This window comes from Cryobacterium suzukii, from assembly GCF_004403185.1.
In the GTDB taxonomy this organism is placed as follows: domain Bacteria; phylum Actinomycetota; class Actinomycetes; order Actinomycetales; family Microbacteriaceae; genus Cryobacterium; species Cryobacterium suzukii.
This window is the reverse complement of the sequence record NZ_SOHJ01000009.1, coordinates 170976-226961: the sequence shown is the minus strand read 5'-3', so window position 1 is coordinate 226961 and position 55986 is coordinate 170976. Positions and strand designations below refer to the sequence as shown.

The window sequence follows — 55986 nt, the reverse complement described above, 5'->3', positions numbered from 1 at the left end:
CATCTGCGTGACGCCTACCGAAACTAGGGCTCGATTTGCACGATCGTCTCGGTTTCAGGATTGCCGTTTTCCGGGAGCGACGAAGAGGCTCGCCGCCCCCGGGGGCAGCTATACGAGGGAGTCTCGCCAGGCGGCGTGCATGGTCGCGAAGCGGCCGGTTCCCGAGATGAGGTCGTTCGGGGTTCCGTCCTCCACGATGCGACCGTGTTCCATCACGAGCACCCGATCGGCGATCGCGACCGTCGACAGGCGGTGGGCGATGATCACGGCCGTGCGATCAGCGAGCAAAGTTTGCAGCGCCTCCTGCACGAGCCGTTCGCTCGGAATATCAAGCGACGACGTAGCCTCATCGAGGATGAGCACCGCCGGGTTGGCGAGAAAAGCGCGCGCAAACGAGATCAGCTGACGTTGTCCGGCTGATACGCGCCCGCCGCGCTTGTTTACGTCGGTGTCATATCCGTTCGGTAGATTCTCGATGAAGTCGTGAGCACCGACGGCAGCCGCGGCGGCGCGAATTTGCTGCGCCGAAGCATCCGGTTTTCCTATTGCGATGTTCTCGGCGACCGAACCGCTGAACAGGTAGGCCTCCTGGGTGACCATGACGATCGCGCGGCGCAGGTCCTTGGGATGCAGGTCGCGCAGGTCTACGTCGTCGAGCCGAACGCGGCCATCCGTCGGGTCGTAAAACCGGCTCATCAGCTTGGCGAGCGTGGATTTACCGGCTCCGGTCGACCCGACCAGCGCGATGGTCTGCCCGGCCGGAATGTCGAGGTCGAAGTGCGGCAGAATCTCCCGATCAGCCTGGTATGCGAACTGCACGTTGTCGAACCGCACCCGCCCGCGAGCGTCCCAGAGGTCCACTGGGGCAACCGGATCGGGTACGCCGGGCCGTTCCTCGAGCACGCCCGAGATCTTCTCGAGCGCCGCTGCGGCCGACTGGTAGGAGTTGTAGAACATGGCCATCTCCTCCATCGGGTCGAAGAACCGGCGAGTGTAGAGCAACATCCCGAGCAGCGTGCCGATGGCGAGCTGGCCGTCGGCCACCCGAAAACCACCGACCAGCAGCACTGCGGCGACCGTGACGTTGCCAATGAGAACCAGCCCGGGGTCGAAAACCCCGAACAGCTGAATCACCCGCGCGTTGACCTCGCGGTAGCCTTCCACGAGCTTGCCGAACACCGACTCGTTGTGCTTTTCGGTGCGAAAAGCCTTCACCGCACGAATGCCGGTCATGGTCTCGACGAAACGCACGATCAGGCTCGCTGATGCGACCCGCGACTGCCGGAACAGGCTCTGCGAGCGCACCTGGAACCAGCGGGTGAGAATGACGAGCGGCAGCAGCGCGCCGAGGAGCACCAGCCCGCTCGTGCCGTCGAGTAGCACCAGGGCGATCGCGGTGAACGACATATAGAGGATGCCCTGCACGAGTTGGTTGATCCCCGAGTCCAGCAGCTCCCGAATGGCATCGAGGTCACTGGTCTGGCGCGAGATGATACGGCCGGAGGTATACGACTCGTGAAATTCGAGGCTGAGCTTCTGCGTGTGCAAAAACACCCGCTTGCGCAGGTCGATCAGCACGGCCTGGCTCACCCGGGCGCTCAACACGGTGTACCAGGCGATGAGCAGCGCGCCGAGCACCCCGGCGACCAGGTAGATCGCGCCGGTCGCGGCGAGCGGCACCCAGTTTTGATTGAGCAGAGCGGGCAGCCCGCGGTTGATGCCGAAGGCGATGAGCGCGGGACCGGCGACCTGGGCTGCGGTCGAGACGACGACCACGATCATGGCGAGCGCGACCTTGCCGCGCACCGGCAGCAGCAATGAACCGAGCAGGCGCAGCGAACGCGCACGAATCTGCTTGCTTTCGGCCTTGGTGAAGTCGTGGCGTTCTTCGCCCTTGACGCCGCTGACGGTCACAGTGCTTCCTCCGCTCGGTTCGATTCTCTGCGTTCTTCGTCTTCGAGGCTGGAAATGACGAAGGTGTAGTGCGCGCTGGTGCGCAGCAGCTCGGAGTGTGTTCCGACGGCGGTGATGCGGCCGTCTTCGAGCAGCGCCACCCGGTCGGCGAGCATGACCGTTGACGGGCGGTGCGCCACGATGAGCGCGGTGGTGTCGACGAGCACCTCACGCAGCGCGTTCTCCACGAGCGACTCGGTGTTCACATCGAGCGCCGACAGGGGATCGTCCAGTATGAGAACGGATGGCCGCGCCGCGACCGCGCGGGCAAGCGCGAGACGCTGCCGTTGCCCGCCGGACAGGCTCATTCCTTCCTCGCCGACCAGAGTGTCGACGCCGAGGGGCAGGTCGTGCACGAAATTGGCCTGCGCGATCTGCAGGGCCTGCGCGAGTGCGGCATCCGCTTCGGGGCTGCTGGCGGCAAGGTCGGGGCGACCGAGCAGAACGTTGTCACGAACGGATGCCGAGAATAAGGTGGCATCCTCAAATGCCATCGCGAGGTGGCTGCGCAGTTCCTCCCGGCGCAGCGCCCGCACGTCGACACCGTCGAGCGTAACCGCGCCGGCAGTCACGTCATACAGCCGGGTGGTGAGGGCCGTGAGTGTGGACTTGCCGCTTCCGGTGAGGCCGACGAGCGCCATGGTCTCTCCCGGTTCGAGAACGAGGTCGATGCCGTTGAGAAGGTCGGGGAAGCGCTCCGGCGAGTCCGGGTAGCGAAAGTGCACGTTATCGAACGCGAGTCGGCCGAGCGGTGCGGCCACGGTGGCCGGGTTCTTCGGGTCGGTGATCTCGTTCGGGGTATCGAGAATGTCGAAGAAGCGGTCGGTGGCAGTGCGCGCGTCGAAGGTCATCGAGAGCAGGAACCCGATCGATTCCACGGGAAAGCGCAGCACTGTCGCGGTGGCAAAGAACGCCAGTAGCTCGCCGCGGCTCAGGTCACCCTGACTGGTGAGCCAGACGCCGGCCACGAGGCAGAGAGCGAATGCAACGTCGGGTACGAGCAGCAGCCAGAGCCAGATACCGGCGATGGCGCGGGCCTTCTCGATCTCGGTGCCGCGCAGGCTTTCCGCCTGCGAGGCGAAGTTCTTGAGCGCGAACGACCCGCGGCCGAAGGCTTTCAGCACGCGAATTCCGTGTACCGACTCTTCGACGGCGGTCGCGAGATCGCCGGCCTGGTCCTGGCTGCGCCGGGCGATCACGGAGTACTTCTCCTCGAAGACGTAGCCGTAGATCCAGATCGGAATCGAGCAGACCACGAAGATCACGCCGAGCAGCCAGTGCATCCAGAGCAGAATGACGACGCCGACGACGATGGTGAGAAAATTGACCACGAGCAGCACGAGCCCGAACGACACCCAGCGGCGAATGAGGTTGAGGTCGCTCACTGCGCGCGAGAGCAACTGGCCACTCGGCCAGCGGTCGTGAAAGCTCACCGGCAGGTCCTGCAGCCGGGCATAGAGGTGGTTGCGCATGCGCGCTTCAATGTGGGTGCCGGGGGTGAGTACGAACCAGCGGCGCAGGGCGATCATGATCGCCTCGAGCACACCGAGTCCGAGAACCATCCACACGGCTGGCCAGATCTGTGCGGTGCTGTCGCCATTCCCCACCGCGCTGAGGGGGCCGTCGACGAGCCACGCCAGCACCTGCGGTATGGCCAGGGCCACGAGTCCGGCGAGAAGCGCGGAGGCCATGCCGAGGTAGATGCGGGGAAGGGCCGGCCTGGCATAGGGGTAGAGCCGTTGCAGGCTGCGAAAGGTGTTGCTGCGTACTGGGGCGTCGTTGGTGGGAGGCGGCGGTGCCTTCGGTGCGGTGGTGGTCATGGTCCAGTCCTGATTGTGGTGCGGCCGCGCTTCAGGTTGCGCGGGTGCAGCGGATGACTCTGGTCGCCGATAGCGTGCCTGCAATGTGCTGGCAATGCTGACGAGACGTGTCGCAGTGGGTGGGGCGTCACGTGCGGCTATACGGTGCGGCTGTGTTGGCTCACGGGCACAAATGCTAAGTGCCTGCCCCTATGAGCAACGACGAAACTAGCCGGCGCAGGTCACAACGACGGCGCCGCGGGTCGTTACGCGGGCAGGGGAAGAAGCGCCAAAGGGAGCCCCGTCGTTCGCAGCCGTTGCGATCGTGATCGGTGCTGTCTTTGTCATGTCTGCCTCCTGGGCGCCTCAAGAATGTCTGTCACGTGCCCCCGGATCAGGCAGCCTTTCAGGATATTGGAAAACGGGGGCAGAACACAAGTATTTTCTGGGCCGGGAGCATCCGCTCACCTGGAAGGCATGCCTGCACCGAGGCCTGGCAACCCGGCATATCCCAGCATCACGTCACGTAGTCTGGAGTCTGCGCCCCTCGTTGGCATGGCCATGCCCCCGCGCTCGCTTGTTGGAAGGATTCTTCATGCTGCCCACCCTGTTCGGAATCGATTTTCTCGACTCTGAGTGGCTGATCCACTCGTTTGGATCGTTCGTGCTTCTGGGCGTCGCCGTTGTCGTGTTCGTCGAGACCGGTTTCATCGTCTTGTCGTTCCTGCCGGGCGATTCGCTGCTGTTCACCGTTGGCCTGCTCACCGCGACCGGCGTCGTGCCGCTGCCGATCTGGGTGACCTGCCTGGTCGTGTTTGCGGCCGCATTCTCCGGGGACCAGCTCGCCTACGTCATCGGCCGAAAGGCCGGCCCCGCAGTGTTCTCGCGCGAAAAGAACCGATTTTTCAACCCGAAGAATGTCGAGCGCACCAACGCCTTTTTCGCGAAGCACGGCGGCAAGTCCATCATCCTGGCTCGTTTTCTGCCGGTCTTCCGTGCCTTCGTACCGGTTGCCGCTGGCGTCGGCAAGATGCGCTACCGCAGCTTTGTGACCTACAACGCGATTGGTGCCTTCGCCTGGGGCGTCGGTCTCACTCTGGTTGGTTTCTTCCTCGGTCAGATCGCGTTTGTCGAGGCGTACTCCGAGTACTTCATTATCGGCATCATTCTGCTTTCCGGAATTCCGATCCTCACCGAGCTGGCCAAGGCCGCCCGCACGACCCTGAAGGAGCGTCGTGCGGCCGCCCGCGTTGTGCCCACCATCCCGGTCGACCTGCGAGAATAAGCCACGCGCCTGCCGGGACCGCGCCCGATCCCGGTAGCCGCTACGGTAACCAGCGTAGCCGCCACCCAAATGGGGCGCACTCCTGAAGTGGGCGAGCTACCGGGCGGCGTTCAGGCGGGTCGCAGCGAGCATCTCAGCGGCCGCGAGGGTCGTGATCTCGCTCGCGTGGGCATCCGTAAAGATCTGCGTGAGCACGGACCCGATGGCCGCAACGCGCTCGGTGATCTTGGCGCGGTCGGCGTTCGGTTCACTCGCCAGGTCGAGGTAGACGACGCCACCGGCGTTGACGACGAAATCGGGTGCCCAGAGGATGCCTCGCGCATCCAGCTGAGCGGCACCGGCCGGGTTCTCGAGCTGGTTGTTGGCGGCGCCGCAGATGCCGAGCACGTTCAACTCCGCGATCACGGCTTTCGTCAGCACACCACCAAGCCCGCACGGCACAAACAGGTCGGCGTGCACCCGGTGTGCATCAGCGACCGACACCCAGCGGGCGCCGAGTTCCTCGGCGAGCGCGCGCTTGTCGGGGTTGATGTCGGTGACGGTGAGGGTGGCGCCGGCGGCGGCGGCGGCCGTTGCGACGCGGCCACCCACCTGGCCGAGGCCCGAGATCACCAGGTGGCGGCCGCGCACCTCGCGGCTGCCGAACAGGGCCTCGAGGGTGGATTCGATGCTCACGTACACGCCGGACGCTGTGGCATCCGCTGGCTCGCCAACGCCGCCGCTCGCGGCGGGCAGTCCACAGACGTGGCTCGTGCGTTCGGCCACGATGGCCATGAGCTCGGCGCTCGTTCCGACGTCTTCCGCCGTCATGTAGGCACCGTTCAGGCTCTCGATGGCGTCACCGAGGTCGAGCATCGCCAAACGCTTCTGGGCGTCGGTCAGTACCGTGCCGAGCGGCAGATAGATGACGGACTTACCACCGCCGCGGTTCAGGCCGGCGGCCGCGTTTTTCAGGGTCATGGCGGCGGAGAGGCGCAGTGCGTCGGCGACCGCGTCGGTCCAGCTCGCGTACTGCCACAGGCGGGCGCCGCCGAGGGCCTGGCCGAGACGGGTCGAGTGGATGGCCACTGTGATCATCAGCCCGGATCGTTCCCCCGTCGTGATCAGCACTTTTTCATGGGAAAGTGAAATCTGCGTGAGGGAATCGAGGGCGGCGGTAGGGTGCGTGAGGGTCATGGAAACTCCGTTGTTTCGGGCCTTGTGGGCCGAGGTCGGTGGCGCCGGTGTGTGGCACCGCCTCGAATAGGATAACCGCACCTGGCGCTTGGAGTACAGAAGGAGAACGTCCTCAACGCAGGTTCGATCCGATTCGGTGAACTTTGTTTCATTTCGGGATGCACCTCAAGCCTCAACATAGGCTGGACTCCATGCAGCCTCGGCGCGGCGAGCGTGATCTCGCCCCAGTCATCGGGCACCAACTACTCCAAGGAGAACTTCATGGCTGAACAGACCGATTCGATCCAACGAGTCGCACTGATTACCGGTGCGTCCGGCGGAATCGGACGGGCCATCGCCGAGCGGCTCTCCGCCGATGGAATGGCCATCGCCGTACATTTCTCCGGCAACCGCGATCGCGCCGAGGAGGTCGTTTCCACCATCGCCGCTGCGGGAGGCAAGGCCATCCTGGTCAGCGGAGATGTTGCCGACGACGCCGCCATGACCACGGCGTTCGACGCGGTAGAGCACGCGTTCGGTGGAATCGACGTCGTCGTTCATACGGCCGGCCAGATGATCTTGAAACCGCTCGTCGACTTCAACCTGGACGTACTAGACAAAATGGTGCGCACCAATGTTCGCGGCACGTTCGTCGTCGACCAGCTGGCCGCACGGCGGGTCCGCGACGGGGGCGCGATCATCAACTTCTCGTCGTCGGTCGTGAAGATCGCACTTCCCAATTACGCGGCCTATGCGGCGACCAAGGGCGCCGTCGACGCAATCACATTGATCCTCGCGAAAGAACTGCGTGGCCGAGATATCACGGTGAACGCCGTCGCCCCGGGGCCGACCGCAACCCCCCTCTTCTTGACGGGCAAAGACGACGCCACGATCGAACACCTCGGGAGGATGGCACCATTGGAAAGGCTGGGCCAGCCCGACGATATTGCCGACGTTGTCGCCTTCCTGGCCGGTCCGGGTCGATGGGTAAACGGTCAGGTCATCTACGCCAACGGCGGCGTGATCTAAGCGTCGGTCGTGCTGGCTCCCGAAGCGATGAACATGAGACGCTGACTCGCGGCGACTGCCCCGCTTCGCAACCTAGTGGAAGAAGTGGCGCTCTCCCGTGAAGTACATCGAGACACCCGCAGCGGTGGCTGCGGCGATGACCTCGGGGTCGCGCACGGATCCGCCGGGCTGCACGACCGCTGCGATGCCGGCGTCGAGCAGTACTTCCAGGCCATCGGCGAAGGGGAAGAACGCATCCGAGGCCGCGACCGAGCCCTCGGCCCGTTCTCCGGCGCGGCTCACGGCGAGGTGGCAGGAGTCGACCCGGTTGACCTGGCCCATGCCCACCCCGACGGATGCCCCGGCGTGCGCGAGCAGAATAGCGTTCGACTTCACGGAGCGGCACGACTTCCAGGCGAATTCCAGGTCGGCGCGGGTGGCGGCATCCACTTCGGGACCGGCCACGAGAGTCCAAGCATTTGAGCTGAAGTCTTCGAAGCTGTCGGTCTCCTGCACGAGCAGGCCGCCCGAAATCTGGTGCAGTTCGAGCGAGGAACGCTCATAGTCGGCGGGCAGCTCGAGCAGGCGGATGTTCTTCTTTTTGGTGAGGAGTTCTACCGCTGACGGCTCGAAGCCGGGGGCGACGAGCACCTCGGTGAAGATCTCACTGATGGTTTCGGCCATGCCGAGGGTGACGACGCGGTTCGCAGCGATCACGCCGCCGAACGCGGAGATCGGGTCGCAGGCGTGGGCGCGCAGGTGGGCGGAGGCGATGGGATCCGGTGCATTGGGCTTGGCGACGGCGATGCCACAGGGGTTGGCGTGCTTGACGATGGCAACGGCCGGCTCGTTGAAGTCGAAGGCGGCGCGCACAGCGGCATCCGCATCGACGTAGTTGTTGTACGACATTTCCTTGCCGTGCAGCTGCCTGGCCTGCGCGATACCGCGACCGCCTTCGCCGACGTAGAGCGCGGCGGCCTGGTGCGAGTTCTCGCCGTAACGCAGGATGGCGTCGCGGGTGACCTCGATGCCGAGTCCCTCGGGGAACGGCGACTCGTCGTCGCCCTCTTCTTCGGCTGCCTCGAACGTCGTGTCCTCGTCGAGGGCTTCGAAGTCGTCCTGCCACTGGTCGTAGACGTTCTCGGTGAACCAGGCCGACACGCTCAGGTCGTAGTCGGCGGTGTGCTCGAAGGCGAGCGAGGCGAACTTCTGGCGCAGCTTGAGGGTCGAGCCGCCAGCAGCGACGGCTTCGATGATCTCCCCGTAATTGGCCGGGTCGACGACGATGGCCACGTTGGCATGGTTTTTAGCGGACGCCCGCACGAGGGTCGGTCCGCCGATGTCGATCTGCTCGATCACGTCGGTCGGCTCGGCGCCGCTCTCGACGGTTTCGACGAAGGGGTACAGGTTGACGACGACAAGCTGGAAAGCCTTAATTCCGAGCTCGGTCAGCTGCGCTTCGTGCGCTTCCAGGCGAAGGTCGGCGAGGATGCCGGCGTGCACGCCGGGGTGCAGGGTCTTGACGCGACCGTCGAGGGATTCTGGAAAGCCGGTAACCGCGGAGACGTCGGTTACCTCTATGCCGGCGGCGCGGATGGTGGCCGCGGTGGAGCCGGTGGAGACGATTTCGACGCCATCCGCGGTCAGAGCGGCGGCGAGCTCGAGCAGTCCGGTCTTGTCGCTCACGGAGATGAGTGCACGCTCGATGGTGATCTGGTCCCGGTTACGGTACGAGCTGGGCGCGCTGGTGTGACCACTCATGCGTTAGTTCTCCTTGAGGTTCATGTGTCCGTTGGCGATGTCGAGTACGGCTTGGATGAGCAGGCGCCTCTCGACGATCTTGATGCGATTCTGCAGGGAAGTCTCGGTGTCTCCGGGCAGAACGTCGACGCGCTCCTGCACCAGGATGGGGCCAGCGTCGACACCGTTGTCGACCACGATGATGCTGGCTCCGGTCTGCACTGCGCCAGCGGCCAGAGCGTCACGTACGGCGTGCGCGCCGGGAAATTCGGGCAGGTAGGCCGGGTGCGTGTTGATCAGGTTCGGCGACAGGGCGGCGACCACGCGCGGCGGCAGCAGCCGCATCAGGCCGCTGAGCACGACCAGGTCGGGCTGCCACTGCTGAATCTGCGCGAGCAGTTCGTCGCCCCAGGCCGCCCGGTCGGTGAACGATGAGAACGGAACAGAAAAGGCCGGGACACCGAATTCGACGCCGAGCTCAAGCCCGTCGGCGTCTCGGTCAGCGCCAATCGCCACAATACGGGCCGGAAACTCGGCGTCTTCTGACGCCTCCAACAGGGCTCGCAGATTGGATCCTCCGCCGGAGATCAACACGACAATAGACAGCACGATATTGAGCCTACCGTTTGGCGGAGCGCCGAGCGGGGAGCCGTACCCGGCCGGCGAGCATGCCGAGGGCCGCAGCGACGCCGATTTCGGCGGCGGCGAGCGCGCCGACCAGCAGCGGATTCGGCCCGACCTCTACGAGACGGCCCGGGCCCATCGCTCCGGCCGACCACCAGGCGAGTAGGCAGAGGAGCGCGCCGGCGACGATGCCCATGCCGAGGCCGGTGAGGACGTGCGCGAGCGTGGTTCTCTCGGGGAGCCCCGCGCGGTCCAAAAACTGCCGGGTCACGACCGCGAAAACGAAACCGATCAGCACGGGTGCAAGTAATCCGAGAAAGCCGTAGGTCGGGGTGCCCTGCGGCAGCGCGCCGAACAGAGGCAGACCAGGAAGGGTTCCCACGACTGTGCCGATCGGCGAGATTGTGGTGCCAACGCCGAGCGCGATGCCGGGCCCGACAAACCACGCGGCAGCCCAAATCACGAGGTTGGGAATGAGCGCGAGCTGCGCCAGGGTGATGGTAGCGCCACCGAAGATACCGGCCTGAACCGCCTCATAGAGCCCGATAATGGTCGCGTAATTCACCGCGATGAGCACGGCGACAGCCACGGCCGACACGATCAGCACGCCCGCGGCGGCGGCTATTCCGCCGCGCAGCGCACCCTCGATGACGGTGCGGCTGGTGTGTGGTATCCGCTGGTAGGCCGAGCGGATGCCGCGGCTAACCCGGTCCAGGCGCCCCGGGGCCCCCGCGGTCTTGCGCCGTCCCAGTTCCGCCCCGACCAGAACCCCGGCGGCATAGATGAGCGTTGGCAGCACGATCCCCTGCAGTTGGTTGGGCGCAACCGTTTGCGACACCGCGGACAGGGTCACCAGCGCGGCGAGGATCGCGTACGTGCCCACGGCGACTCCGACGCCCGTCCAGCGGTGCGGGGTCTCGGCGGCCCGACGGCCGGTGTGCACGCCCATCAGTACCGAGAGCACCGCAAAGCCGAGCGGCACGACCGAGATGAGAAAGGGGGTGTCTGCCCCGGTCAGGGCAAGCGCTGCGGCGACGTCAGGGCCAAGCTGCACCGTGAGGTCGACGCCGTTGCCGAGCAGCCAGATATCGGCGGCCGCGCGCCAGAAGACGAACCATTCCACGGAGAGGCCGAAGTGGGCGGCCCAGAGCACGGTGAGCGGCACCATGGCGATGCCGATGCCAATGGCAACGACAAGTAATGCCTCGAGAGCGGCGAGCAGGGCGGTCGTTATGCGGTTCATCCGTTGCGAGCCTATATCGCCCCACCGACAATGCTCGCCAGCACGCGCCCGATACGCCGAAGGGGCCCGCCGCGAATCGGCGAGCCCCTCCTGACGTGCGTACTGATTACAGTGCGGCGAGCGCCTCGCGCAGTAGGTTCGCAGCCTCGCTCGGCGTCTTGCCGACCTTGACTCCGGCGGCCTCGAGGGCCTCCTTCTTGCCCTGGGCGGTTCCGGCTCCGTCGGAGACGATAGCGCCGGCGTGGCCCATGGTCTTGCCCTCTGGAGCTGTGAAACCGGCCACGTAGCCGATAACCGGCTTCGTGACGTGCGCCTTGATGTATTCTGCCGCCTTCTCTTCAGCGTCGCCACCGATTTCGCCGATCATGACGATCGCCTTGGTCTCCGGGTCGTTCTCAAACGCCTCGAGGGCGTCGATGTGCGTGGTGCCGATGATGGGGTCGCCACCGATACCGATCGCGGTGGAGAAGCCAAGGTCCCGAAGTTCGTACATCATCTGGTAGGTCAGGGTGCCCGACTTGGAAACGAGACCGACCGGGCCCTTCACGGTGATGTTCGCCGGCGTGATGCCGACGAGTGCCTCACCGGGCGTGATGATGCCGGGGCAGTTCGGGCCGATGATGCGGGTCTTGTTGCCTTTTTTGATGGCGTAGGCCCAGAACTCGGCCGAGTCCTGCACGGGAACACCCTCGGTGATGATGACGAGCAGCGGAATCTCCGCGTCGATCGCTTCGATAACGGCGTCCTTGGTGAAGACCGGCGGTACGAAGATGATCGACACGTCGGCGCCGGTCTTGGCGACGGCCTCGGCGACCGTGCCGAAGACGGGCAGTTCGACGCTGCCGTGCACGACGGTGGTGCCGGCCTTGCGCGCGTTGACGCCACCGACGACCTGGGTACCGGCCTTGAGCATGAGGGCGGTGTGCTTGGTGCCCTCACCTCCGGTGATGCCCTGAACGATGACCTTGGAGTCTTTGTTGAGGAAGATTGACATGCTTGGTTGTCCCTTACTTCGCTGCGTGGGCGAGTTCGGCGGCCTTGGCGGCGCCCTCGTCCATGGTGGCGGCCAGTGTTACGAGCGGGTGGTTCGCCTCGGCGAGGATGCGACGACCCTCCTCGACGTTGTTGCCGTCAAGGCGAACGACGAGCGGCTTGTTGGCGCTCGCACCGAGCTCGGCGAGTGCGCCCACGATGCCCTTGGCAACGGCGTCACACGCGGTGATGCCACCGAAGACGTTGACGAAAACGCTCTTAACCTGCGGGTCGCCGAGAATGACGTCGAGGCCGGCGGCCATAACCTCAGCGGATGCTCCGCCCCCGATGTCGAGAAAGTTGGCCGGCTTGACGCTGCCGAAGTTCTCGCCGGCGTAGGCGACGACGTCGAGGGTGCTCATGACGAGCCCCGCGCCGTTGCCGATGATGCCGACTTCACCGTCGAGCTTGACGTAGTTGAGGCCGGCAGCCTTGGCCTTGGCTTCGAGCGGGTCAGCCGCGGCGGCGTCCTCGAGGAGGGCGTGCTTGGGGTGACGGAAGTCGGCGTTCTCATCGATCGTGACCTTGCCGTCGAGCGCGATGATGTCGCCCTCTTCGGTGAGCACGAGCGGGTTGACCTCGACCAGGGTCGCGTCTTCACCCTTGAATACGTTGTAGAGCTTGACGAAGACCGGGGCGACCTTGTCGACGAGCTCGGCCGGGAACTTGGCGTCGATGGCGATCTGCTTCGCCACGGCCAGGTCGATGCCGACCGAGGGGTCAACGGCCGTGTAGGCGAGCGCTTCGGGCTTCTCGACGGCGAGAACTTCAATCTCCACGCCGCCCTCGTAGCTGGCGAGCGACAGGTAGGACCGGTTCGAGCGGTCCAGCAGCACGGAGAAGTAGAACTCCGCCTTGATGCGGGCTCCGCCGGCCACCATGACGCGGTGAACGGTGTGGCCCTTGATGTCGAGGCCCAGGATGCCCTGGCCAGCGGCCTCAGCGTCATCCGGAGTCTTGGCTACCTTGACGCCGCCGGCCTTGCCGCGGCCGCCGACCTTAACCTGCGCCTTGACGACGACAACGCCACCGAGCTTCTCGGCCGCTGCACGCACTTCGGCGGGGGTGTCCGCGATGATGCCCGGCAGAACCGGCACACCATATTCCTCAAAGAGGTCTCTCGCTTGGTATTCGTAAAGATCCACGCTGCTCTTCCAATCCGCGTCTTGGCGATCACACCGCCGGTGAAGATATATGAGGTTGTTGGTAACAGCAGTCCAGCCGTAAATTAGCTCGACATCAAGACATACCGGCCCTTGGAAACTCTATCGCGTGAATCGAGCGGCCCGGCGCACTCATCGAGCTCTCGAAACACCACTGTGCTGCCACGAAACAGCACCGCGAAGGCTAGCCACACCTTGCTGGACGAGGCCCCCGCTGGGTGCTTATCTTGTTCTATGACTGATCTTGCTCAAGCGGTGGAACCGCACGCCGCCGGCCTCGCTTCCCGGCTGAACTGGCTGCGCGCCGGTGTTCTCGGCGCGAACGACGGCATCGTCTCCGTCGCTGCCCTCGTTGTCGGTGTCGCGGCTGCGACCACCGATTCCAACGTCATTCTCATCGCCGGTGTCGCGAGCCTCCTCGCCGGCGCAATTTCGATGGCCCTCGGCGAGTACGTGTCGGTGAGCAGCCAACGCGACTCAGAACGCGCCCTCATTGCCAAAGAAACCTGGGAGCTCGAGAACGAGCCAGAGGAGGAACTCGCCGAACTGGCCGGATTCTACGCTGCCAAGGGGCTCTCCACCGAGACCGCCCAGCAGGTCGCACTCGAACTCACCAAGCATGACGCCCTCGCTGCGCACCTCGAAGTGGAGTTGCACATCACCGAGCAGGACGTGTCGAATCCGTGGCATGCTGCCTACGCATCCGCTATCGCCTTCACCGTCGGCGCTGCGCTCCCGCTGCTTGCCGTTCTGCTGCCCCCGGCCGAGTGGCGCATCGGCGCCACGTTCGTCGCCGTTCTCGTGGCCCTGGTCATTACCGGCTGGCTCAGCGCCCACCTCGGCAACAGTCCCAAACCGCGCGCCATTGCCCGCATCGTCATCGGCGGCATTCTCGCCCTTGCCGTGACCTACGTCATCGGGGCGTTGATCGGCGGCGGTGTTTAGTGGGCTGCGTCTGCCCGTGCTGCGGCTCACAGCTAACTCCGGGTTCTAGATCGACCGGGTGGATAAGCTAAAAATATGGCATCACTGCACATCGGAGCTGGCCCTATTTCGCGATCATCGATCGGTACGGCGGCCGCTCTCGACGCGGCCGCCGTACTGGCCTTCGCCGCGATCGGCCGATTGAGCCACGGCGAAAGCCTGGCGGGACTCGGCGTGACCTCCTGGCCGTTCCTCGGCGGCTTAATTATCGGCTGGCTCCTGCTGCGTGCCTGGCGACACCCTCGGCGCATCGTCTGGACCGGGCTCGGCATCTGGATCGTCACCGTGGCGGGTGGTCTCCTGCTGCGCCTCGCCAGCGGCCAGGGCGTTCAACTCAGCTTCGCGATCGTCACGACCGTCGTGCTCGGACTGTTCCTGCTCGGCTGGCGTGCCATCGCCGCGCTCGTGCGCCGCCTCGACCGCCAGCGCAGGCTAGCCGCGGCTTGATTTCAGGATCAGCAGCTGTCCAACACGCAAAATCACCTATTCGGCGCGCCGCAGTCCCGGAGTCGCGAGCAACTGGCCATCCCGCAGCACCGCGAGTACGTCGATGGTGAAGCGTTCGGTCATCTCGTTCAGCGTCGCCTCTCCGCCGGCCACGATCGCCGTCGCGAGCACGTCGGCGGTGACGATATCGCCCGCGAACACACTCACCTGTCGAAACGGCGACGGTTCGCCGTTTAGGGCAGTCCAAATGTGTTCGCCCCGTTCCGCGCTACCCGAGGTTGCCACAGCCCGCAGCGGATGCCCCAGCGGTACCTTCGCAATCACGTCGCCTCGATTGCCCGGATCGACGATCGCCACGACCCATTCGGGGTGCCCGGCATCCGCACTGACCAGGACATCACCGCCAGCGTTGATCGACCAATTGGCCTGGCCGCACGCCGTCAGAGCTGCTCCGGCTTCAGCGATGGCGAGCGCCTTAACCACGCCAGAGAGGTCGATGACGCCATCGGCACGATGTGGTGTGAACACGCCCTGGGTGCATTCCCGCCAGTTCAACGCGAGGGCGTAGCAGTCGCGCAGACTCTGACTCGCCGCAGTCAAACGGAGGTCCCCGCGCGCGACGCGACTCAGTTCCGAATCCTCTCGGTACAGACTGAACTGCTCGTCCCAGCGACGAAACACCGTCCCGACCAGTTCAGCTGCATCGGCATCGGAATCGCCCAGTCGCACACTCACGACAGTACCCATCGTTTCGAAGGTGAGTGCGGGCATCCGTGTGTAATCGCGGCGTAGGGTCGGCACCTAGAACCCAGCCGTATCGAGAGCCGACTGCAGTGATTGCAGGTAGCCGTCGCTCGTGTAGGTGGCGCCGCTCACGTTTTGTACGCTCGCGGACTGCGCGGCGAGCACCTCAGTGCGCAGGATTGGCGCCGCCCGGTTGCTGATCTGCACCGACCTGCCGTCGTGGTTGGTGAGCTGCAGGGCGGTGACGTCGGTGATGGCACCAGCGGCGATTGTCACGGAAACCTGCACATTGCCGAACCGGGTGGCCACGACCGGGCCGGTGAAGGTTCCCGATTGTGCGGCGGATGCGGCCGTCGCGCTGATCGCTTCAGCAGCCGCGGCATCTGCTGCCGGTTTCGGCGAGGCGGCTGTGTTCGTGGCTGAAGCGGAGTCGGTTCCGGTGATACTCGAGGCAAGACTCTGCGAGGCGCCGATCGCCTGCGATCCCAGTTGCCAGCCGATGCCGACAATCGAGACGGAGGCCAGTGCGGCCGCGGCCACGGCACGTGCTCTCACCAGTCAAACCTTTCGTAGTGGATCTGCTTCTTGGGAACTCCGCCAGCGCGGGCATCACGCACGACGGCATCGGTCCACGGCCGAGGGCCGCAGATGTAGATGTCGGAGTCAAGTAATTCGGGCACGATCGTGCTCAGGGAGATCCCGGCGCGGGCAGCATCCGTTGGAAGCCAGGTACTTACTCCCTGAGGACGTTTGCCGGCGATGATGCGCAGCTCGGCGCCGCGAACCCGGCACAGGTCGGTGAGTTCGTCGACCAGGTAGGTATCGCCAAGGCTGTGCGAGCGGAGCAGCACGGTAGCGTTGCCGGGTGCGAACGACACCGTTTCCAACAGCGAGCGGATGGGGGCGACGCCGATGCCTGCGGCGATCAGCACGACGCGGGGCGAGGTTCGAGCGTTCTCGGTGAAGAGCCCGTACGGGCCTTCGAAGCTGACCCGGGTGCCGCGTTTCACTCGGGGAAGCTGCTGCGAGGCATCGCCCAGGCCGCGAACCGTGATGCGCAGTCCGCGCTCACTCGGCGCTGACGACAGGGAGAACGGGTGCGCCTGCCACCAGAGTCCATGGGCCCAGAACCGCCAGACGAGGAACTGCCCGGAGGTCGCCCGGAGTTTGTCCAGCTTTCGGCCGGTCAGGGTGATGGAGACCACGCCCGGAGCGACGGCGTCCACTCGGTCCACCACGAGACGGTGGCGCAACGACCGGGTGACCGGCAGCAGGAACCGAAACACGATGATGGAGCCGGCAACGGCAATGTAGAGGGCGAGCCAGTAGTAGCGGGCGATGGCGCCCTCACTGAGTAGGTTTCCCACACTCAGCTGGTGCGGGATGGCGACAAGCACCGACAGGTAGGCGAGCAGGTGCACGGCATGCCAGGCCTCGTAGCGAAATTTACGACGCACGACCACGAGCGAGGTGATAACGACGCCGATCATGAGCGCGAGGCCGAGAAAGGCCAACGGCATGTCAGGCAGGCCAGTGAACATGTTCCAGATCTCGGCGAACACGTTCACGTTCTCGGCGAGCGCGTAGCCGGTAATGAGCAGAGCCGCATGGCCAAGGATGAGGTACAGGGCTGGCTTGCCGAGCGACTGGTGCACGGCCATGGCCTGATCGTGCCCGAAGGCGCGGTCGATCGGTGGCAGCCGCGCGGCCAACACGAGCATGACGAGCAGAACGTCGGTGCCGACCAGCCCGGCGACGATTCCGAGCGAGGTGAAGGCGTCGGCGGGAGTTCCGAACCTGGCGGCTCCCCCATCGGAGAGAAAGATGGCGATCACGATGGCGACCGAAGCGACGCAGAGAATCTGCAGGCTATCGGCCAGGCGCATCCGTCTGTTGTAGGCGGGGTGCAGCGTCGCACCGGGGTTGCGGTGCGTGGGCACCGGGCCGGTTCGGGTGATGCGCGTGTCGAGGCTCATGAGTAGAGCATCGAGCCGCTGCCCATCGAAGGGCTATCGATGGCCTGTGAACAGTCTGTGTGTCGTCAATGCCTATTTTTCAGCGGCCCCCGCGCACGAACGAGCAGCACGATGGCGAGGGCGATGACGCTGCCGAGTACCGTCTCGAGCACCCGATCGACCAGCAGTGCCGGCACCGGAACCGGGCTCGTGAGGTGCACCACGGTGAGTGCGAGCGGGGTTACGAACAGCAGGGCGGCTCCGTAGTGGCGACCAATCAGAATTTCGGCGCCGAACTGGCCGAGCGCAATGACCAGAATGAGCACCGCGACCGGCGGGCCGGGCAGCAGAACGAGCGCGGTCAGACCGACGCCCAGAGTTGTGCCGATCATACGGTGGAACGCTCGCGACACGGAGTGCTTCGCTCCCGGTGGGGGCAACACCGCAACAACGCTGACGACCGCCCAATACGGATGCCCGATGCCGGCCGCGAGGGCGAGGGAACCGGCGGCGAGCGCGCCGACCACGTTCTGGGCAACCGAGACCCACACGCGTCGGTCGCGGATGGCAGCCGGACGGGTGAGGGCGCCGTGTACCAGATTCTTGTAGAGGTCGGGCCCGCGGCGTCCGGCGACTCGGCGCAGCAACCAGCCCGACATGGTGAGCAGCCAGGCGAACGCTGCCGAGGCTACTGCCACGGTCAGCCGCGGCCAGAACTCATCGCCGGGCGTTGGCAGCTGGGCGATCACGGCGTAACCGAAGACGAAGAAGATCGGCGTGGCCGGAAAAAGCCCCGCCATAGCGGCGACGACAATTCCGGCCACGATCACCACGACCAGCCCCGCGGTGAGCACGATCAGTGGTGCCTCGACCAGGGCGAGGATGAGGGCGAAGGTGATGATCGCGAGCATCAGCGCGCCGGCAACCGTGACGGTGCGCAGCCGCACCCGGTAGGGCTCGTTGCGGCCGAACAGTGCCGTCATCGCGCCGAAGGCCGCATAGGCGGCCCAGTCGAGCTGGCCGGTGAGCACGAGCACGGTGAGCGGTAACGCGGCGGCGACCGCGGCCCGGCTGGCGACCTCGAACTGGAAGGCACGCAGGGAGAGCACCCATTGTTTCAGGGATTCGGGCTTGCCCGGCTCCCTGTCCGGGCCGGGATCAACGGCGTGCACCCTAGATCTTTTCGATTGGGGCTATCTTGATCAACAGCTTTTTGGCGCCCGCAGTGTCGAACTGCACGTGCGCGATGCGCTTTGTTCCCTCGCCGGTTACCTGGTTGACCCGGCCTTCGCCGAAGTCGTGATGACGGATGCGGTCGCCCGCCGTCAGCTCGAGGCTGCCGTTGTCGCGCACCGTTCCGGTGATCTTGTTGGCCCACTCGGTCTTCGGCTTGCCCGGCGGCAGGCCGGTCTGCTTCGCACCGTTGTTGTAACTGCTGCGCCCGCCGAATCCATCTGAACTGCCCGACCCATTCAGCGAGTTGCCGAAGCCACCGAAGCCACCGTCGCGGCGCGCGTTGAGCGCCCGCGGCTGGGTGCCGCCACGGGAGTTGGCCATGCCAGGCGACTGTTTCCAGTCGATGAGATCGGCCGGAATCTCCTGCAGGTATCGACTCGGCATGGCCACGTTAATGTCGCCGAACTGGGCCCTCGTCATAGCGAGGGAGAGGTAGAGCCGTTTGCGGGCACGGGTGATGCCGACGTAGAACAGGCGGCGTTCTTCAGCGGGGCCGCCAGGCTCGTTGGCCGACATCTGGTGCGGCAGCAGCCCCTCTTCCACGCCGGTAAGGAACACGGCCTCGTATTCGAGGCCCTTCGCGGTGTGCAGCGTCATCAGCGAGACCGTGCCGGAAGCGTCGTCGAGGTCGTCGGCCGCGGCCACGAGGGAGACCTGGGTGAGAAAGTCAACGAGCCCGCCATCGGGGTTTTCTTTGTTGAAGTCCTTGGTCTGGGCGATGAGCTCTTCGATGTTCTCGGCCCGCACCTCGTCTTGCGGGTCACGGCTGTTTCGCAGCACGGCGAGCAGCCCGCTGCCGCTCAGCAGAAACTCGAGCACTTCGCTGACGTTGGAACCGCCGACCGGCACACCATCATCGGTGACCGAGGTGGGCACGAGCATGAGCGCCGCAGCATCGAGCAGTTCGGCGAGCTTCAGGATGGCGCCGGTCACCTTCGGGCCGAGACCAAGTGCGGCGGAGTTGCGCATGGCCTGCCGAAAGGTGAGTTCGTTGTCGTCGGCGAAGCTCGACAGCCCGGTTTCGGTGGCCGGGCCGATGCCGCGCTTGGGGGTGTTCAGAATTCGGCGCAGAGCCAGTTCGTCGACCGGGTTGGCGACGGCGATGAGGTAGGCCAGGGCATCCTTGATTTCGGCTCGCTCGTAGAACTTGGTGCCGCCGACCACCCGGTACGGCGTGGCAGAGCGCACCAGAATTTCTTCGAGCGCTCGAGTCTGCGCGTTGGTGCGATAAAACACCGCCATATCGCGGTAGGCCATGCCGGCGGCGTGCAGCACCTGGATCTCGTCGGAAACGAACTGGGCTTCGTCGTGCCCGGAATACGCGGTGAAACCAACGATTTTCTCGCCGTCGCCGCCCGCGCTCCACAGCTTCTTGTCGGTGCGGTCGAAGTTGTGGCCGATCACCGCGTTCGCGGCCGAGAGAATGTTCTGGGTCGATCGGTAGTTCTGCTCGAGCAGAATCACCTTCGCGCCCGGGTAGTCCCGCTCGAACCCGCTGATGTTGCGGGTGTCTGCGCCGCGGAAGGCGTAGATCGACTGGTCGGAGTCGCCGACCACGGTGAGCGACGCCCCCGGGATGGCGCCGGTGGCGTCACGAAGGTTACGCACGTGCACGCCGTCGTCTTCCATCTCCTGGGCGAGCTCGGCCGTGACCGGCCGGGTGAGCTCGTGCACGAGGGCATACTGGGCGTGATTGGTGTCCTGGTATTCGTCGACCAAGAGGTGCCGAAACCTCCGCCGATACAGGGCGGCCACCTTGGGGAACGCACGGAACAGGTAAACCGTTTCGCCGATGAGGTCGTCGAAGTCGAGCGCACTCGCGGCGCGCAGCCGAGCGGAGTACTGCCGAAAAATCTCGACGAACATAACCTCCTGCGGGTCACTCATGTTCGCGTTACGGGCGTAGGAATCGGCATCGGCGAGCTCATTTTTGAGCTTGGAGATCTTGGCGCCCGCCGAGCCAGGCGTGAACCCGTAGGTATCAGCGTCGAGCCCCTTGATGATGCGCTTGAGCGTGACCTTGCTGTCGGCCGAGTCGTAGATGCTGAACGTGCTCGAAAGGCCGATCTTCTCGGCTTCGCGGCGCAGAATGCGCACGCAGGACGAGTGAAAGGTGCTGATCCACATTCCGTCGGAGCCCTGGCCAAGGATGGCGTGCACCCGCTCGCGCATTTCGGCGGCGGCCTTGTTGGTGAAGGTAATGGCGAGAATCTGGCTCGGCCAGGCATCGCGGGTCTCAAGCAGGCTCGCCACCCGACGAGTGAGCACGCTGGTCTTGCCCGAGCCGGCGCCGGCGATGATAAGCAGCGCCTGGCCGCGATATTCGACGGCCTCTTTCTGCTGCGGGTTGAGTCCGTCGAGCAGCGGGCTCTGCTCGCGATTCCCATTGCTCGCGTACCCGTTCGAATCGAGAATTATCGGCGTGGCCGAACGACTGGAGGTTGCGGGCGCGGATTCCGCGTTTAGAGGTGTGGTCATGTCAGTTCCCAGTGTAGGCGAGGCCCCTGACAGGAGGACGGGTCGGCAGGCCTAGAGGGCGTGCCGCACGTGTACGGCCAGATCGGGATGGTCAGCGAACACACCATCGATGCCGGAGTCGAGAATGACGCGAAACTCCGACTGCCAGTGCCCGAAGTGCGCCTTGCGAGTGCCGTTACGAAACGTTTTCGCGAGAAACTTGTTCTCCGGGCGCAGGGTCCAGCAGTAAATTTCGAGCCCGGCTGCGTGCGCGTCATCGACCAAAGCGGATGCCCCGATCACCTCACCCGCGTCATCCGTTTGAAGAATCAGCGATTTGGGCACGCTGATGCCGTCGATGCGTTCAGACCCGGCCGCGAGGCTTGCGATCCCGTCGGCCGTGAGGTGGTCGGCGTAGCTCAGCGCGCCGGCGCCGTACTTTGCCAGCTGGTCGGCCGGGTGGCCCTGGTCTTCGAGCAGAAAGATGCGTTTGCCGCGCACGCCCTGGGCCTGCACCGCGGCGAGCACGCTCGGTTCGAAGCTCTCCACTGTGAGTCGGTCGGTGTTCCAGCCGGCCGCCGATACTTCGGCGGCGAACAACTCGGGCAGCGGCAGGTCGAGTGCGGCAAAATAGTCGCCGTGCTTGATCTCGGCGACGATGCCGAGCACCCGATCGGTCTGCTCGGCCGCGGCGTCGACAACATCGAACAAGTCCCGCAGTCGCAGAATCGGCTGTTGACCGTCGAAGGTCGTGTTGCTCTGCCGCAGCGACGGCAACCGTTCCCTGGTACGCAGGGTGCTCAATTCTGCCCAGGTGAAGTCCTCCGTGAACCAGCCGGTGACCAGCTTGCCGTCGACGTGCTTTTCGGTGCGGCGAGGGCCGAATTCGGCGCGCGTGGCGACATCCGTTGTGCCGGAGATCTCGTTTTCGTGGCGGATCACGAGTACACCGTCGCGAGTTGCCACGAGGTCGGGTTCGACGGCGTCGGCGCCGAGCGCGAAGGCAAGATTGAAGGCGGCACGCGTGTGCTCTGGCCGGTGGCCGCTCGCCCCGCGGTGGCCAATGACGATCGGTTGCATGGTTTCAGGCTAACCGCGCCGACAGAACGGATGCTGAGGGGCAGAATCCGCTGATAGCGAAACGTCTTCATCTGCCGCCCGGAATGCTGCAAATCGGCTGATCCACAGCACATTCGAATGCGCTCTCGGGTACCTTTAACGAAGTGCCGCACCAGGCGCTGCGTGTTGGTTCGCCCGCGCGCACCCCTTACTCCCCAGCTGATTGCGAGTACAGCAACCCATGGCATCCTCCAACCCCGCTTTCTCCCGCAATGAGGCGTTCGGCCCTCGCGGCGCAGTGGCGTCGTCGCAGGCCCTCTCTGACAACGATCTGCAGTCGATGTACAACCGGCCCTCCGCCGGTTCGCAAGACACCGAGCGCATGACCTATGAAGACACCATCACCAAGACCGGCCTCGGCTTCGCGCTGCTGCTCGTGGCGGCGATGATCTCTTGGGTCGCCACCCCGGTGCTGCCGTTCCTGTTCATCCTCGGCGCCATCGTCGGCTTCGTGCTCGGCCTGGTCAACTCGTTCAAGAAAGAGCCGTCGGCTCCGCTCATCCTCGCTTTCGCAGCGGCGCAGGGCTTGTTCGTCGGTGGCATCTCGCGCGTCTTTGACGAACAGTACGGAGGCGTCGTCATGCAGGCGGTTCTCGCCACCCTCGTCGTCGTCGCCGTCACCCTGGCACTGTTCAAGAGCGGCAAGATCCGCGCTTCGAAGAAGGCCACCAAGATCTTTTTGATCGCCATGGTCGGCTATGCCGCGTTCTCGCTCATCAATGTCGGCATGATGATCTTCGGCGGCACCGACCAGGCCTTCGGCATGCGCAGTGCGAGCATCGAGATTCTTGGCTTGGACATCAAGCTCGGCATCCTCATCGGCCTTCTCGCGGTGCTCCTGGCCGCGTACTCGCTCGTGCTGGACTTCGACTTCATCCAGAAGGGCGTCAACAACCGCCTGCCGCGCAAGTACGGCTGGACGGGCGCGTTCGGCATCATCATGACCGTCGTCTGGCTCTACGTCGAAATGCTGCGCATCTTCGTGCTCACTCGCGAGTAGCAGCATCCGCTTTCGATCAGGCGCCCTCGTTCTTGGAACGTGGGCGCTTTTTCGTACCCCGCGAACGCCACACTGTGGTTGGCTTAAGCAATGAGTTTCACTGACCTGCATGCGCTCCCCCTCGAAATCAGCGGCTCGAATGCCATCTTCGGGTACCTGGGAAGCGCCATCGTGCTCCTCGGCCTGGCCTGGGTCGTCGTGCTCGCCATTCGCCGCTACCTCAAGGCCCCCAAGGACTGACCCCTCTAGCCCCTCCGCTTGTCAACCAAGGCTGTAGCGGTGTTCGGGGCGACCGGTAACCCCGTATTTCGCACCGGTGGCGCCGTAATGGCCGGGTTCGCCGGGAGCGCAGGGCGCCGGAGCCTGCCCTAGACTCGGGGTCATGTCGCTCGGTCGCCCCTTTCGAGCGCTGTGGACTGCGAGTGCCGCCTCGAATCTCGCTGACGGAGTCGCGTTCATCTCGATGCCACTTGTGGCGGCATCGCTCACCGACGATCCGCGACTCGTTGCAGGACTGGCGACAACCTACGCACTGGTGCGTTTGTTGGTGGCGCTGCCCATCGGCGTGTGGGTCGACCGGATCGATCGACGCACGCTGCTGATCGCCGCCAACCTCATCCGGGGTCTCGTCGTGATCGCCCTCGCGGTCTCCATCCAGTTGGAGCTTGGAACGTTGCCGGTGCTCTACGCAGTGTTTGCGGTGGTCGGAACGCTGGAGAGCGCGGCGGATAACGCGTCCGTTTCTCTGCTGCCCGGGGTCGTGCCGGCGAAGCAGCTGGATCGCGCGAATGGCCGTATCTCGGCAGCACAGCTTGTTGCTGATGAGTTCGCGGGACCGCCGCTCGGCGGACTGTTGTTTGCCGTCGCGGCCGCGGCTCCCATGTATCTCGTGGGTGGACTCTGGGTTGCAGCCGGGCTTCTCGCACTGGCGCTGCCGGTGCGCGGGCTCGGTGGGCCGAGTCCTGAGCTCACGCTTCGCCAGCCCGTTTTCCGCGAGGCGCTGGACGGAGCCCGATGGCTCGCCGGCAACCGCACCGTTGGCGGGCTTGCGCTGATCGGCGCCCTCGCGAGCGTCGGTTACATGCTTCCCTTTTCGATTCTCGTGCTGTTCGCCGCGGATCGGCTTAATCTCGATGCCGTCGGCTATGGAGTGATCCTCGCCGGTTCAGCGCTCGGTGGGCTGGTCGGTTCGTTCACGACAGCACGGTTTACCGGCTGGATCGGCTACCGCCGCACGATCATTGCGAGCCTCGTCACGGGGGCGGCAGCGCTGGTCGCGCTGTCGCTCACCACGAACGCAGCTGTTGCCGCGGTGCTTCTGGCGGTCTACATCCTGCACGCCGTGGTGTGGGGAATCTGCGCCACCTCCCTCCGCCAGCGACTCGTCCCCGACGCCCTCCGCGGCCGAGTCAACGCTGCGTCCCGCGTGCTCAGCCTTCTCGGGCTGGCGCTCGGTTCAGCACTCGGTGGCCTATTGGCCGTAGTGAGTCTGCCGCTGCCGATCGCCGTCGGTGGCGGAGTCTTCGTGGGTTGCGCGGTGCTGGCCGTCATCGTCCTGCCCCACGATCCTGCCCATGGCCGCGCCCGAAACGGGTAGCCGCTACACCGGTTACCGTTAGCGCCTACCCGTTTCGGGCGCAGTCGCGGGCACCGCGTGCAAATTTCTAGCCGTCTGCCATCCAGCCGAGTCGTTCTCCCAGCCAGGAGAGACCGGCCAGGCCTTCGGAAAGCTGAAAGGCGCGCAGCGTCGGCATATTCGACGGGGCGGGCTTCTGCGCTGCATCCAGAAAGTAGGCGGTCAGCCCCGAGAGCACGGCGTTGATGGCGTGGTCATCCGCTTCAGCGAAGAGCGGATGCGTGGCGATGATCTCCTCAACGTCAGCATCACTTCCGCGCAGGCGCGCGTCGAGCAGGAACGTGAGGGCGTCGAGCCACCGCACGCCGACGCCGGCCCACGGCCAGTCCACCAGCCACGCCCGGCCCGTGTCATCGAGCAGGATATTGTCACTCCGCAAATCAAGGTGCAGCAGATAGTTTCCGTCGACTGCCCGCACGGCGCTGGCGGCAAGCTGTTCGAGTTCGTCGAGGTGCTGGTAGGCGCAGGCAGGCAGGGACACCGCACGCCCCTCAGAGCGGATGCTGCGCCAACCAGCAAATGCAGAAACCAACTCCGCCGTCGCATCCGGCACACCGGCCCAGCCCGCGCATCCGCGAATCGTCGGCAGTGACTCGAGCGCCGACAAAACAGCGAGGATCTCTGGCAGGGTCGGAGCCTCGCTCGGGTGCACGCCATCGATGCTCTCGATGACCAGCGCGACCCACTCGCCGTCGTCGAAGGAGCCCAAGAGCCGGGGTACGGACAGGGATTCGGGCAACATCCGCAGCACGGCCAGCTCGCGCCGGTGGAGGTCGACGGTGTCGGAGTTTCGCTCGCGACTCACGGCCTTCACGAAGGCACTGCGGCCGTTGTTCGCGCGCACCCGGTCGGCGCTCCCGGGCGAGAATCCGTTGGCCTGACTGTGTGCTTCGACGACGCATCCGCCCAGGAGGTTCTCGACGGCCGAGTGAATCGAGGCGGGTAATTCCGGCCAGGTCAGTCGCGGCTGGTGATGGTCCGTCATCTCGCGAGCCTAGCGGGCGGGCCGTTCTCCCTCAAAGTCGCATGAGGTACTGGCGGCAGACATACACGCGAGAGTAGCGCTCACGCAGCTCATCCTCGAGTTCGATGCGCGCGTGCATGAAGGCGTGCACGGGTGTTGACAGTCCAGCAGGAGACTCGAATCCGTCGTCCCCGCTCACCGAATCCTTGTAGACGTGCAGGTAGCGATAGTTCTCACTGAATCCGGCTGATGCGTACCAGTCGTTCGCGCTCTCGGTCGCTCGCGTCCACGCATCCAACGACGTCACGTTCGCCGGCAGGCGCCGAAGGGCCTCGTGCAACAGCTCCGAGGCGATCCCCTGGCGCTGGGCGTGCGGGTGCACGGCTATTGAGTCGATCGTCGCGGTGTCGCCGTCGATCTCGACATCAATAAGTCCGACTACGTCGTCTCCACTGCAGGCAACCAATTCCACGCGATCACTCGCAAATGTTGTCTTGCAAATTTTGACATCGTCATAGTAATCGGTGTCGAAAAAACTCAGCAACCGGCAGATAAGCCAGCTGCGTTCGTCGGCAGCGCGGTAGTTGCGTATTTGAAGCATCGTGTCCTTGATCGTTGCAAGCTCGGTACTCAATCGTGCGGAATGCACGAGAGCGCGGAACAATCAGGATCGGAACATGTTTTGACTGTACTGCGCAGCCCCCTGCCACGGCAACCGGATCGCGGCGGGCATCAGGCATCCGCTCGAGTCGCTCGCGCCTCAATGACCAGAACGACGGCGACACCGCTGCCGCAGAGCACGAACCCGGCCAGGGTCAGAAGTGTCAGCGGCTCGCCGAGCAGCATGGCACCGGTCAGGGCCGTCGCGGGCGCGACCAGAAACAGAAGGGCATTGAGGGCTGTGATGCCCACCCGGCGCAGCAACCACCAGTACAGGCCGTAGGCCGCCAGGGTCGGCACCACCGCCGAGAGCACCGTCGCGATCCAGAACGTCAGCGTGGCGGGGGGAACGAGCGTGCCGAGTGCCGCCGCGATCACGACGAGCGCAAGAGAAGTAACAACGACATGCACCGTCAGTGTCACGAGCACCGGCATCTTTATCTGGGACCGTCGCTCGACGAAGGTTCCGACGATGAGGCAGACCATCGCGAGTGCGGGCAGGGCATAGGCAAGCGGATGCGCGGCCGCGCCGCCGATCTGTGACCGCACGACCAGGACCACGCCCAGCGCACCGACTGCCAGGCCGCCCCACTGGGCAGCGCGCACCCGCAACCCGAGCAGGGGACCGACCAGGGTCGCGACCACCAGCGGCTGCACGGCATCGATCAGGGCGGTCGTGCCCGTCGCCACTCCTGCCCCGATCGCAGCGTAGACGAACACGATGTAACCGAATTGAGCGAAGAGCCCGATAACGGCCTGCTGCCCCAGCTCGGCGCGGGTAACCCCGCGTGCTGCGCCGGACACCCAGGTGATGGCGAGTAACACCACGGCCAGAGGGGCGAATCGCCAGACCAGGAGGGTCGTCGCCGGTACGTCTACGGTCGCCACCGCAGCGATGACGAAACCCGAACTCCACGACGCGATGAAGGCGATCGCCGCCAGCACCGTCACGATCGAACCCGGTATACCGATCTGTTTACTCATTCGATCCACTATACAGGTCGGTATAATCAAATCATGCCTGCACCTGTTCCGCTCCTCGCCCCGCTGACTCCCGCCGCCCGCCGTGTGCTCGACGCCGCATCCGCCCTGTTCTACGAACGGGGCATCCACGCCGTCGGCGTTGACACGATCGCCCTGGCGGCCGGCGTGACCAAGAAGACCTTGTATGACCGATTTGGGTCGAAGGAAGCGCTTGTCGTTTCGTACCTGCAGCACCGTGACGCGCGGTGGCGCGAGCACCTCACCGGCCACCTCGCCCGGGTGCCTGAACCTGGAATTGAAAGAGTTTTGGCGGTCTTCGACGCGGCCACCTCCTGGTCGGGCGAGAACGGTCCGAAGGGCTGCAGCGCCATCAATGCCCGCGCAGAGATCGGCGACGGGCACGATGGGCATCCGGTGTTCCCCGAGATCACCCGGCAGAAGGTGTGGCTGCTCGACCTATTCACCGAACTCTGCGGGGAGGCCGGCAACGCCGACCCCGCCACCATGGCGCAGCGGATGATGCTGCTCTACGAAGGCGCGATCGTCACCGTCGGCATGGAGACCTTCTCGCATCCGTTTGAAGTCGCTCGCGGCGTGGCCCGCGGGCTGCTCGTGCGGCCCGTGCGATGAGCCAGCGCACGACCGCGCCCGCTACGGGTGGCCGCTCCAACTATTACTGGCGCGCTCACCCGTAGCGGGCGCGCTCACGAACGGATGCCGCGGGCACGCCTACGAAAGAGGGGCCGGCTCTGCGAGCCGGCCCCTCTTGCTTCAACGGTGCTGGGGATCACTCCCACTCAATGGTTCCCGGCGGCTTCGACGTGACGTCGAGCACGACACGGTTGACGCCGTCGACCTCGTTCGTGATGCGGTTCGAAATCTTGGCCAGCAGATCGTACGGAAGGCGAGTCCAGTCCGCGGTCATGGCGTCTTCCGACGACACGGGGCGCAGCACGATGGGGTGCCCGTAGGTACGTCCGTCGCCCTGCACGCCCACCGACCGCACATCGGCGAGCAGCACGACCGGGCACTGCCAGATCTCGCGGTCGAGGCCTGCGGCGGTCAGCTCGAAGCGCACGATCGCATCCGCTTTGCGCAGCAGATCGAGGCGTTCCTGGTTGATCGAGCCCACGATGCGAATGCCGAGGCCGGGGCCGGGGAACGGCTGGCGCTGCACAATTTCGGCCGGTAGGCCTAGCTCGGCGCCGATCGCGCGCACCTCGTCTTTGAACAGGGTGCGCAGCGGTTCGACCAGTTCGAATTTGAGGTCGTCTGGCAGGCCGCCCACGTTGTGGTGACTCTTGATGTTCGCGGTGCCGCTGCCGCCGCCCGACTCAACGACGTCGGGGTAGAGCGTGCCCTGCACCAGGAAAGCGATGGGGTCGCCGTCGGTTTCCTTGGCTTCGAGTATGAGCTCTGCCTGGGCCTGCTCGAAGGTGCGGATGAACTCGCGACCGATAATCTTGCGCTTGGTCTCCGGGTCGCTGACGCCCTCGAGCGCCTTGAGGAACTGCTCGCGCACATCGACAGTGACCAGGCGGATGCCGGTGGCCTTGACGTAGTCCTCCTCGACCTGGCGGCGCTCGTCTTCGCGCAACAGGCCGTGGTCGACGAAGACGCAGACCAGCTGGTCACCGATGGCCTTGTGCACGAGGGCCGCAGCGACGGCGGAGTCGACTCCGCCGGAGAGGCCGCAGATGACCTTGCCGGTGCCGACCTGGGCGCGAATCTTTGCAACCTGTTCGGCGATGACGTTGCCGCTGTTCCAGTCGGGGTCGATGCCGGCGGCGCGGTGCAAAAAGTTCTCGAGCACGTGCTGGCCGTTTTCGGAGTGCTTGACCTCGGGGTGCCATTGCACGCCGTAGAGCCGCTTCGCGTCATTGGCGAACGCGGCGACCGGGGTCGACGTCGACGAGGCGAGCACGGTGAAGCCTTCGGGCGCGGTGGCGACCGAGTCGCCGTGACTCATCCAGACCGTCTGGCTGTCGGGCTGGTCGGCCAGCAGAACGTTGTCGGTATTGCTCACGACGACCGGGGTCGAGCCGTATTCGCGGGCTCCGGTGTGCGCGACGGTACCGCCGAGGGCGGTCGCCATCACCTGGAAGCCGTAGCAAATGCCGAGCACGGGCACGCCGAGTTCGAAGATCTCCGCGTCGAAGGCGGGCGCACCCTCGGCGTAGACGCTCGATGGTCCACCGCTCAGTACGATTCCACGGGGATTTTTGGCGAGCACCTCGGTGGCGGTGATGGTGTGCGGCACGATCTCCGAATAGACGGATGCCTCACGTACGCGCCGCGCAATCAACTGCGCGTACTGCGCACCAAAGTCGACCACGAGAACGGGGCGATCGAGCCCGGAGTCGGCGGCGGCACCTGAATTGGCGCCTAAGGCATCCGCTGACGCGGTGTTGAGGCTGTCACTCATGAACGCACCTCGGCAACCTTTTTCGCTTCGAGCTGCTCAAGGGAACGTTTGACGCGACGAGTCATGGGGCCTTCCAGGAAGAACGAGAGCGTGGGGATGACGCCGCCGAGCGCGATCAGCACGAAGCGCGGGAACGGCCAGCGCATCAGGCTCCACAAACGAAAATCGGCGAACAGGTACAGCACGTAGAACCAGCCGTGCACGATCAAAATGATCGTGCTGAGGTTGATCGCGGCGACCGTGTCTCGGGGCACGAGGGCGAGAAAGCCTTCGGAGCCGTTCATCTCGAGTTCGTAGCCGAGCACGAATTTGGCGTAGACCTCGGCGCAGAGCAACAGCAAAAAAACACCGGTGATGATGGATGACACCTGGTAGAGCCGAAGCGCACCGGGGATTCGGGAGATATCGGCGGGCTTGGGATCAAGTGGCATGGGGTAATTCTACGTGTCCGTGCTGGGAGCCCCGGCAGCGGCGCTCTCGAGCGCTGCTTCTTCCTGCTCGCGTTCCACGGCATCGCGCACCATCCGGTACCAGAAGAACACGGCAAACCCAGCGAAGACGACCCACTCGATCGCGTAGAAGATGTTCAGCCAGTTCAGCGACTGGTCGACTTCGGGTATCGGAGAGTCAATCAGGTCGAGGCCGACCGGCGCGTCAGCGCTGACTACGTAGGCCGAATAGACAGACTCGTCCGTGAAATCGGCCCACAGATTGATCAGAGCGGATGGCGCGACCTTGGTCAGCTCCATTGAGTCACCCTCGGGGTCGGGCAGCTCAGGTGCCTCGCCCGTGAGAAAACGCCCGGTCAGCGTGACCGGGGTGTTTTCAGGTTCGGACTGGAGAGCATCGATGACGGCCTCAGCCGTGGCTCGGTCTGGAGCCCACCCGCGCGCGACGGCGATGCTGGCGGCGGCATCCGTTCGAAAATGACTGACGACCCAGAACCCTTGAACACCGCCGTTGAAACGGGTCGTGATCAGCGTCTCGTCACCGGCCACCCAGGTGCCGGCGGCGGCTACCATCTGGCCGGTCGCGATCTGTGTCACCCCACCGTCAGGCTGCGCCACTTCGGCGAGCGGCTTCACCTGCTCGGTGTCTCGCTCCACAACGACGCCGGACTCGATGGCGCGCTCCAGTTGCCAGTGCCCGAGCACGGCAAAGGCCGCGGCAATACCGAGGGCAAGCAGCAGTGCGGCCACCCAGCGGGGACGCACCATCATTCTGATCACGAATAGTCACCTGTGTGGGTTTCTCGCCCGGGTTTGCGTGCCGGTGTGTCGGCCGTCTCATCGGGTTCTGGGGAGTGCTGACCGAGCGCGAAATCAGCCATCGAATCTAAGTCTGAATCGCCCGAATGCGAGCGTCGTACTCCGTTCACAGTATCGGCCGACGGTTGGGAATTGGCCGAGTCGCGCTTGGACCCCCGGCGGGTGTACTCGTCGGCATCCGCAGCCTGCGCGGCCGTCGCCGCCTCGACGAGGGCGATCTCTTCGTCGAGCATCGGGTTTCGTGGCGCGCGAGGACCGCCGACTGCTGGCACCCGGCGGCGCAGGGCCGACCCGATCTTCTCGGAATTCGCCGCGAACAGCGGACCAAGAATTGCCATGACCAAAACGTAGAGGCCCGCGAACGGTTGCAACCGCGGGTCAAGCCCGGCGGAGACGGAGAGCGTTGCCAAAATCAGCGTGAACTCGCCGCGGTTGACGAAGATCGCGGCGGTGTTGAGGGCCTCGCGTGGCCCCATTTTGTGCAGCCAGGCCAGCAGCGCTCCCGACAGCAGGCTCAAGATGAACGTCATCACGATGGCGACCAGCACGACGAAGATCACCGATCCAAACTGGGCCACATCGAGGGCGAGGCCGAAGTTGAGAAAGAAGAATGCCGCGAAAATATCCCGCAACGGTACCGCGACGCGTTCGATTCTGGCGCGATAGCTGCTCGCGCCGAGTACGACGCCGATCAGGAATGCGCCAATCGCATCCGTCACGCCGATGATCTCGCCGATGCCGGCAAACAGGACCACGAGGCCGAAGAACAAAATAGTGAACAGTTCGTCGTCTTTGGTGCGCATGAGGCGGGATACAACTCGGCCGCCCCATCTGGCCAGCGAGAACATGGCCACGAGAAAGAGGAATGCGATGGAAAGCTGGAGCACGATCGGCCAGATCTCGGTCTTGCCGCTGAGTACGACGGAGACAATCGACAGGTAGATGGCAATGAAGATGTCGCCGACCACGGTCACGCCGAGGATCATCGGTGTCTCTTTGTTTGCGAGGCGGCGAAGTTCGATGAGCAGTTTGGTGATGATTGCGCTCGAGGAAGTGCCGGTCATGCCGGCGATGACGAGGGCTTCGCGCGGTCCCCAGCCTACGAGCAGGCCGAAGATGAAGCCGGCTCCCATGTTGATGAGAATCCAGGATCCACCGGAGATGATCAGGGTTTTGGCGTTGCCGAAGAATTCCTCCTGATCGAACTCGAGGCCGAGGCTGAACAACAACAGGATCAGGCCGAACACCGCGATGAGTTCGATGTCGGCGGCCTGAAAGTCCAGGGGGAAGAAGTCGGTGTTCGGGCTCGCGAGAACGCCAACGATCATGTAGATCGGGATGGTGGGGAGCCCGATCAGCTTGCCCAGGCGGCCAAGAACGTAGGCGACGACGAGCAGGATGCCAAGAACGAGGAGATCTTCGCCCAGGTGCATCGCTTACCCCCCGGGTGGAGCGTCGACGGTCTTCGCCTTCACTTCACCGGTGCGGAAGAACGCGAAGGCCTTGACGACTTTTTCAGGCGAGCCCGCGACGACCAGAGTGTCACCGGGAAATACCTTGAAGTCAGCAGCGGGGGCCGGGTTGGCCGATTCGCCGCGCACGACGGCGACGACGGTGAGTCCGGCGATGCCGCGGTCGGCCGGATTGCCGAGGGCCTGGCCGGCGATGTGGTCTTCGTAGTCGACGGTGAACCAGTCGATGCTGAGGCCCGGAATCTGGTCGAGGGCGCTGAGCGACTCGGTGATCTGGGTGCCACCGAGCAACTCGGCGAGGGTGTGTGCCTCGTCCTCATTGAGCCGCAGCGAGACCTTGCTCGCGTCCGGCCCTCCCTCGTCGTCGGCGAAGGTAATGAGATCGCTGTGACCGGAACGATGGGCAATGACGCCAACCTTGCCACCGTCATCCGTGATGAAGGTGTGCAGCACACCCACGCCGGGAAGTTTGACCCGCCGAACATCAACCATTGTCATGACTCCTGAGGTCTAAGGGCAGTGCGCCCATTCTACCGGAGCCGCTTTTGCCGCTGCGCGCCGCCCCCACAGCATCCGCTGGTGTCTTGCGCACGTCAAGCGGATGCGCGCCCCCGTTCTCGGTGAGTGCACCAGGTACCGGTGACCGCGCCAGTCGTAGGTGGTGCCGTCACCCGTACGTGGCGCAGCGAGCAGCTACGGGGCGTAGTTTTGCACAGATTCTCCCACGCTCTGCCCCCGCCTCGCATTTGCTGTCATTCTCGGGGAATGTCAAACACTGCGCGGTCTGAACCTGCATCTAAACACTTGCTGGCCGCTCTCGCTCGTCCGGATGGGCTCATCCTGGCCGCCGACGCTGCGGCGGTCGGACTGCACGAGGCGCTCCGAACCGAATTCACCCACCGTCGAGTGACGCGACTCCGGCGCGGTGTCTACTTACCGACCCCGCACTGGGAATGTCTCAGCACTGACGACCGGTATCTGTTTCGCATCCGCGCCTTCGCGGCCGTGAGCGTCAACCCACCCGTATTCTCACACCACTCTGCGGCGGCAATCTGGGGATTCCCCCGCCCATCCAGCTGGCCGCTGGATGTCCACATCATCTCCCCGAGCGCATCCGGCGGTCGATCCAAACCGGGCGTTGTTCGTCACAGTGCATCTGCCCCGCGCTTCTCGCCCACCGACGCCATGACGCGCGGCGGATTGCTCGTCACACCACCCGCCGACACAGCAGTGGCGATGGCCCGCATTCTGCCATTCCCGGAGGCCGTCGCGATGATGGACAAGGCCATCCACCTGCCGCGCATGATGGTGGTAGGTGGAACCCCGGAATCGGCTCTGGCGACACGAGGGGAGTTGCGGGCAGCCCTCGACATTCTCGCCCGTGCTGGCCGACGCGCTGGCAAGGACGCAGCTCTCCGCGCCGGGGACTTCGCTTCGACACGGTCGGATTCCGGCGGCGAATCGATCAGCCGAGCGCACATGTTTTTACTCGGCTTCGCGGCTCCCGAATTGCAAGTGCGTTTTGACGATGCCGAAGGGTTCATTGCCTTCGTCGACTTCTTCTGGCGGGGCATCAACAAGGTTGGCGAATTCGACGGGCTGGGAAAGTATTTGAAGGGGCACTACACGCGCGGTCGGACCACGGCTGAGGTCGTCATGGACGAGAAGCGTCGCGAAGATCGAATTCGCGCGTGCGGGCCATCCGTTTCCCGGTGGGACTGGCCGATTGCGCGTGACCTCGTGGCGTTTGGTGCTTTCCTCACAAACATCGGCGTTCCCCGTACTCGCTAGCGTTTGCAACCTGCCACCGCGCCCATTACAGGTAACCGCTCCAGTTATAGCTGGAGCGGTTACCGATAAGGGGCGCGGCCACCGGTTGCTGGCGCAGTGAAGCGGCCGCAGCTAGTTGGTGACGACGATGTCGGGGGCTTCGAGGCGCACCCGGTCGGCGGATTCGTCGTTGGGCTCCTGCTGCGAAGCACGCTCGGCGGCCACCCGGGTGAGGTAGAAGCCGACCTCACGGTCGATGCGCTCCTGGTCCCAGCCGAGCACGCCGGCCATCAGCCCTGCGGCGACCGGCGCGGCCGAAACCCCGCGGTCCCATGCCTCGATCGAGATGCGGGTGCGGCGCGCGAGCACGTCTTCGAGGTGCAGCGCGCCCTCGTGCGAGGCCGCGTAGACGACCTCGGCACCGATGTAGTCGTCGGCGCCGGGCAGCGGTTCGGCGAGCGCCGGGTTGGCGCGAATGAGGTCGAGCAGTTCGTCGGTGAGGGTTCCGTAGCGGTTGAGCAAGTGCTCCACCCGCACCGTGTGCACGCCGAACGCCCTGGCTATCTTGCCGCGCTTATTCCACGCGGCCTGATAGCCCTCAGCACCGAGCAAGGGGATGTCCTGGGTAGCCGAAGCGGGAATGCGGCCGTCAAGGGCCGAGACCGCGGCATCCACTGCGTCCTTGGCCATGATGCGGTAGGTGGTCCACTTGCCGCCGGCGATCACGACGAGGCCGGGCACCGAATGCCCGACGAGGTGCTCCCGGGATAGCTTCGACGTCTGGTCGCTCTCGCCGGCCAGCAGCGGACGGAGACCTGCGTAGACCCCCTCGACGTCTTCCCTGGTGAGGGGTACCGTCAGCACCCCGTTGATGTGTTCGAGGATGTAGTCGATGTCGGCCGCCGTCGCGGCGGGATGCGCCTTGTCGAGGTACCAGTCGGTATCGGTCGTGCCGATGAGCCAGTGCCGGCCCCAGGGAATGACGAACAAGACGCTCTTCTCGGTGCGCAAGAGCAGTCCCATGGCGCTCTGAAACCGGTCGCGCGGCACCACGAGGTGCACGCCCTTCGATGCCCGCACCTTGAAAGTGCCGCGTTCGCCGACCATGCGCTGGGTGTCGTCGGTCCAGACGCCGGTCGCGTTCACGACCTGCTTGGCCCGCACGTCGAAGTGTTCGTCGGTCTGGAGGTCGTGGGCGCGCACGCCGACGACGCGCTCCCCCACCTTGATGAATCCCTCGACGCGCACCCGGCTGGCCGCGTGGGCGCCGTAGAACGACGCGGTGCGCACGAGCGAGGACACATAGCGGGCATCGTCGACCTGGGCGTCGTAGTAGGTGATGCCGCCGACCAGGGCGTCGTTGGCCAGACTCGGGATGAGCTTCTGCACCTGGCTTTTTGACAGGTGGCGGTGGTGCGGCACGCCGGGCGGGCGGCCGCCCGTATAGGAGAAAATATCGTAGAGCAGCATGCCGGCGCCGATATAGAACCGCTCGGTGAAACGTTTCTTGAGCGGGTAGAGAAACCGTACCGGCTTCACCAAGTGCGGCGCGATGCGCTGCAACAGCAAGCCCCGCTCGGTGAGGGCCTCGCGCACCAGCCGAAAGTCCAGCTGTTCCAGATAGCGGATGCCGCCGTGCACGAGCTTCGACGACCGGCTCGACGTGCCCGATGCCCAGTCTCGCGCTTCCAGAATGCCCACGCTCAAGCCGCGTGTGACGGCGTCGAGTGCGGCGCCGGCACCGACGATGCCGCCGCCGACGACGAGGATGTCGAGTTCCTTCTCTTTGAGCTTGGCGAGAGCGGCGACCCGCTCCTCAGGACCCAATTTTGTGGACCGGGTGACCGAATTGCGGGAGGCCATTGCTACTCCTGTTCAGACTCAGTATTCAAGACGGGAAGTCAGGGGTGGTGCGACACCAGTGTGGCGGTAGTTCTCACAAAGCGTCTGATGTTGACGCTAGTTCACTCGGTACGGCGCGACAACCACTTCAACCCGTTGAAATTCCTTGAGGTCGGAGTAGCCGGTGGTTGCCATGGAGCGGCGGAGCGCTCCGATGAGGTTGGCGGTGCCGTCGGCGACCGGGGCCGGGCCATAGAGGATCTCCTCGAGCGGCGCGACGGTGCCCACCTCGACGCGATTGCCGCGCGGCAGCTGCGGGTGGTGGGCCTCGGCGCCCCAGTGGTACCCGCCACCGGGGGCATCCGTTGCCCGCGCCAGCGCGGTTCCGAGCATGACTGCGTCGGCGCCGCAGGCGACGGCCTTGACGATGTCGCCAGAGGTGCCGAGGCCGCCGTCGGCGATGACGTGCACGTAGCGCCCACCGGATTCGTCCATGTAGTCGCGGCGTGCGCCGGCGACATCCGCTACGGCAGTGGCCATTGGCGCGTGGATGCCGAGGGTCGCGCGGGTGGTCGACGCCGCTCCCCCGCCGAAACCGACCAGAACGCCCGCGGCGCCCGTGCGCATGAGGTGGAGCGCCGCCGTGTAGGTGGCCGCGCCGCCGACGATAACGGGAACGTCGAGTTCGTAAATGAACTTCTTGAGGTTGAGCGGTTCCTGGTTCTGCGAGACATGCTCGGCCGACACGGTAGTGCCGCGAATGACGAATAGGTCGACGCCGGCGGCGACGACGGTTTCGTAAAGTTCTTGAGTGCGCTGGGGCGAGAGCGCTCCGGCCACGGTGACGCCTCCAGCGCGAATCTCGGCGAGCCGGGCGGTGACCAGGGCCGGCTGGATCGGGGCGGAGTACATCTCCTGCATGCGCGCTGTGGCCTTATCGGCGGGCAGGCTGCGAATCTCGGCGAGCAGCGGCTCGGGGTTCTCGTGCCTGGTCCACAGTCCCTCAAGGTCGAGCACGCCGACGCCACCCAGCTGGCCCATCATGATGGCCGTGGTGGGCGAAACGACGGAGTCCATTGGCGCGGCGAGTACCGGAATGGCGAACTGGTACGCGTCGATGGTCCAGCCGACCGACACGTCCTCCGGGTCGCGGGTGCGCCGACTCGGCACCACCGCGATGTCGTCGAAGGCGTATACGCGGCGTGCGCGCTTGGAACGGCCGATCTCGATTTCCATGGTCCTAGTTTAGACGGAGCCACCGACATCCCTTTTCGGGCGGATGCTGCCACCCACTCCCCCGCAGGCCGCCAGAGCCGATCGATGGCGGTCTCGACAAGCTCGACCGATGAAAAGGGGACGGACTAGCGGGCAACTCAAAACTCCGCCGCGGTAAAGAAGCGGGGGCGGCGGGTTTTCCGCGGAGTTGCGAGTTTTGAGGTGTTCTGGGGCGTTGCGCATGCTTTTCGCGCAATGCCCCAGAACACCTCAATGTCTGAGCGGGGAGCGGATGACCCGCCGACAACGCGGGCCGCCCAGGAAACCGAGCGGGCCGCCTCAAAAACGCGAGCGGGTCACCTCAAAACGCAGGCCGCCCCAAGAACGCGAGCGACCCGCCCACCTACTACCGCCGGTAGTTCGGGGCCTCGACCACGATCTGCACGTCGTGCGGGTGCGATTCCTTGAGTCCGGCGGGCGTGATGCGCACGAACTTGCCCTTCTGCTTGAGCTCAGCGATAGTGCGGGCTCCCACATAGAACATGGACTGGCGCAGGCCACCGATGAGCTGATATGCCACTGCGGCGAGGGGGCCACGGAACGGGACCTGGCCCTCGATGCCCTCGGGAATGAGTTTTTCGTCGCTGGGAACGTCGCTCTGAAAGTAACGGTCTTTGGAATAGGACGTCTTTGTGCCGCGGGTCTGCAGCGCGCCGAGCGATCCCATGCCGCGATAGGTCTTGAACTGCTTACCGTTGACGAACACGAGCTCGCCGGGGCTTTCGGTGCAGCCGGCGAGCAGGGAACCGAGCATGACGGTGTCGGCGCCGGCAACGAGGGCCTTGGCGATGTCACCGGAATACTGGAGCCCGCCGTCGGCGATGACCGGAATTCCGGTTTCCCGCGCGGCGAGCGAGGCCTGATAGACGGCGGTGATCTGGGGTACGCCCACCCCGGCCACGATGCGGGTGGTGCAGATTGAGCCGGGGCCCACTCCCACCTTGATGGCGTCGGCGCCCGCGTCGATGAGCGCCTGGGCGCCTGAGCGGGTGGCCACGTTTCCGCCGATCACGTCGACGTCGGCGAACGCCTTGTCCGATTTCAGACGACGGATGATGTCCAGCACGCCGGCACTGTCACCGTTGGCGGTGTCGACCACGAGCACGTCCACCCCGGATTCGAGCAGGGCGGTCGCGCGCTGCCAGGCGTCGCCGAAGAAGCCGATGGCCGCGCCGACGCGGAGACGTCCGGCATCGTCCTTGGTGGCGAGGGGATACTCCTCGCTCTTATCGAAGTCCTTCACGGTGATCAGGCCGGTGAGCTTGCCATTGGCGTCGATCAGGGGGAGCTTTTCAATCTTGTGCTTCGCGAAGATCGCCAAGGCGTCTTCGGGAGCCATTCCGACCTTGCCGGTGATCAGCGGGGACCTCGTCATGACCTCGCTCACCCGGGTGAGCGCCTTTCTGGCGTGCGGCACGAAGCGCATGTCACGGTTGGTGATGATGCCCACCAGAATTCCCTCGCCGTCGACGACGGGCAGCCCGCTCACGCGGAACTGGCCGCACAGGGCGTCGACCTCGGCAACGGTCGCGTCCGGCGATGTCGTGACCGGGTTGGTGATCATTCCGGATTCGCTGCGCTTGACCAGATCGACCTGTTCGGCCTGATCACCGATTGAGAGGTTGCGGTGCAGGATTCCCAGGCCGCCCTCGCGGGCCATGGCGATGGCCATGCGCGTTTCGGTGACCGTGTCCATGGCGCTGGAGAGCAGCGGCAGCGACACGTCGATTCGCCGGGTCAAGCGGGATTTGGTGACCGCTTCGCTGGGAATGACGTCTGTGTGCCCCGGCAGGAGCAGCACGTCGTCGTAGGTGAGCCCGGTGAATCCGAACGGATCTGGCTGATCCATGAAACCCCTTACCTGTTGCTAAAAACAAAAAAATTATGCGGCAAAACGCGTGATCACCCCATGGGACGTGATCTGAAATAACCGTTCCTTCAATGTTAAGCGTGTTTGGGTTCATCACATTCCGCTCACTTTTGCCGTGTGGTGCAAAGTTTCGAAACTTTTAGGACATAATCGGCAAATACTCTCAACAACGACGTTGGCAGTAGTTACCCGGCGCCCGCCCGGTTACCCATCGGTCGGCACCAACATGGAGGTCCCGTGCAGCCCACACATACGGCTCAGAGATACATACCCAGGATGCTCGCCATCCTGTTCGTGACACTTCTCGCAGCCTTCACTATGGCCACCTTCTCGGTGAGTAGCGCGCACGCCGATGAGGTCGGCACTGAGTACGACTTCACTCTCTCGGGCAACGTGAAGTTCAATGGCGAAGCCCTCGACGGCGTGGCCATTGCCGTCGACGGCAATGGCTACACGGCCGACACCGTGACGGATGCCGAGGGCAAGTGGGCGATCGGTGTTCCCGAGAAGGGCACCTACGAAGTAACCCTCGACGAGGAAACCCTGCCGAAGGGCGTCGTCGTCGCCAAGGGAGGTAACGTCATCGATACGGAATTCGGCCTGACCGATCGCAAGTCGGTCAACTTCTTCCTCGGTGAAGGCACCCGCAACACGGTCAGCTTCTTCGACCAGTTCGTCAACCGCTTCGTGAACGGTTTGAACTTTGGGCTGCTGCTCGCCCTCGCGGCGATCGGGGTCTCACTGATTTTCGGCACCACGGGTCTGAGCAACTTCGCGCACGCCGAGATGATCACCTTCGGCGCCCTGATGACCCTGGTCTTCTCGGTCAACCTCGGGCTACCGATCTGGCTCGCCATTCTGATCGCCATCGCGCTCAGCGGCATGCTGGGGTACGGCCTCGATGCGGTGCTCTGGAAACCGTTGCGGCGCAAGGGCGTCGCAGTGATCCCCCTCATGATCGTGAGCATCGGCCTGTCTCTCGCCCTGCGCTACCTGTACCAGTATTTCTTCGGCGGCAGCACAAGCCAGCTGCCCGGAGCGGGAATGACCGACATCAAGTTCGGTCCGATCTCGTTGTCACCGATCGACATGGCCAGCATGGGCATCAGCGTCGTGGTGCTGCTCGGCGTCGCCTACTTCCTGCTGCGCACCCGCATCGGAAAGGCCACCCGCGCTGTATCAGACAATCCCAGCCTCGCCTCGGCGAGTGGCATTGACGTCGACGGAGTGATCCGCATCGTCTGGGTGGTCGGAGCCGCCCTCGCTGGACTCAGCGGGGTGCTCTGGGCATACTTCCGCCCGGGCGTCAGCTGGGACATGGGATTCCAGATGCTGCTCCTGGTCTTTGCCGCTGTCACGCTGGGTGGCCTCGGCACCGCATTCGGTGCCCTCATCGGATCGATCGTGGTCGGCCTGTTCGTCGAGTTGTCGACCCTGTGGATTCCGTCCGACATGAAGTATGTCGGCGCACTTGTCGTTTTGATCCTGGTACTGCTGTTCCGGCCGCAAGGCATCCTGGGTCGCAAAGAGAGAATTGGTTAGGGGTTCACATGGACTGGGGAGCAATCTTTAGCAACGCTGCCGTCGAGCTGATCAGCCCGACCACTGCCGCCTACGCACTCGCCGCCCTCGGGCTCGCCGTGCACTTCGGTTACACCGGCCTGTTGAACTTCGGCCAGGCCGGGTTCATGGCTCTCGGAGCCTACGGCTACGCGATCTCGATTCTGACCTTCGGGTTTCCTGTCTGGGGCGCCTTCCTGGTCGGCGTGGGGGCATCCGTTGTCTTCGCGTTGATTCTGGGTATTCCCACCCTGCGACTGCGGGCGGACTACCTGGCCATCGTCACGATCGCGGCCGCCGAAATCGTGCGACTGTTGTTCACGACGAACACCTTCGCCTCGGTTACCGGTTCGGCCAACGGACTCAGCGGCTACAAGAACGAATTCGCAGCCCTCAACCCGCTTGCCGAGGGTAGCTACGGTTTCGGCCCGTTTGAGAACAACGCCTACGACACTTGGCTGCGCATTGTGGCGTGGTCGATTGTGATTCTCGCCGCCTTGCTGGTTTGGCAGGTCATGCGCAGCCCATGGGGCCGCGTCATCAAGGGCATCCGGGAAGACGAAGACGCCGTGCGAGCGCTCGGCAAGAACGTCTACGCCTACAAAATGCAGTCGCTCATTTTCGGCGGCGTGCTCGGCACCATCGCCGGCATGATCTTCGCCCTCCCGAGAGCGGTCGTTCCCTCGAACTACCAAACCACTCTGACCTTCTTCATCTACGCGATCCTGCTGCTTGGCGGGGCAGCGACGGTGCTCGGCCCGATCATCGGTTCGATGATCTTCTGGGTGCTCTTGTCGTTCTTCTCCGGTTTTGTCGCCCGAGCCGTGGAGGCGGGCTGGTTGCCGTTCATGACGGCCATCCAGGGTGGCCAGCTGCGCTTCATCCTGGTAGGAGTGGCGATTATGTTGATCGTCATCTTTAGACCGCAAGGCATTTTCGGCAATAAGAAGGAGTTGGCTTTTGTCCGCTAACGCTGGTCCTCAGGGTTCACCGGCTCCGCTCGAGCCGCCGGTACCCACCCAAAAACCGATCAAAACGACCGGCCTGCACATCGGCGAAGCCGAACCGGGCTGCGCCAAGGTCGACCCGATTCTCGTCGTCGACAATGTGCGGCGCACGTTCGGCGGCCTGACCGCCGTCGATGTCGCCCATGTCGAGGTTCCGCGCGGCGCGATCACCGCGCTGATCGGGCCCAATGGCGCCGGCAAGACGACCCTGTTCAATCTGCTAACCGGTTTCGACAAGCCCGACGACGGCAAGTGGACCTTCGACGGCCGCTCCCTCGCCGGTGTTCCGGCGTACCGGGTGGCTCGCATGGGCCAGATCCGCACCTTCCAGTTGACCAAGGCGCTCGGTCTGCTCACGGTCATGGACAATATGCTGCTCGGTGCCAAGGGCCAGACCGGCGAGAACATGTTCCGCGCGCTGATGCCGTTCCTCTGGCGCAATCAAGAGGAAGAGAACCGCGCCAAGGCGCTCGATCTGCTCACCCGGTTCAAGCTCGATACGAAGAAGGACGACTACGCGGCGAGCCTTTCCGGCGGCCAGCGCAAACTCCTCGAAATGGCGCGGGCACTCATGAGCGACCCAACCCTGGTGATGCTCGACGAGCCGATGGCCGGTGTCAACCCGGCCCTCACCCAGTCGCTGCTCGACCACATTCTCAACCTCAAGTCGCAGGGCATGACCGTTCTGTTCGTCGAGCACGACATGCACATGGTTCGGCACATCGCCGACTGGGTGATCGTGATGGCTGAGGGCAAGGTGGTCGCCGAAGGCGACCCGCACGAGGTCATGAAGAACCCGGCCGTGATCGACGCATACCTCGGCCAGCACCACGACGAAGACATCGGGGAAGACCTCGGCGCCGAGACCGAAAACGTGTCAGCCATTAAGGAGTTGCTCGATGACGAACGCTGAACCGCTGGCCGCCCCGGCCCCGACCGAGACTCGGGAAAAAGTAGTCGAGGTCAACAATGTCACCGCCGGCTACGTCACCGGCGTGAACATCCTCAACGCCTGCTCGCTCACCGCCTACGACGGTGAACTGATCGGCATCATCGGCCCGAACGGTGCCGGCAAGTCGACGTTGCTCAAGTCGATCTTCGGCCAGGTCAGGGTGCGCGACGGTGAGATCCTGCTGCGCGGCAAGAACATCACCAATCTCAAAGCCAACAAGCTCGTCGCACAGGGCGTCGGTTTCGTCCCGCAGAACAACAACGTGTTCCCCACGCTGACCATTCGCGAGAATCTCGAGATGGGCATCTTTCTCAAGCCCAAGGGGCTCGTCGAACGCCTTGCATTCGTCACCGAAATCTTTCCAGAGCTGGGCAAGCGCATGTCGCAACGCGCCGGATCGCTCTCCGGCGGTGAACGCCAGATGGTCGCGATGAGCCGCGCGCTCATGATGGGCCCGCACGTGCTGCTGCTCGACGAGCCGAGCGCCGGCCTCTCCCCCGTACGCCAGGACGAAGCCTTTCTGCGCGTGAAGGAGATCAACAAGGCCGGTGTTACCACGATCATGGTCGAGCAGAACGCGCGTCGCTGCCTGCAAATCTGCGACCGCGGCTACGTGCTCGACCAGGGCCGCGACGCCTACACCGGAACCGGCCGCGAGCTGCTGAACGACCCCAAGGTGATCGGCCTGTATCTGGGCACCCTCGGACAGGATTAGCGCCCCAGCCCTGCACCAACCAGAAGCGGCGTCCGAGATATTCTCGGGCGCCGCTTCTGTGTGCTCTCCCAGGCTCTGGCGAGCCGGATGCCGGGGGCATAGCCGGTGCATCCGCTCGGCCGGCCTTAGCCGGCCTCAGGAGCATGCAAAAGGGCCCCGACCAAAGCCGGGGCCCTTTCCTTCACGCGATAGAACCAGGTCGTGCGGTGGAGCTAGTTGGTGCGAACGTACGTGTTGTCGGCCTGGTACTCGTAGAGTCCGATGGTCGCTTCGGTCGGATCGCCGTTTTCATCGAACGTGATGGGACCGGAGAAGCCGTCGAAGTTGACCTGCTCTCCCGCTGCCAAGGCTTCGGCCGCCGCGGCGAAGTCGGTGACGGTAGTGCCGTCTCCGGTTCCGCCGGAGACCTGACGCAGGTAGCTGGCAATCGACTCACCGGAGACGTCGTTACCCGCGTAAGCGGCGAGGGCGATCAGCATCACGGCATCGTACGACTCCGCCGCGTAGCTGTAGTCGGTCAGCGCCGGATCGACCTCGAGCAGGCGCTCGGTGAAGTCACCGAGCGTGGCAGTGTCAAGGCCGGGCAGGGTGCCCTTGGAACCGGTGATGAGGTCGGCTGCGAAGTCGGCACTGTAGTCCTTCAGGTTGCCGTCGACGAAGTACAGCTTGTCACCAGCGAAACCACCGGCGACCAGGTCAGGAACGATGACCTTGGACTGGTCGAAGGTGATCAGAGCGATGGCGTCCGGCGCCTCAGCGGTGACCTCAGCGATCTGTGACGCGAAGTTGGACTCGCCCTCATTGAAGAGCGACTCGGCGACGATTTCTCCGCCGGCGGCTTCAAACGACGCGCGAGTGGCCTTGGCCAAGCCGGTTCCGTACGCATCGTTGAGCACGATGAGTCCGAGGGTGGCGTTGCCGTCGTCGGCGATCTGGTTGCCCAGCACCTCGCCCTGAAGCAGGTCAGACGGCGCGGTGCGCCAGTACAGGCCGTTGTCAGCGTAGGACGTGAAGTCCGGCGACGTGTTGGCCGGGGAGAACTGCACGACGCCGGCACCGGTGATCTGGTCGATCACGGTCTTGGACACACCCGAGGAGGCTGCACCGACAATCGCGGTGACGTCCTGCGACAGCAGGTCGGTCACGGAGACGGTGGCGGTGTCGGTCGTGGTATCGCCCGAGTCGCGGAAGATTGCTTCCACGGTGATGCCGAGCCCCGCCGCGTTGATGTCGTTGACAGCGAGCTGAACGCCGGCTTCTTCGGGCGGGCCGAGGAAGGCCAGTCCACCACTCTGCGGGAGGATGGTACCGATCTTCAGGGAAAGATCACGATCACCAGCCTCGACGGGCTTGAAGTCTGCGGCAACATCCGCAGTGGGGGCTGCTGATTCTACCGGCGCCGTAGCAGCGCCATTGCTGCAGCCGGTGAGCAAAAGGGCGCTCACGCCGATGAGGGCGACACCGGTAACGAGGGTACGAACGGAGCGGGAGGCCGAGGCCTTCGCGAAAACGCTCATGTTGCTCCTTGATTAATAAAGAGGGGTAAGACTGGTCAGCCGGTTGACTGCCGTGGTGTCAGAGTAGGCAATCAAGGGCCCAGAAACATACCCCCTGATGGGAGAACTTTGTAATGCGACCAAATCGTTACGAACGACGGCCGGTAATCCCTTGATAATCAACGATCTGCTTCTCCGTCAGGGCAAATACACACTCTCCCCAAGATGCGCACACGGCGGATCCAGAAACCACCTGGGGCCAGCCCGCTTCGAGCGAGGCACCACCATCGTCCCCGCTAATAACGGCGGCCAAGGCTGCCGTGACTACCCCGTCGTATGCTTCCGCACCGCCAGCCGTGGCGGTAAGCGCCGGGTCGGCGGTCTTCAGCCGCGCAGTGAACTCCTCGTCGGCGGCGAGCGGGGTTCCCCCGTTGGCAAAGTCAATGAGGGCCACGATGGCGGCGTTGCCAACGGCGCTTTCAGCATCCGCTGGCAACGCTGTCGTTGCGTCCCACAGCACCAGGTCTACGCCGCGCGCCGCGAGGTCGGCGTAGGCGGCGGCGAGGTCGCTGGCGGAGTTGCGGTGAATGAGCTGCACGGGTTGGGTGGGAATGGTCTGGTCGGCGAGGATGTCGCGCACGGCGATTTCGGTGCCGGCCACCTGGGCCGCGCCGCTCGCGGCATTAGCACCGGTCATGGGAAACAGCGTGCCGATGCTCAGCGTGCCGTCGCCGATCGGGCTGGTGCTAGCGACTGGAGTTGGGGTCGTGCTCTGCTTTGCCGCCGGCGCAGCGGCACAGCCGGCCAGGGCCAGGGCAAGGAGCAAGACGGCGGCGATCATGGGGCGACGGGGCATGTGGATCCTCTGGTACTGACGGGGGGTGGCGCAAGCTGTTGGTCCAGCGTATCGGCTGGCCGGCGCGGGCCGGATCGAGGGAGCTTGGCCGGCTTGAGGGAGCTAGGCCGGTTCGAGGGAACTGCGCCGGGGAGTGCGGCCGGACGCCACCATGTCGACCGTCAAAATGATCAGGGCGACCCAGACCAGGCCGAAGCCGACCCAGCGTTCGAACGGCATCGTCTCGCCCAGAATGAACACACCCACGAGGAACTGCAGCACCGGTGCCACGAATTGAATGAGCCCGAGCACGGTCAGCGGCAGGCGCCGCGCGGCCGCGGCGAACAACAGCAGCGGTACCGCCGTGATGACGCCGGCCGCGAGCAGGCCTGCTGTATGCCAGGGCGACACCGTGCCGAAGGTGAGCCCGGAGAGTCCCGAGACGACAACGAGTTGCACGATGGCGACCGGGGCCAGCCACGCGGTTTCAAGGGTGAGGCCGGTGACGGCATCCACGCTCGGACCGACGCGCTTTTTGATCAGACCGTACAGCCCGAAGGAAAACGCGAGAATGAGCGAGATCCATGGCAGTGATCCGTATCCGACGGCGAGAACGACGACGGCGACAAAGCTGATTACAATGGCCACCCACTGCAGCCGACGCAAGTGTTCCCGCAGCACGAAAACACCGAGCAACACGGTAACGATCGGATTGATGAAGTAGCCAAGGGCCGCTTCGACAACGTGTCCGGTGGTCGCGGCGATCACGTAGGTCTGCCAGTTGATGAAAATAAAAACCCCGGCCAGGCCCATGGTCCAAACCAGGCGCCGCTGCCGCAGGGCTCGCCCGAGCACCGTCCAGGTGCGGGTGACCGTGATGATCAGAACGCAAAAGACGAGCGAGAACAGCACCCGCCAGGCCACGATTTCAAACGCGCCGGAGGGTGCGAGCAGTAGAAAGTAGAGCGGCAGCACACCCCAGAGAGCGTAGGAGAGACCGCCAAAGATGAGGCCGGTACGGTGCGTGGACTGGGCCGTCGTGCGGGCCGATGCGGCAGCATCCGTCATGATCTTCTCCTGCGGAACAGAAAGTGCGCAAACAAAAACTCCCGAACGGCTATGCCATTCGGGAGTTTCAGTCTAGAGACTAGGAACGAAGAGAACTACCTAGCGTACGACGACGGCGAGCACGTCGCGAGCGGAGAGAACCAAAAGGTCATCGCCACCGAACTTGACCTCGGTTCCGCCGTACTTGGAGTAGATCACCTTGTCGCCGACGGCGATGTCGAGGGGGACGCGGTTGCCGTTGTCGTCAATGCGGCCGGGGCCGACTGCAACAACTTCGCCCTCCTGGGGCTTTTCCTTCGCGGTGTCAGGAATGACCAGACCTGATGCGGTGGTCTGCTCGGCATCGACCTGCTTGATGACGATGCGATCCTCGAGCGGCTTGATGGAGACCGACACGGTTGACCTCTTTCTAAGATTTGGGTTAGCAGACTCACAGCGAGAGTGCCAAGTGAAGTTTAGGGGGCTTCTGGCACTCACGCAACGTGAGTGCCAGATGGGGGTCATTTTGGTAGCGTTGCAGCATGGATAGAACCGAACTCGTCGAGCTGCTTTCCCCCGCGAGTTTGCGACTACTGGACTCCCTGCCGCCCTACGACGGCAGCGGTGATGTGCTGAAGCTCGTGAGCGATCTGCGCAAGGCGGGCCACGCCGCCGGGCTCGTGTCGGCCGTGCTTAGCCAGTCCCGGCTGCGAGCGAAAGCCACACTCAAGTTCGGTGAATTTGCCGCGCGGATGCTGTTCACCGAGGCTGGCCTGGAACAGGCGACACGATTGCGGGTCGCCGCGCTGCACGCCGGCCGGTTCGCCGGGCTGGGTACAGCTCTCGGTCACCCACCGCGGGTCGCCGACCTCGGCTGCGGCATCGGCGGCGACGCCATGGCCCTCGCCGCCCTGGACTTGCCGGTCGTCGCCATCGACGCCGATGAGGTCACGGCGACCGTCGCGAGCTTCAACCTCGCACCGTTTCCCAACGCCTCTGCCCTGCAGGCCGACGCGGAGACGTTTGACCTCGGCGGTTTCGACGCGGTCTGGCTCGACCCGGCGCGCCGCACGAGCGGACACAGCAATACGACGCGGCTGACCCGCTCCGAGGACTACTCCCCCTCACTCGACTTCGCATACCTGCTGGCCACCCGCTTGCCGCTCGGGATGAAGCTCGGGCCCGGTCATGACCGCGATCAGATTCCAGTCGACGCGGAGGCCCAATGGGTGTCGGTGGATGGCCAGCTGGTGGAGATGGGGCTCTGGTTTGGCGCACTCGCGCGCCCCGGCATCCGTCGATCGGCACTGCTCTTAACTCCCGACGGCACGCACGAACTGACGGCTCCCGAAGACAGTGCAGACGTTGAAGCGGGCACCCTCGGAAATTACGTATATGAACCCGACGGCGCGGTGATTCGAGCGCGGCTCATCGGTGATCTGGCCCGCTCGCTGGACGCTCACATGTTGAGCGAGGGCATCGCCTACCTGACCAACGACATGCTCACTCCAACACCGTTCGCGAGCGCATTCCGGGTGCTTGAGACCCTGCCCTTCGACGAGAAGAAGCTACGGCTGGCGCTGCTCGAGCGACGGATTGGCACCCTCGAAATCAAAAAGCGCGGCGTCGACGTGGATCCGGCGACGTTGCGTACTCGGCTCAAGCTCAAGGGACCCGAGTCTGCGACCCTGATTCTGACGCGGGCGGCCGGGCATCGCGTTGCGCTGCTCGTGGAGCGCGTGCGCTAGCAGGCGAGTTGCGTGCCACCGGCGAAGCTTCGAAGTTCGGTGCGCGGCCGCCCTAAAGCAGGGGCAGTACGGTCTGACTGATGTAGACGATCCAGCCGGCCGCGAGTAGAACCCCAACGAGACCGCTCACGAGACCACTGAGCCAGAGAGTGCGCGCCCGGTTCTCGGTGTTGCGCGCGATCAGCGCGAGGGTGATGGCGATGAGCGCCAGGGGCAGACCGAACACCCCAATCACTCCCAGGCCGAGCCCGGCCAGGCCACAACTCACCGCGGCGATCGAGAGCCGGCGGCGGCCGGTGATGCGCTCCACCTCCGCCGCGGTGTAGATGTACGGCACGAACTCGGTCGGAGCGGTAACCGTAGACGCCCAGTCGAGCTGGCTGCCAGGCGGCGCGGGAGCGCGCGTGTAGCCCAGCTGCGCCGAGACGTCATCGTGCTGGTGGGGTATCGTCATGGCTGTCCTCTGGCCGCGAATCGCAGGCGATCAGCTCGTTGGGATCGACCCGGAGTCGGTCGAAACGTGCCTGGCGGCCCCGGACGGGGCCAGCGCGGCGTCGCTATGGGTAGTAGCCCGCGCCCGTGGAGGCCGCGGCGATCACCAAGGCGATCATGGTTATAGCGAGAATGGTGCCGCCGACCAGTCCAACGTAACCGAGGATGGTCCCCCAGAGAGCGAGCCCGTGTCCCTTTTCGCCGGTTTTCTTGATCTGGCTCAGAGCGATGTGGCCGGTGATGATACCGACAACGGAGATGAGGAGGATCGAGGTAACGAGCGAAATGATCGACAGTACGTTGTATTTGTCCTGCGGGTTCTGCTGGCCGTACGGATTCTGGCCGTAGGCCGGCGGCTGGCCATACGCGGCCGGCTGACCGTAAACCGGAGCCTGCCCGTATGCCGGCGCTTCCGGGCCTCCCGGCGCCTGGTAGCTTGGCGCGGCCGGGTAGGACGGTGCGGCCGGAGCTTCGTGGGCTGGGGGCGCGCTGGGACCGGTCGGCCTGGAGCTCGTCGGGTCGCTGCTGGCCGGCGTGCTGCTGGTCGGATCGTTGCGCGTCGGATTGGCGGGGGGCTGGGTGGGATCAGACATCTGCGTTCTCCTTTGTGCGGGAAATTTGGGGTCGCTGAGCCAGAATATCGCGTGAGCCTGCAAGTCGGTGACTTTCGGGGCGGGTCATACCTGAATCTGGTCGACCGGCAGGGTGGAATCGGCGCCAAATTCAAGTGTTGAAGGCTCGTGCCCGGCCATGATGAGCTGCGCGCCCAGGGCGGCGATCATGGCGCCGTTGTCGGTGCACAGAGACAGGGGCGGGATACGCAGGGCGATGCCGGCGGCATCCGTTCTCTCGGTGGCTACGTGACGCAGCCGATGATTAGCGATGACACCGCCGCCGAGCAGCAGCCGAGGCACGCCGTAGTCGGCGCAGGCCGCAAGAGCCTTGGTGAGCAGAATATCGACGACTGCCTCGCGAAAACTCGCCGCGACGTCAGCCGTTGGTACCGGCTCGCCGGCATCCTGACGCTGTTCAACGAAGCGGGCGACCGACGTTTTCAGCCCCGAAAAAGAGAAATCGTAGCGGTGCGCGGCCATGTCCTTGGGCTGGCTGAGCCCGCGCGGAAAGCGAATGGCCTTCGGGTTGCCGTCGGCGGCGACCCGATCGATCTGCGGTCCGCCTGGATAGGGCAGCGACAGCAGCCTGGCCACCTTGTCGAAGGCCTCGCCAGCGGCATCATCGATGGTCTCGCCGAGAAGTTCGACGTCGCTGACCAGGTCGCGCACCAGCAGCAGCGAGGTATGTCCGCCGGAGACCAGCAGCGCGATCGTCGGGTACTCCAGAGGTTCGGTGTCGCTGGCGTCGATGTCGCTGCGCAGCAGGTCGGCCCCAACGTGGCCGACCAGGTGGTTGACCGCGTAGATGGGCTTGTCGAGCGCAACGGCGAGCGCCTTCGCGGCGCCGACGCCGACCATCAGAGCGCCGGAGAGTCCCGGCCCGCACGTGACGGCGATGGCGTCCAGGTCGGCCAAGCGGATACCGGCCTCGGCGACGGCCGCGTTGATGGCTGGCACGAGTTCATCGAGGTGGGCGCGGGCCGCGATCTCCGGTACGACGCCGCCGTAGCGGGCGTGTTCGTCCATCGAGCTCGCAATGGTATTGGACAGCAGAGTGGTTCCGCGCACGATGCCGATGCCGGTTTCGTCGCAGGAGGTCTCGATGCCGAGCACGAGGGGGTCGGTGCGGTTCATACTGGCACGGTTGCTGTTGGAGAAGTGAGCATAGATTCCAGTTCGGGAATATTCAGGCGCATGACGATGGCGTCGACGTTGTCGGGCTGGTAGTAACCGCGGCGCACCCCGACCTCGATGAAACCGAGACGTTCGTACAGGCGCTGGGCCCCAGGGTTGTCGGCCCGCACCTCGAGAAAGATCAGCCGGGCGCCTCGCTTGCGGGCCTCGCTGATGAGCGCCTGCATGAGTACACGGCCGAGTCCGCGCCCGCGGGCCGAGTCGGCAACGGCGATGGTCTGAATGTCGCCCTCGGTAGCTCCCTGCGGCGCGAGCAATCCGGCGTACGCTTCAACGTTGCTCGGGTCATCGGGCGGAAAAGCGACGAGGTAATAGCAGGCCGGGTCGCCGAGGTCGCGCGCCATCATGGGCGCAGACCAGGCATCGTTCTCGAAGATGTTGACTTCGAGGTGCATGATGGCCGAGAGGTCGTGTTCATGCGCGCGGCGCAGCTGCCAGGTCATCGGCTTACCCGCTTGGGGCCGGCAGAGAGCGTGACATCGGGCGAGCGCAGGTAGAGCGGCTCATCGGGTGCGAACGAACGGTGGTGCGAGTGGGTCAGCTCGGCGACCATACCGAGTTCCCCAGCCGAAACCGTGGCAGCGTCGAGGCGGTTCCAGCCCGCGTGCAGCCAGTTCGGGTCGTCGAGCTCGGCCGGCTTGGCCAGACCGGGTGGGCCCACACGCACGGGCAGGCCCGTGGCATCCGCTTGGGAATAGGCGCTCCAGTAGACTTCACGGCGCCGGGCGTCGGTGACGACCACGAGCGGGCCGTGATGGCCACGGAGGTAGTGGCCATAGGCGATGGCGTCGTGGCTGATCACCGGCACGAGCGGCCTGCCGGCGCCGAGAGCGAAGACGCGGGCCGAGGCGATGCCGACGCGCAGGCCGGTGAACGGGCCTGGGCCCATACCGCCGACCACTCCGGAGAGCGTTTCGGGCGAAATGTTCGCCTCCCGGAGACACTCCAGAATGAAGGGGCCGACAATTTCGGCGTGACGCATCGTGTCGGCTTCGGCGCGTTCGGCGATCACGCCACGGTGGAGGTCGACGACGGCTACGCTCGTGCCGGCGGAGGTATCGATGGCAAGTAGCACCAGTTCAGCCTAGGCGCTGCGGCGGGCGTCCGGGCGCGGAGCGTTCACGTCAGAAAGAGCACGACGGCGGCCGTCAGTGCAACGACCACGAGGATCGTGCGCAACACCGGGGCCGAGAGGCGCCGACCGATACGGGCACCGATCCAGCCGCCGAAGGCAGACCCCACGCCGATCAACAGGGCGATCACCCAGTCCACGGTTCCGCTCGAGATGAAAATGATCGCCGACACGAGGTTGGCCATTCCGGCCAGAACGTTCTTGGCTCCGTTGGCCCGGTGGATGTCGGTGGACCAGAGGATTCCCAGCAGGGCCAGGAGCACCACGCCCTGGGCGGCTCCGAAGTATCCCCCGTAAACCCCCGTGCCGAGAATGCCGAGTACTAAACCAAACGTGATCGGGCGTGTGTCGGTGATGGTTCCTTCGGGCGCTTTGCGCCGAACGTACCGTGCCACTCGAGGCTGCACCGCCGAGAGCACTGCGGCCAACAGCAAGAGGAACGGAACGACCGCCGAAAAGGCCTCCTGCGGCAGGATCAGCAGCAGCAAGCCTCCGGTCACGCCACCCACAGCGGAAAACACGGCCATCCAGGCCACCGGCCGCCACTGTGACTTAAGTTCCCGCCGGTACCCGTAGGCACCCGCGACCGACCCGGGGACCAGACCAACGGTGTTCGACACGTTCGCGGTGATCGGCGGGACGCCCAGGGCCAGCAGCGTAGGAAAAGTGATCAGGGTCCCCGCGCCGGCTACCACGTTGATGATGCCAGCGATGATTCCGGCGACCAGAATGATCGCGCCTTCAAGAAGAGTCATTTAGTGAGAGTCCCCTGTGTTCGAGTGTTCAACGGGTACGGCGCCGACAGCGGCACCGACGGACACGCTAGACCAACGCCAGACGAGCCCAACGGGGGCCGTGACCGGCCAGGGTCACGGTACGCGGCTCATCCAGGTCGTGATCCAGATCGAGAACGGATGCTGCAGCAACCGTTTCCGGCGTCACGAGCGCCCGGCCCTGCGGTCGCTCGATCTCAATGTCCAGCCAGGATTCGGTGATGCCATCGAGCAGGCCGCGACCCCACTCGACCACGACGATGGAGCGGGCGAAGTCGATGTCGAGATCGTCGAGTTCCATGGCGCTGCCGAGGCGGTAGGCGTCGACATGCACGAACGGCGGCCCGCCCACGAGACTCGGGTGCGTGCGAGCGAGCACGAAGGTGGGGCTGGTCACGGCGCCACGCACCCGCAGCCCCTCGCCGAGGCCGCGCGTCAGCGTGGTCTTGCCAGCCCCGAGCGGCCCGGTGAGCACGACGAGGTCACCGGCCCGCAGAATCCCCGCGAGGTTCACCCCGAGGCGGTGCATCGCCGCCGCATCCGCAATCGTGCGGTGCAGCTCAGCCATTGATGTGTCGCCGCGTCACCCGGGGCCCGATTCGCGTGACGATCTCATAGTTGATCGTGCCAGCGGCATCGGCCCAGTCGGTGGCGCTCGGCGCACCCGTAGCCGGGTCGCCGAACAGTACGACCTCGTCACCGACGGCCACGCCCGGGTTTTTGGAGCCGAGGTTCACGACAAACTGGTCCATCGCCACCCGGCCGACGAGGGGGTAGTTCTCGCCGTGGATATGCACAAGGGCCGCACCCGACGCCTGCCTGGGAATGCCGTCGGCATAGCCGAGCGGCACGAGCACGAGCGTGCAATCCTGCGGCGCGCGCCACAGGTAGTCGTAGGAGACACCGGCGCCGGCGCTGACCCGGCGCACGAGGGCTACCCGGCCGCGCAGGGTCATCGCCGGAATCAAGCCGAGATCGGCCGAGGTGGCGTCGTCGAAGGGAGACAGCCCGTAGATGGTGATGCCCAATCGCACCATGGTGAAGCGAGCGGCCGGCAGTCGCAGTGCCGCTGCGGACGATGCGAGGTGCACGAGCGTGGGGGTCAGCCCGGCCGCGCGGGCGGCGGCGACGCCGCGTTCGAAGCATTCGAGGGCCTGCTGGTCGTCGAACGCCGACGCGTTGGCGAGGTGGCTCATGACACCGTCGACGCGCAGCAGCCCGACCTGCTCGAGCGCGGCAGCGAGTGCGAAGACCTCCGCCCAGTCGTTTTCGTGCACGCCGTTCCGGCTGAGACCGGTTTCGAGTTTCAGATGAACGGATGCACTCCGGCCGAGTTCCTTGGCTGCATCCGCTGCCTGTTGCACCTGTTGCACTGAGGAGAGCCCGAGGGTGACATCGTCGTCGATCGCGGCGCTGAAATCGGCGTCGGGGTCGTGCAACCATGCCAGAATCGGTGCGTCAATTCCGGCGTCACGCAGGGCCAGTGCTTCGTCGATATCGGCGACGCCGAGCCAGTCGGCTCCGCCTGCGAGGGCAGCGCGCGCCACCGCCACAGCGCCATGACCGTAGGCGTTGGCTTTAACAACGGCCATGGCGTGCGGGGTGCCTGCGACAGCACGCAGATGGGCCATGTTGTGGCGGATGGCGGCGAGGTCGACCACCGCTTCGCGAAAACCGCTCACCGTTCCCCCTCGGCGACGACGAAGGCGCAGGCTACGCCCGCATCGTGCGTCATGGTGACGTGCACCCGGCTGATGCCACGCTCGGTCAGGGCCGCCAGGGCCGCCCCGCTGAGCTTAAACTCCGGATTGCCGTGCGGGTCGTTCACAATTTCCATCTCGTGCCAGGTGGCGCCCACACTGTCGCCGAGGGCCTTGATCAGGGCTTCCTTGGCGGCGAAACGCGCTGCCAGGGAGTGCACCGGCAGACCGCGTTCACTTTCCGCGAACAACCGCGGCACAAGGCGCGGCGTGCGCTCGACCTGGCGGACGAAGCGCGCCAGGTCGACCACGTCGACCCCAATGCCCTTGATCACTGCGCCGTCTCAACCAGCACTATTCGACCGTGACGGACTTCGCGAGGTTGCGCGGCTGGTCGACATCGAGGCCCTTGGCGATGGCGAGCTCCATGGCGAACATCTGCAGCGGCACCACGGCCAGCAGCGGCTCGAACAGGGGTGCCGCGAGCGGAATGTGAATGACGGTGTCGGCGAAAGGGAGTACCGCGGCGTCGCCGAGCTCGGCGATGGCGATGATGCGTGCACCGCGGGCGCGGATTTCCTGAATGTTGGAGACGACCTTGGGGTGCAGATGGGCTGAGCCGCGCGGGCTCGGCACGACGACGAAAACCGGCTGGCCGGGCTCGATCAGCGCGATCGGGCCGTGCTTGAGTTCACCGGCGGCGAAGCCTTCGGCATGGATGTAGGCGAGCTCCTTGAGTTTGAGCGCACCCTCCAGCGCGATCGGAAAGCCGACGTGGCGGCCGAGGAAGAGTACCGCGCGGGTGTGGCTCATCCGGTGAGCCAGCTGACGCACCTCGTCTTCTACGCCGAGAACGGTGGCGATTTTCTCCGGAATGGACTGCAGCTCGGCAACCTGCGTGGCCTGCTCGGCAGCACTGAGGCTGCCGCGTACCCGGGCGAGATGCAGGGCGAACAGGTAGAGAGCGGTGATCTGCGCTACGAAGGCCTTGGTCGACGCCACAGCAACCTCGGGCCCGGCGTGGGTGTAGATCACCGCGTCGCTCTCGCGCGGGATGGTTGCGCCCTGCGTGTTGCAGATGGAGATGGTCTTGGCACCGAGCGACATGGCGTACTTGACGGCCATGAGCGTGTCCATGGTTTCACCGGACTGGCTGATCGAGACCACCAGGGTGTCGTCGCTGAGCACCGGGTCGCGATAGCGGAACTCGTGGCTGAGCTCGACGTCCACCGGCACCTGCGCCCACTTTTCAATGGCGTATTTGGCCGTCTGACCCGCGTAGGCGGCGGTTCCGCAGGCGATGATCACGATACGACGGACGCCAGCGAGAACGTCGTCACCGAATTCGGTCAGCTCCGGGACGACGACCTGTTCGGCGGTGATGCGCCCGCGCAGGGTGTTAGCGACGGCATCAGGCTGCTCGGAGACTTCCTTCGCCATGAAGCTGGACCAGCCTCCCTTTTCACTGGCCGAGGCGTCCCAGGCGATGTCAAACTCTTCGGTCTCGACCGGGTTGCCGTCAAAGTCGGTGACCGTGACGGCATCCGCTGTAATGGTGACGATCTGGTCCTGGCCGATCGCGACGGCCCGGCGGGTGTATTCGACGAACGC

53 protein-coding genes (1 of these 53 cut by a window edge) are annotated in these 55986 nt (G+C 64.9%); 14 read left to right on the top strand and 39 right to left on the bottom strand.

The genetic code is table 11. From position 1 onward, the window contains the following. Positions 1-108: 108 nt before the first annotated feature. The gene (locus E3T39_RS09775; protein WP_134514778.1) at positions 109-1914 is read right to left on the bottom strand and encodes an ABC transporter ATP-binding protein; all 1806 of its coding nucleotides are present in this window, start codon (positions 1912-1914) and stop codon (positions 109-111) included. Then, positions 1911-3773 carry an ABC transporter ATP-binding protein gene (locus tag E3T39_RS09770; protein WP_134514776.1) on the bottom strand — a complete coding sequence of 621 codons (1863 nt, stop codon included), beginning with the start codon at positions 3771-3773 and terminating at the stop codon, positions 1911-1913. The genes E3T39_RS09775 and E3T39_RS09770 overlap by 4 nt, the downstream gene beginning before the upstream one ends. Positions 3774-4347: 574 nt before the next feature. Here E3T39_RS09770 and E3T39_RS09765 point away from each other — a divergent pair. Further along, complete coding sequence (locus E3T39_RS09765) at positions 4348-5037, top strand: DedA family protein (RefSeq protein ID WP_134514774.1); 690 nt, start codon at positions 4348-4350, stop codon at positions 5035-5037. Positions 5038-5133: 96 nt separating this feature from the next. On the opposite strand, the gene E3T39_RS09760 is transcribed toward E3T39_RS09765, so the two are convergent. Beyond that, positions 5134-6213, bottom strand: coding sequence for a Glu/Leu/Phe/Val dehydrogenase dimerization domain-containing protein (locus E3T39_RS09760; protein ID WP_134514773.1), 1080 nt, complete (start codon positions 6211-6213; stop codon positions 5134-5136). A gap of 261 nt (positions 6214-6474) precedes the next feature. Between E3T39_RS09760 and E3T39_RS09755 the strand changes: the two genes are divergently transcribed. Further along, positions 6475-7221 (top strand): SDR family oxidoreductase, encoded by a 747-nt coding sequence (locus tag E3T39_RS09755; RefSeq protein WP_134514771.1) that lies wholly within the window; start codon positions 6475-6477, stop codon positions 7219-7221. A 72-nt stretch (positions 7222-7293) separates the two neighbouring features. On the opposite strand, the gene purH is transcribed toward E3T39_RS09755, so the two are convergent. The 5 genes from purH to sucC form a co-directional block, all read right to left on the bottom strand. Further along, the gene (gene purH, locus E3T39_RS09750) at positions 7294-8961 is read right to left on the bottom strand and encodes a bifunctional phosphoribosylaminoimidazolecarboxamide formyltransferase/IMP cyclohydrolase (RefSeq protein WP_134514769.1); all 1668 of its coding nucleotides are present in this window, start codon (positions 8959-8961) and stop codon (positions 7294-7296) included. Between the two features lie 3 nt (positions 8962-8964). After that, the gene (gene purN / locus E3T39_RS09745) at positions 8965-9549 is read right to left on the bottom strand and encodes a phosphoribosylglycinamide formyltransferase (RefSeq protein ID WP_134514767.1); all 585 of its coding nucleotides are present in this window, start codon (positions 9547-9549) and stop codon (positions 8965-8967) included. Positions 9550-9559: 10 nt separating this feature from the next. Beyond that, positions 9560-10807: a cell division protein PerM gene (locus E3T39_RS09740; protein ID WP_134514765.1), complete on the bottom strand. Its 1248-nt coding sequence runs from the start codon at positions 10805-10807 to the stop codon at positions 9560-9562. Positions 10808-10913: 106 nt separating this feature from the next. Then, positions 10914-11801 (bottom strand): succinate--CoA ligase subunit alpha, encoded by an 888-nt coding sequence (gene sucD / locus E3T39_RS09735; RefSeq protein ID WP_104193334.1) that lies wholly within the window; start codon positions 11799-11801, stop codon positions 10914-10916. A gap of 13 nt (positions 11802-11814) precedes the next feature. Beyond that, positions 11815-12984, bottom strand: a complete 1170-nt coding sequence (sucC, locus tag E3T39_RS09730; protein WP_134514763.1) for an ADP-forming succinate--CoA ligase subunit beta — start codon at positions 12982-12984, stop codon at positions 11815-11817. A 252-nt stretch (positions 12985-13236) separates the two neighbouring features. Between sucC and E3T39_RS09725 the strand changes: the two genes are divergently transcribed. Next, positions 13237-13947 carry a VIT1/CCC1 transporter family protein gene (locus E3T39_RS09725; protein ID WP_134514761.1) on the top strand — a complete coding sequence of 237 codons (711 nt, stop codon included), beginning with the start codon at positions 13237-13239 and terminating at the stop codon, positions 13945-13947. 75 nt (positions 13948-14022) lie between these two features. After that, complete coding sequence (locus E3T39_RS09720; protein ID WP_134514759.1) at positions 14023-14433, top strand: DUF3054 domain-containing protein; 411 nt, start codon at positions 14023-14025, stop codon at positions 14431-14433. Positions 14434-14469: 36 nt separating this feature from the next. Here E3T39_RS09720 and E3T39_RS09715 read toward each other — a convergent pair whose 3' ends face one another. The 6 genes from E3T39_RS09715 to E3T39_RS09690 all read right to left on the bottom strand — a co-directional run bounded on the left by E3T39_RS09715 (position 14470) and on the right by E3T39_RS09690 (position 21905). Next, entirely contained in the window at positions 14470-15204 is a 735-nt protein-coding gene (locus tag E3T39_RS09715; RefSeq protein WP_241979634.1) for an FAD:protein FMN transferase, read from the bottom strand. 30 nt (positions 15205-15234) lie between these two features. Continuing rightward, the gene (locus E3T39_RS09710) at positions 15235-15732 is read right to left on the bottom strand and encodes an FMN-binding protein (RefSeq protein WP_134514757.1); all 498 of its coding nucleotides are present in this window, start codon (positions 15730-15732) and stop codon (positions 15235-15237) included. After that, positions 15729-17153: a ferredoxin reductase family protein gene (locus tag E3T39_RS09705; RefSeq protein ID WP_241979633.1), complete on the bottom strand. Its 1425-nt coding sequence runs from the start codon at positions 17151-17153 to the stop codon at positions 15729-15731. Before E3T39_RS09705 ends, E3T39_RS09710 begins: the two co-directional genes overlap by 4 nt. 65 nt (positions 17154-17218) lie before the next feature. After that, on the bottom strand, positions 17219-18304 hold the full coding sequence (locus tag E3T39_RS09700) for an FUSC family protein (protein WP_241979632.1): 1086 nt from the start codon (positions 18302-18304) through the stop codon (positions 17219-17221). Between the two features lies 1 nt (position 18305). Next, positions 18306-20846: an ATP-dependent helicase gene (locus tag E3T39_RS09695; protein ID WP_134514755.1), complete on the bottom strand. Its 2541-nt coding sequence runs from the start codon at positions 20844-20846 to the stop codon at positions 18306-18308. A gap of 51 nt (positions 20847-20897) precedes the next feature. Continuing rightward, positions 20898-21905 carry a glycerophosphodiester phosphodiesterase family protein gene (locus tag E3T39_RS09690; protein ID WP_134514753.1) on the bottom strand — a complete coding sequence of 336 codons (1008 nt, stop codon included), beginning with the start codon at positions 21903-21905 and terminating at the stop codon, positions 20898-20900. Between the two features lie 220 nt (positions 21906-22125). On the opposite strand from E3T39_RS09690, the gene E3T39_RS09685 reads away from it, so the two are divergent. The 3 genes from E3T39_RS09685 (at position 22126) to E3T39_RS09680 (ending at position 24541) form a co-directional block, all read left to right on the top strand. Next, positions 22126-22944, top strand: a complete 819-nt coding sequence (locus E3T39_RS09685; protein WP_134514751.1) for a Bax inhibitor-1/YccA family protein — start codon at positions 22126-22128, stop codon at positions 22942-22944. A 90-nt stretch (positions 22945-23034) separates the two neighbouring features. Next, positions 23035-23184, top strand: a complete 150-nt coding sequence (locus E3T39_RS16165; protein WP_166784098.1) for a hypothetical protein — start codon at positions 23035-23037, stop codon at positions 23182-23184. A gap of 142 nt (positions 23185-23326) precedes the next feature. After that, positions 23327-24541 carry an MFS transporter gene (locus E3T39_RS09680; RefSeq protein ID WP_134514749.1) on the top strand — a complete coding sequence of 405 codons (1215 nt, stop codon included), beginning with the start codon at positions 23327-23329 and terminating at the stop codon, positions 24539-24541. Positions 24542-24608: 67 nt separating this feature from the next. On the opposite strand, the gene E3T39_RS09675 is transcribed toward E3T39_RS09680, so the two are convergent. The 3 genes from E3T39_RS09675 to E3T39_RS09665 form a co-directional block, all read right to left on the bottom strand. Beyond that, positions 24609-25565, bottom strand: a complete 957-nt coding sequence (locus E3T39_RS09675; protein ID WP_134514747.1) for a phosphotransferase — start codon at positions 25563-25565, stop codon at positions 24609-24611. Between the two features lie 31 nt (positions 25566-25596). Continuing rightward, positions 25597-26145, bottom strand: coding sequence for a GNAT family N-acetyltransferase (locus E3T39_RS09670; RefSeq protein ID WP_134514745.1), 549 nt, complete (start codon positions 26143-26145; stop codon positions 25597-25599). A gap of 131 nt (positions 26146-26276) precedes the next feature. Then, positions 26277-27188 carry a DMT family transporter gene (locus E3T39_RS09665; protein ID WP_241979631.1) on the bottom strand — a complete coding sequence of 304 codons (912 nt, stop codon included), beginning with the start codon at positions 27186-27188 and terminating at the stop codon, positions 26277-26279. A 33-nt stretch (positions 27189-27221) separates the two neighbouring features. Between E3T39_RS09665 and E3T39_RS09660 the strand changes: the two genes are divergently transcribed. Next, a complete protein-coding gene (locus E3T39_RS09660; RefSeq protein WP_134514743.1) occupies positions 27222-27818 on the top strand; it encodes a TetR/AcrR family transcriptional regulator in 597 nt (198 codons plus the stop codon). A 157-nt stretch (positions 27819-27975) separates the two neighbouring features. Here E3T39_RS09660 and guaA read toward each other — a convergent pair whose 3' ends face one another. From guaA to E3T39_RS09635, 5 genes are read right to left on the bottom strand one after another with little or no spacing between them, the layout of a single operon-like run. Continuing rightward, positions 27976-29613, bottom strand: a complete 1638-nt coding sequence (gene guaA, locus E3T39_RS09655; RefSeq protein ID WP_134514741.1) for a glutamine-hydrolyzing GMP synthase — start codon at positions 29611-29613, stop codon at positions 27976-27978. Next, positions 29610-30044, bottom strand: coding sequence for a DUF3817 domain-containing protein (locus E3T39_RS09650; protein WP_134514739.1), 435 nt, complete (start codon positions 30042-30044; stop codon positions 29610-29612). The genes guaA and E3T39_RS09650 overlap by 4 nt, the downstream gene beginning before the upstream one ends. Positions 30045-30053: 9 nt before the next feature. Further along, positions 30054-30833, bottom strand: coding sequence for an SURF1 family protein (locus E3T39_RS09645; protein WP_241979641.1), 780 nt, complete (start codon positions 30831-30833; stop codon positions 30054-30056). A 5-nt stretch (positions 30834-30838) separates the two neighbouring features. Next, positions 30839-32314, bottom strand: coding sequence for a cation:proton antiporter (locus E3T39_RS09640; RefSeq protein WP_134514735.1), 1476 nt, complete (start codon positions 32312-32314; stop codon positions 30839-30841). A gap of 3 nt (positions 32315-32317) precedes the next feature. Next, entirely contained in the window at positions 32318-32845 is a 528-nt protein-coding gene (locus E3T39_RS09635; protein ID WP_092107335.1) for a cation:proton antiporter regulatory subunit, read from the bottom strand. A gap of 273 nt (positions 32846-33118) precedes the next feature. Here E3T39_RS09635 and E3T39_RS09630 point away from each other — a divergent pair, with 273 nt between their 5' ends. Then, positions 33119-34144, top strand: a complete 1026-nt coding sequence (locus E3T39_RS09630; RefSeq protein WP_134514733.1) for a hypothetical protein — start codon at positions 33119-33121, stop codon at positions 34142-34144. A gap of 111 nt (positions 34145-34255) precedes the next feature. On the opposite strand, the gene E3T39_RS09625 is transcribed toward E3T39_RS09630, so the two are convergent. From E3T39_RS09625 to guaB, 3 genes are all read right to left on the bottom strand, one after another. Then, positions 34256-35986 (bottom strand): glycerol-3-phosphate dehydrogenase/oxidase, encoded by a 1731-nt coding sequence (locus tag E3T39_RS09625; RefSeq protein WP_134514731.1) that lies wholly within the window; start codon positions 35984-35986, stop codon positions 34256-34258. 96 nt (positions 35987-36082) lie between these two features. Beyond that, on the bottom strand, positions 36083-37201 hold the full coding sequence (locus E3T39_RS09620; protein ID WP_134514729.1) for a GuaB3 family IMP dehydrogenase-related protein: 1119 nt from the start codon (positions 37199-37201) through the stop codon (positions 36083-36085). Between the two features lie 385 nt (positions 37202-37586). Continuing rightward, positions 37587-39089, bottom strand: a complete 1503-nt coding sequence (gene guaB, locus E3T39_RS09615; RefSeq protein ID WP_134514727.1) for an IMP dehydrogenase — start codon at positions 39087-39089, stop codon at positions 37587-37589. A 297-nt stretch (positions 39090-39386) separates the two neighbouring features. On the opposite strand from guaB, the gene E3T39_RS09610 reads away from it, so the two are divergent. Genes E3T39_RS09610 through E3T39_RS09595 form a run of 4 tightly spaced genes read left to right on the top strand, consistent with a single transcriptional unit; the run spans position 39387 to position 43344 of the window. Next, entirely contained in the window at positions 39387-40652 is a 1266-nt protein-coding gene (locus tag E3T39_RS09610) for a branched-chain amino acid ABC transporter permease (RefSeq protein WP_134514725.1), read from the top strand. An 8-nt stretch (positions 40653-40660) separates the two neighbouring features. Further along, positions 40661-41641 carry a branched-chain amino acid ABC transporter permease gene (locus tag E3T39_RS09605; RefSeq protein ID WP_134514723.1) on the top strand — a complete coding sequence of 327 codons (981 nt, stop codon included), beginning with the start codon at positions 40661-40663 and terminating at the stop codon, positions 41639-41641. Positions 41642-41699: 58 nt separating this feature from the next. Next, positions 41700-42590, top strand: coding sequence for an ABC transporter ATP-binding protein (locus E3T39_RS09600; protein ID WP_241979640.1), 891 nt, complete (start codon positions 41700-41702; stop codon positions 42588-42590). Next, the gene (locus E3T39_RS09595; protein ID WP_134514719.1) at positions 42577-43344 is read left to right on the top strand and encodes an ABC transporter ATP-binding protein; all 768 of its coding nucleotides are present in this window, start codon (positions 42577-42579) and stop codon (positions 43342-43344) included. The genes E3T39_RS09600 and E3T39_RS09595 overlap by 14 nt, the downstream gene beginning before the upstream one ends. A gap of 212 nt (positions 43345-43556) precedes the next feature. Here E3T39_RS09595 and E3T39_RS09590 read toward each other — a convergent pair whose 3' ends face one another. From E3T39_RS09590 to groES, 4 genes are all read right to left on the bottom strand, one after another. Continuing rightward, positions 43557-44861: an ABC transporter substrate-binding protein gene (locus E3T39_RS09590; RefSeq protein ID WP_134514717.1), complete on the bottom strand. Its 1305-nt coding sequence runs from the start codon at positions 44859-44861 to the stop codon at positions 43557-43559. A gap of 127 nt (positions 44862-44988) precedes the next feature. Further along, positions 44989-45696 carry a type 1 periplasmic-binding domain-containing protein gene (locus tag E3T39_RS09585; protein ID WP_134514715.1) on the bottom strand — a complete coding sequence of 236 codons (708 nt, stop codon included), beginning with the start codon at positions 45694-45696 and terminating at the stop codon, positions 44989-44991. Positions 45697-45798: 102 nt separating this feature from the next. Then, the gene (gene rarD, locus E3T39_RS09580; protein WP_134514713.1) at positions 45799-46743 is read right to left on the bottom strand and encodes an EamA family transporter RarD; all 945 of its coding nucleotides are present in this window, start codon (positions 46741-46743) and stop codon (positions 45799-45801) included. Between the two features lie 99 nt (positions 46744-46842). Then, positions 46843-47139, bottom strand: coding sequence for a co-chaperone GroES (gene groES / locus E3T39_RS09575; RefSeq protein WP_092107311.1), 297 nt, complete (start codon positions 47137-47139; stop codon positions 46843-46845). A gap of 125 nt (positions 47140-47264) precedes the next feature. Between groES and E3T39_RS09570 the strand changes: the two genes are divergently transcribed. Next, a complete protein-coding gene (locus E3T39_RS09570; protein WP_134514711.1) occupies positions 47265-48470 on the top strand; it encodes a class I SAM-dependent methyltransferase in 1206 nt (401 codons plus the stop codon). 52 nt (positions 48471-48522) lie between these two features. On the opposite strand, the gene E3T39_RS09565 is transcribed toward E3T39_RS09570, so the two are convergent. From E3T39_RS09565 to glmS, 10 genes are all read right to left on the bottom strand, one after another. Next, positions 48523-48924, bottom strand: a complete 402-nt coding sequence (locus E3T39_RS09565; protein WP_134514709.1) for a hypothetical protein — start codon at positions 48922-48924, stop codon at positions 48523-48525. Positions 48925-49027: 103 nt separating this feature from the next. Further along, positions 49028-49555, bottom strand: coding sequence for a DUF4190 domain-containing protein (locus E3T39_RS09560; RefSeq protein WP_134514707.1), 528 nt, complete (start codon positions 49553-49555; stop codon positions 49028-49030). Between the two features lie 84 nt (positions 49556-49639). Further along, complete coding sequence (gene tsaD, locus E3T39_RS09555; RefSeq protein WP_134514705.1) at positions 49640-50710, bottom strand: tRNA (adenosine(37)-N6)-threonylcarbamoyltransferase complex transferase subunit TsaD; 1071 nt, start codon at positions 50708-50710, stop codon at positions 49640-49642. Then, positions 50707-51213, bottom strand: coding sequence for a ribosomal protein S18-alanine N-acetyltransferase (rimI, locus tag E3T39_RS09550; protein ID WP_134514703.1), 507 nt, complete (start codon positions 51211-51213; stop codon positions 50707-50709). The genes tsaD and rimI overlap by 4 nt, the downstream gene beginning before the upstream one ends. Further along, positions 51210-51845, bottom strand: a complete 636-nt coding sequence (tsaB, locus tag E3T39_RS09545) for a tRNA (adenosine(37)-N6)-threonylcarbamoyltransferase complex dimerization subunit type 1 TsaB (protein WP_134514701.1) — start codon at positions 51843-51845, stop codon at positions 51210-51212. The genes rimI and tsaB overlap by 4 nt, the downstream gene beginning before the upstream one ends. 44 nt (positions 51846-51889) lie before the next feature. Beyond that, complete coding sequence (locus E3T39_RS09540) at positions 51890-52657, bottom strand: sulfite exporter TauE/SafE family protein (RefSeq protein ID WP_134514699.1); 768 nt, start codon at positions 52655-52657, stop codon at positions 51890-51892. A gap of 67 nt (positions 52658-52724) precedes the next feature. Then, positions 52725-53243 carry a tRNA (adenosine(37)-N6)-threonylcarbamoyltransferase complex ATPase subunit type 1 TsaE gene (gene tsaE, locus E3T39_RS09535; protein ID WP_198416116.1) on the bottom strand — a complete coding sequence of 173 codons (519 nt, stop codon included), beginning with the start codon at positions 53241-53243 and terminating at the stop codon, positions 52725-52727. Beyond that, positions 53236-54306, bottom strand: a complete 1071-nt coding sequence (gene alr, locus E3T39_RS09530) for an alanine racemase (protein ID WP_134514817.1) — start codon at positions 54304-54306, stop codon at positions 53236-53238. The genes tsaE and alr overlap by 8 nt, the downstream gene beginning before the upstream one ends. A 47-nt stretch (positions 54307-54353) precedes the next feature. Beyond that, on the bottom strand, positions 54354-54710 hold the full coding sequence (locus E3T39_RS09525) for a holo-ACP synthase (RefSeq protein WP_134514697.1): 357 nt from the start codon (positions 54708-54710) through the stop codon (positions 54354-54356). Positions 54711-54729: 19 nt separating this feature from the next. Next, positions 54730-55986: the 3' portion of a glutamine--fructose-6-phosphate transaminase (isomerizing) gene (glmS, locus tag E3T39_RS09520; protein WP_134514695.1), read on the bottom strand. It continues 594 nt past the right edge of the window; the window shows 1257 of its 1851 coding nt (coding positions 595-1851); its start codon lies beyond the right edge, outside the window — the gene reads right to left on this strand; its stop codon occupies positions 54730-54732.

Excerpts from the sequence above, each read along its gene's own strand:
- E3T39_RS09770 (WP_134514776.1), bottom strand. The coding sequence starts at position 3,773 with ATGACCACCACCGCACCGAAGGCACCGCCGCCTCCCACCAACGACGCC.
- E3T39_RS09765 (WP_134514774.1), top strand. The coding sequence starts at position 4,348 with ATGCTGCCCACCCTGTTCGGAATCGATTTTCTCGACTCTGAGTGGCTG.
- E3T39_RS09760 (WP_134514773.1), bottom strand. The coding sequence starts at position 6,213 with ATGACCCTCACGCACCCTACCGCCGCCCTCGATTCCCTCACGCAGATT.
- E3T39_RS09755 (WP_134514771.1), top strand. The coding sequence starts at position 6,475 with ATGGCTGAACAGACCGATTCGATCCAACGAGTCGCACTGATTACCGGT.
- purH (WP_134514769.1), bottom strand. The coding sequence starts at position 8,961 with ATGAGTGGTCACACCAGCGCGCCCAGCTCGTACCGTAACCGGGACCAG.
- E3T39_RS09740 (WP_134514765.1), bottom strand. The coding sequence starts at position 10,807 with ATGAACCGCATAACGACCGCCCTGCTCGCCGCTCTCGAGGCATTACTT.
- sucD (WP_104193334.1), bottom strand. The coding sequence starts at position 11,801 with ATGTCAATCTTCCTCAACAAAGACTCCAAGGTCATCGTTCAGGGCATC.
- E3T39_RS09725 (WP_134514761.1), top strand. The coding sequence starts at position 13,237 with ATGACTGATCTTGCTCAAGCGGTGGAACCGCACGCCGCCGGCCTCGCT.
- E3T39_RS09720 (WP_134514759.1), top strand. The coding sequence starts at position 14,023 with ATGGCATCACTGCACATCGGAGCTGGCCCTATTTCGCGATCATCGATC.
- E3T39_RS09715 (WP_241979634.1), bottom strand. The coding sequence starts at position 15,204 with ATGCCCGCACTCACCTTCGAAACGATGGGTACTGTCGTGAGTGTGCGA.
- E3T39_RS09705 (WP_241979633.1), bottom strand. The coding sequence starts at position 17,153 with ATGAGCCTCGACACGCGCATCACCCGAACCGGCCCGGTGCCCACGCAC.
- E3T39_RS09695 (WP_134514755.1), bottom strand. The coding sequence starts at position 20,846 with ATGACCACACCTCTAAACGCGGAATCCGCGCCCGCAACCTCCAGTCGT.
- E3T39_RS09690 (WP_134514753.1), bottom strand. The coding sequence starts at position 21,905 with ATGCAACCGATCGTCATTGGCCACCGCGGGGCGAGCGGCCACCGGCCA.
- E3T39_RS09685 (WP_134514751.1), top strand. The coding sequence starts at position 22,126 with ATGGCATCCTCCAACCCCGCTTTCTCCCGCAATGAGGCGTTCGGCCCT.
- E3T39_RS16165 (WP_166784098.1), top strand. The coding sequence starts at position 23,035 with ATGAGTTTCACTGACCTGCATGCGCTCCCCCTCGAAATCAGCGGCTCG.
- E3T39_RS09680 (WP_134514749.1), top strand. The coding sequence starts at position 23,327 with ATGTCGCTCGGTCGCCCCTTTCGAGCGCTGTGGACTGCGAGTGCCGCC.
- E3T39_RS09675 (WP_134514747.1), bottom strand. The coding sequence starts at position 25,565 with ATGACGGACCATCACCAGCCGCGACTGACCTGGCCGGAATTACCCGCC.
- E3T39_RS09670 (WP_134514745.1), bottom strand. The coding sequence starts at position 26,145 with ATGCTTCAAATACGCAACTACCGCGCTGCCGACGAACGCAGCTGGCTT.
- E3T39_RS09665 (WP_241979631.1), bottom strand. The coding sequence starts at position 27,188 with ATGAGTAAACAGATCGGTATACCGGGTTCGATCGTGACGGTGCTGGCG.
- E3T39_RS09660 (WP_134514743.1), top strand. The coding sequence starts at position 27,222 with ATGCCTGCACCTGTTCCGCTCCTCGCCCCGCTGACTCCCGCCGCCCGC.
- guaA (WP_134514741.1), bottom strand. The coding sequence starts at position 29,613 with ATGAGTGACAGCCTCAACACCGCGTCAGCGGATGCCTTAGGCGCCAAT.
- E3T39_RS09650 (WP_134514739.1), bottom strand. The coding sequence starts at position 30,044 with ATGCCACTTGATCCCAAGCCCGCCGATATCTCCCGAATCCCCGGTGCG.
- E3T39_RS09645 (WP_241979641.1), bottom strand. The coding sequence starts at position 30,833 with ATGATGGTGCGTCCCCGCTGGGTGGCCGCACTGCTGCTTGCCCTCGGT.
- E3T39_RS09640 (WP_134514735.1), bottom strand. The coding sequence starts at position 32,314 with ATGCACCTGGGCGAAGATCTCCTCGTTCTTGGCATCCTGCTCGTCGTC.
- E3T39_RS09635 (WP_092107335.1), bottom strand. The coding sequence starts at position 32,845 with ATGGTTGATGTTCGGCGGGTCAAACTTCCCGGCGTGGGTGTGCTGCAC.
- E3T39_RS09630 (WP_134514733.1), top strand. The coding sequence starts at position 33,119 with ATGTCAAACACTGCGCGGTCTGAACCTGCATCTAAACACTTGCTGGCC.
- E3T39_RS09625 (WP_134514731.1), bottom strand. The coding sequence starts at position 35,986 with ATGGCCTCCCGCAATTCGGTCACCCGGTCCACAAAATTGGGTCCTGAG.
- E3T39_RS09620 (WP_134514729.1), bottom strand. The coding sequence starts at position 37,201 with ATGGAAATCGAGATCGGCCGTTCCAAGCGCGCACGCCGCGTATACGCC.
- guaB (WP_134514727.1), bottom strand. The coding sequence starts at position 39,089 with ATGGATCAGCCAGATCCGTTCGGATTCACCGGGCTCACCTACGACGAC.
- E3T39_RS09610 (WP_134514725.1), top strand. The coding sequence starts at position 39,387 with ATGCTCGCCATCCTGTTCGTGACACTTCTCGCAGCCTTCACTATGGCC.
- E3T39_RS09605 (WP_134514723.1), top strand. The coding sequence starts at position 40,661 with ATGGACTGGGGAGCAATCTTTAGCAACGCTGCCGTCGAGCTGATCAGC.
- E3T39_RS09595 (WP_134514719.1), top strand. The coding sequence starts at position 42,577 with ATGACGAACGCTGAACCGCTGGCCGCCCCGGCCCCGACCGAGACTCGG.
- E3T39_RS09590 (WP_134514717.1), bottom strand. The coding sequence starts at position 44,861 with ATGAGCGTTTTCGCGAAGGCCTCGGCCTCCCGCTCCGTTCGTACCCTC.
- E3T39_RS09585 (WP_134514715.1), bottom strand. The coding sequence starts at position 45,696 with ATGCCCCGTCGCCCCATGATCGCCGCCGTCTTGCTCCTTGCCCTGGCC.
- rarD (WP_134514713.1), bottom strand. The coding sequence starts at position 46,743 with ATGACGGATGCTGCCGCATCGGCCCGCACGACGGCCCAGTCCACGCAC.
- E3T39_RS09570 (WP_134514711.1), top strand. The coding sequence starts at position 47,265 with ATGGATAGAACCGAACTCGTCGAGCTGCTTTCCCCCGCGAGTTTGCGA.
- E3T39_RS09565 (WP_134514709.1), bottom strand. The coding sequence starts at position 48,924 with ATGACGATACCCCACCAGCACGATGACGTCTCGGCGCAGCTGGGCTAC.
- E3T39_RS09560 (WP_134514707.1), bottom strand. The coding sequence starts at position 49,555 with ATGTCTGATCCCACCCAGCCCCCCGCCAATCCGACGCGCAACGATCCG.
- tsaD (WP_134514705.1), bottom strand. The coding sequence starts at position 50,710 with ATGAACCGCACCGACCCCCTCGTGCTCGGCATCGAGACCTCCTGCGAC.
- rimI (WP_134514703.1), bottom strand. The coding sequence starts at position 51,213 with ATGACCTGGCAGCTGCGCCGCGCGCATGAACACGACCTCTCGGCCATC.
- E3T39_RS09540 (WP_134514699.1), bottom strand. The coding sequence starts at position 52,657 with ATGACTCTTCTTGAAGGCGCGATCATTCTGGTCGCCGGAATCATCGCT.
- tsaE (WP_198416116.1), bottom strand. The coding sequence starts at position 53,243 with ATGGCTGAGCTGCACCGCACGATTGCGGATGCGGCGGCGATGCACCGC.
- alr (WP_134514817.1), bottom strand. The coding sequence starts at position 54,306 with ATGGCCCATCTGCGTGCTGTCGCAGGCACCCCGCACGCCATGGCCGTT.